Raw genomic sequence first — 57,671 nt, forward strand, 5'->3', positions numbered from 1 at the left:
TTTGATAGAGCTTTTGCCCTCTATACTCTTTGTCGCTTTCAATCAAACGGTATTTTTTCATTTTTATACTCCTGTTTCATTAAGAATAAGGCTATTTTATTTATCATTGCGACAAAGAGTGTCGCAATAATCATTATTTCTAAAAAAATGGTACTCCTCATTTTCTATTCTCTGCGAAATCGCTCGCATTTTATGACGATCAAATTCCGCAATATGCACGCCCCCTAAATCCTGCCACTGAATAGGCTCTAACACAGCCCCACTCCAAATAGGTGTAAGCAACGGCACAAGCAAACTCTCATTAAACACTTGCTGCGGTGTCACAAAATACTGAATTTTCTGCCAAGTCGGGTCATAAAACCGTCCTGATTGCTCTGCAATCACACAATCCACACTCATCGGCATATCCCAAAACAGCTCGCCATTTTCTTGTATAAATTCATAGTGATAACTGCCACTAAATGAATTTTCCGAACAATATTCAAACACCAAACAAAGATTTTTATCCCAAAATGGGGACCGAATTTCCACTAAATCATCGTAAAATTTAGCTTTAATCTGCTGCTGTTTTACCAACTCCAAAGATAAAAATCCCGAATTTAACCATTGATAAAATGTCGTTTTCATAGCATTCCCTCGCTTTAAAACAGGCTAACCCTCCAAATTAAAAGTCTTAAAAAATAAAAAAGCGGTGCAATTTTGCGAAGTTTTTGCAAAATTGCACCGCTTGTACTAAGGTAATAAATTAACTATTTAATGTTATACATCCTGACACTTTCAGCATTTAGAATACCCACCATATCTTTATGATGTTTTTCTATTTCCTTAGCATTCCATTCTTGTCTGCTTAACATTAATGCCTGCTTAGGACTAATACATTTTAAATTACCAGACTCATACCGTTTTTTCTTTTCTGAGGGAATTTCATCATTTAAGGACGAATTTTGATAATGCGAGATTAAACATAAATTACCAAATTTGTTTAAAATACCATCTCTTTCATCTAACTTTATATCTTCAAGCAGACTATCTCTTTTGCTTTGCGGCAAATAATGTTCAACAGAATTTCTAGATAATGAGAAAACAAAGTTATCTTTTGTTAATAACTCATTATCTTTAGAAAGCTCATCGTCACCCCAATTTCTCCACAAAAGATAATCTAAATAATTGAAAATATAGTTAGGTATAGATTGACCACCTTTAGCGAAAAGAACTTGCCTTTCGGGATCTTGATAATAATCGTAAGCTAGCTTTTCTAAAATTTCTATATAAGTTTTAGCTTTTAAAGCATATTCTGTTTTCAAATCTTCAAGAATATATAACTTAGATAGCACATCAAAGAGCCAATTTTTATAGATTTTTTGCCTAAATGAGGTATGAAACATTGATAGCAATTGAATTATCTGAGTATTATCTTGAGATGAATAATTCTCTTCATTATCAGTTCCTAATATGTCAAACGCCGTTCCAAATGAATTTACTTCCTTAAAATAAAAAGAATTACTATTCTTGTATTTTTTTAGTCCATTTAGCAACCAAGTATCTTCTTCATCTTTTGATTTTATGATATATCTATCAAAAATCAATCTAGATTTTAATAAACACAAGATAAAATCCTTAATTGAATAAGGATCTTTCAAACCCTCAAATTCATTAAGAAGATATTTATCATTTAACGGTATATTTTTATGAGTGAAAATCCTATAAACAATCATTAAAAAATTAGGAAAGTCAATAATAGAATTAAAATTTCCATCTTTCATCTCATCATTATTTTCACCTTGATTACTTTCCTTAATTTCTTCCCCTGCCAATAAATCTAAAATAGATTTATATTCAAGTATATTAACACTATTACTTAATGTTATTTCATTCAGCATTTCATTAAAACATTTAGGTATTTTATTACATAGTTCACCAAAAAACGCATTTGAGGTTCTTATATTCTTAGTATTATCCTTTGAATAAGGAAAACGCTTAATCGCATACACATTCATATCTGAACAAGCATCCCAAATCAATGCAAACAACCTCCTCTCATTATCAGGTAAAGCATTCATTAACCTAGCTTTTAAAACCTCGTGCTTTTCTAATTGCTCACCACGATTATTCATAATTTCGAAATAATGATTCAGATCTGTACCATCTGGTACTTCAGTTCTTAAAATAACGACTTTTTCTAGTAAAAAATCAAAGAAAACTTTTTTATCTAATTTTTGTTTATCAAATTGCTCAAAAATATTTGAGATTATTTTATATCCTAAATCTATACTATTCTTAGTATAATTATCACCTGATAAATTTTTAAAACTAAAATTAGATTCATCACGATGCTCAAAAGTTAAATTAACACTCTGATTTATATCATAGTATGCCAATAACAACTTTAATGTTGTTAAGCGTTGCTGTCCATCAATAACTTCATAACTATCTTTTCGCTTTGAAACAACTAAGCTACCAATGTAATAATTTTTATCTTTATCTTTACTTTGAGCCTCTAAAATATCTTGGATCAACAATTCAATTTCATCTTTACCCCAAGCATAGTTACGCTGATATATGGGTACAATATATTTATCGTCATTACATAAATCTTTTACTTTTAATGTTTTTACTTGACTATTTTTCATTTTTTCTCCAAATCTGAACTTAACAATGACACTAATCCTGTTTTATTATCCATATCAAACTCTTGATTATACTTATCAATCATAAATTCTAAGAACTCTCTTGAATTATCAGATCTCATAAGATGAGAAAATAAACTATTTTCACTGTATACTTCATTTTCTATTGTTCTATAAAAAACTCTTCCTTGCATTAGACGGATTCTATAACACCATTTAAAGCATTTCTCTATTGCCTGAACTAAATTTTCTTGACCGAACTTATCATAATAAAGCACAACTAAACACTGGAACAGATTTTTAATGTATCGATCTCCAACACGGTAAGCTCCTTGATAACCATCAATAAACTTTAATAAACTATGTTCATAATTACCCAATTTATTACGTATAATTTCAGGATTATTAAGAAAGCCATTACGATTATCAAATAAGAAAATATAACACTCCCTGTAATTTTCAATGTATCTAAAAAACAACTCTCCATTAACAATAGGCTGAATAGCTTGAAAGCTCATCTTACTAAACCTACTATCAACTAGCATTGGAAAAGATTGATACATTTTATATAAATTAAAATTAGCTAATTGTTGATTAATATATGAATAGTTATACTCAGCACTAGCACCTTTAAATGTTTCTAACTCTTTATTAGTAAAGAGTTCAGCATTTTGATATTTATACCAACGGCGTAATCTAAATAAAGTTTTGCTAATAACTTGTTCTAAATTAGCCACATCTGTATTTACTGCCTTTTCCCAATTTTCTACACATTCATAAATTGTTTCTTTATCGGCATTTAACTCTCTTAAATGGTAAGCTTTTAAAAGATCATAAGGAGCAAGAGATTTTCCTCTTGCATTTTGCGCATCAAAAAACTGAAATGCTTCATCAATATCGTTTAATTCAATATAAACAAACTCACAAACATCTAGAATATATTTAGCAAATTCTTCTTTATTTTTGACTCTATCTTCAATAAATTGATCTATAGCTTTTTTGTTTTTGATTAGATTATCTACACTGATGCTATGTGGCAATTTCTCCTCTAGTAATTTAGGTTTTTCCTCTTCATTCAATAAATGCAAAACTACACAAAGACTAATCAATCTCTGTTGTCCATCAACAATATCATACGCATTTTCTTGTGTATTATTATGAATAACGACTGATCCAACCCGATAAACTTGCTTTTCATTTTCAAAATGAAAATAGAGATCATTGAGCAGTTGGTTAATGTTTTTTACTGTCCATTTATAAGGTCTTTGGTAATCAGGAATAGATAATTTCTCTTTCTCTACTACGCCTCTAATTTTTTTAATTTCTGCAACTACGTTATCTTGGCTCATATTGCCCCCTAAAAGTAATGTGTAAATTCTGTGCATTGTAGCAAAACTTGCAAAGTTTCGTGAAATTTAAACCGCTTGTAACAACGCATCAATCGCCCTTAACGCCTCCAATCCCCCCATTTCCAAACTTAAAAAGTGCATTTTCGGTACTCCTGCGTCTATGGGGTTAATGCGGATCAGTCCGCCTTTTTTCTGTTTGGCGGTGCGTTCGGAGAAATTACGGACGGTGGGAACGACTTTGCCTGCTCCGATTTCAATCACCACAGGGCGTTGCGTTTTGCGTAGCCATTCGTCTAACAACGCGTGTTTGCCGAGTTGGTAGCCTTCGCTGTATGTCCAGTCGTTGAACATCAGCACATTTTGCCGAGCCAAACCGCCACAATGTGGGCAGGTTGGGGGTTGGCTTGTGACGATACATTGCTCGTCATCGGTTACGGGGTGGTAGCCGTATGACCACCACGATAAATCCTCGCAATTCTCCACGCACTGCAAGCGGTCTAATGTACCGTGGCATTCGTAAATACGGCTTTCGGCAAAGCCTGCCTTGCGGAAATGCCCATCTACATTGCTGGTGAAAACGAAATAGCCGTGCGTTTTTTCTGCAGCCCAGCGTTGCAAAATGGCGTAGCCCTCGTGCGGTTCAGCTTGGCGATATTGGTTTAGGCGGTGAGCAAAAAACCATTTGGCAAGCTCGGGGCGGTCTTGGTAAGCCTTTGGTGTGGCGATGTCCATAAATTGCAAATTGAATTTTTTCAGCGGCGGATAGGCGTTCCAAAATCCGCCTACACTGCGGAAATCAGGCAAGCCGCTATCCACCGACATTCCTGCCCCAGCAGTAATTAAAATGCCGTCTGCTTGGCGAATAAGTTCAGCAGCGTAGTTGAGATCGTTTTTCATAAATGGCTCCTTTGTGTTGATTTTTGGCAATTTTATTGTTCTAACCGACAATATGTGTCGCATAATCACAGCATTTCACAAACCACTGCAGAAAAATCGTCATACAAGCGGTGTTTTTTCACCATTTTTCTGCAAATTTGCAGGCGTTCGGCATTATTGGGGTAGGTTTTCCAAATATGAGCAAGCTGTTGTGGCGTGATGTAATCGTGCAAACCGTCTGAACAGAGCAAAACACTTTCGCCTTTTTCCAACTGAAAAGAGGCAGAATGAATACGGAAATCCGCAGCATCAAAATCTGCGGTAATGCAATCCGATAAGGCGTAATACATTGCGGCATATTCGGCTTCTGCCAAAGCCAAACCTTGAGCTTTCATTTCTGCCAGCACAGTGTGATCAAAACTGATCTGGCTCCACTCGCCCGTTGCGGAAATTTTATAAGATCGGCTGTCACCGACATTCAGAACGTTGCCGATTCCGACCGCTCTTTTTTCATCAAAATGCAGCTCACAGCCGACAAATGTGCTACTCGTGCCGAAATCAGACAAGGCAAATCGCTCACAAAGTTCAGCTTGAACATTGCGTAACCACGCGGAATCTAACGCTTTACAGGCGGCAAGCTTTTCCATTAAAAATCGGCTGGCAAGCTGTGATTTTGGGCTGTTGGAAATACCATCCGCCACGCCCAAAATCACTTTTTCATCGTCTAAAATATCACTTTCTGCATTTTTCAGTTGCCATTGATAAACAGCTTTGCCATTGAATAGTGCGTCTTGGTTTTTCTGGTGTTTGTTGCCTGCTTGTTGGCAGTAAGTGAGTTGAAACATTTTATTCTCCGCAAAATTTAAAGCTCATAGCCTGCTAAAATGAATAACTTTAATGCAAAATTCTCATCCCTTTCAAACTTCATTCCAAAACAAAAATCGCCATCATCAGACATTAGCAATCTTACCCAGTCTGTCACTGTACAATATTCTGCCAAACTAAAGCCGAGGCCCACCGTTATATGACAAAATAAATGTTGATACCGTCTAATTTCTTTAAAAACCAGACTTAATTGATGAGCCAATTCCTTATCATTTTTCCAACTCTTAATCCGAATATCATAACTTTCAAGGTTTTTCATTTCGCTGATATATTTCAGATCCTTTTCGTCAAGATGAACGGAATTATCACTTGATAAAGTTGCATTAAATAAAGCCATCAGCTCATTTTTTTCTAATTCAGTTCTGATGATATTACCTTGTTTAACCAAGATTTTTTCAGATTTTTGTAATTGATGAATAATGTTTTCAATTTCTGTATTCATTTGTTTTTCCTTTATGAATTTAGAGGTATTTTATGTATAAATGCGTCATTTTGTGTCGCTAAAAACAATAATTTTTATCGTAAAAATAAAAATTAGATTGCGGTTAAACAGGAAAAAAGCAGAAATTAAAAGTCGAGAAAGTGAGAAAAGTGCGGTAAAAATTTGAAATAATTCTCCCAAAAGCAAAAGAATGATCAACTCCTAGTATTTCATACCCATAAAAAGATAATTATTTATGATATTTTTATGGTTATAACCAAAAATAAATAGTAAAATTATTCTTAATTTAGAACATAACCAAAATACTTTACTATGATCAATCGACCAAATTACATTCAACAACTCAAACCTTTTATCAACACACCTTTAATCAAAGTGATTACAGGGATTCGCCGTTCGGGGAAATCTACGGTTATGAAATTACTAAGGGCTGAACTTATTGCACAAGGTATTAGCGAACAGCAAATTATCCATATCAATTTTGAAAGTTTTGCATTTAGTGAGTTCAAAACTGCCGAAAAGCTTTATGCTTTGATAAAAGAGAAAATCCAGACGACAGACAAATACTATTTGCTGCTTGATGAAATTCAGGAAGTTATCGATTGGGAAAAAGCCGTGAATGCTTTTATGGTGGATTTCAATGTTGATTTGTATATCACAGGTTCCAATTCGCATTTACTCTCGTCTGAACTTTCAACTTATCTAGCAGGACGCTATGTGGAAATACCGATTTTCACTCTATCTTATAAAGAATTTTTGGATTTCAAAGCTGGTTATTCACAAAAAAATAGCGAAAATCCGACCGCACTTTTCAACGAATATCTGCAAAAAGGCAGTTTTCCTATGGTGCATACAGCAGACTATAATACTGAAACCGCATATAAAATCGTGCAGGATATTTATGCTTCTGTGATTCTGCGAGATACGGTGCAACGGCACAAAATCCGAGATGTAGAATTATTGGAACGTATTGTCAAATATGCTTTTGATAATATTGGAAACACCTTTTCAGGTAAGAATGTTGCAGATTATTTCAAAAGCCAACAACGAAAAGTAGATATCAATACCGTTTATAACTATCTGAAAGCATTAGAAAGTGCCTTTATTTTGCATCGTGTGGAACGATTCGATCTGAAAGGCAAGGAAATTTTAAAAACCCAAGAAAAATTCTATTTGGGCGATGTTTCCTTACTGTATGCCACAATGGGTTTTCGTACTAGCTTGATCGCAGGTATTTTGGAAAACTTAGTCTATCTTGAACTCAAACGTCGGGGCTATCAGGTTTACATTGGCAAACTAGGTACACAAGAAGTGGATTTCGTAGCACAAAAACAGAATGACAAACTCTATATCCAAGTCGCCTATAAGCTAGAAAGCGAACAAACTGTCCACCGGGAATTTTCGCCGCTACAAGCTATTGCCGATAATTACCCGAAATATGTTATTACAATGGATGATTTCTGGCAGGAAAATATTGATGGGATTGTGCATCAGCATATTGGGGAGTTTTTGTTGGGAAGTGAATAATTTTTTCACTTTTAAAAGTGCTTTAAAATAGGGGCTATAGTAGATTAGCAGTAATGCCATACTACAGCCCCATTCTTTAATCGTTAAGTATAAGCCCTTGGCTAAAATGCCTTCGATTAAAGTGGTTCTTTCTCAATATCCCAAATATTATCGCCGAATCGCCGTAGCCACCATTTCAGCATATCATTATCAGCAACGGTAGCTTGGAAACGGTAGTGTTCTTCACTTTCTTCCAGCAGTTTTTGATCTTTGGAAAGCGGCGTTTCGGTTAAGTGAAAGCCTTCGCCTCGTTCAATGGAAAAGGAAAGGCGGATTTTCCCTTGGTTAGAAAAGCCCAGATTGCCTTCGTCTTGGTAGCGTTGCAGGTTAAAATCCACAGGGCGTTCAAAGCTGAAAGTGGAAATTTCGGCTTTTTGTAAACGGTGTAAGGCAAGCAGGCGGTTATCGTCAAATCCTTCAAAACGGCAAACAAGATAAATGCTCGCCCCTTGTTGCGAAATCGCCAGCGGCATAATGGTGGCAGTGCTTTTCTTGCCCCATTGGTTACGATAGTCAATGTGCAACAATTTATTTTGAAACAAGGCTTGGCTCACCGCTTCAAAAATGCCGTCTTTGATTTTGGCGGGGATCAACGGCAGGCTAGTGGGCGTAGCACACACCTTGCCAAGCCATTGATGCACGGGCTTTTCCTTACCGTTTGGATAAGTACCAGACACCATTCTGTCCGCTTGGTCAAAAAACGGTTGCATTGATGACATAATATTCGCCGGCAGCAAATATTTAAGCTGCTGCTCAGCAAGTTTGAGCAGCAGCGATTGTTGTTCGCTTAAAACCGGCAACGCAAGTCCGTTGCTGCGTTCTTTCCACGCATAGGTGTAGGGCTTAGACTCATAATTGCACTCAATGTCAAAACTCTCACACAAGGTCTTCAAAGTGCGTTGAATGGTGCGGATATCACGGGAAATGCCCGCATCTTCCAGCTGTTTTAACAAGGTTTTAGCATCCACACTTTTCGGCAATTTCGGCATACGGCTTAAAATTGCCATCTGCAAATTGGTGTTTTCGATTTCTTTTGGTCGGTTTGCCATACTGTTCTCCCTGTTTGTTTTTGGCGAGATTATAGCAAGATCCAGCGGTGGTTTTATCAGAATTTTTTGCAAATTATTTGTCTGTTAGCAACAAAAACTTGATACGAAATATCTGTTCTTTAAAATAATTCACGGTAAAGACTAGGCTCGCATCAGTAGAAACCTATAGTTCTAAACTACACATGACGAATACTGGGAATATCTATAATAAGGCTCTCGTCAAATACTATTTTTCTAAAAATAGCAGAAATAAAATTACCAACAAAATTTCTTATCAATATTTGATGCTTTACGCTTTTGTTTAAATTGCTCAAGATTTTTCAAATCACTGAAATAATTTTGGTATTTGGTAACCCATTCTGAAACTTCATCTTCTGCTTGTTTAATGGCTTTTTTACGATCACTATGCTTGCTTTTTAATTGTGGCAAAAGCAATGCTTCATAAGGATTGGATTTTGTCCATTCAAGAGCTTCATTTTGAATTTTTTGTTGTTTATCTAAATCGCAAGCAGCGTAAGGTAGAATAAACGAACCGACTAAGCTATTTAAATCAGTATATTCCGCCATATTCATTTTGGGTAAATCTAAAACATCATTCAGTATCATTAAGCGAAAGCGTGCAACGAAATACCAAAACACAGCCTCATCACGCAGCCCCATATCATAAGCTCGAGCAGCTAATACAGACATTGTCATTGGCGTTATCATTGCGGGCTCTTGACGTACGATTTGTGATGCTTTTTCGTAGTCGGATTTTTTATTAGTAAGTAACAGAGCATTAATTTTTTGATAAACCTTTACATAATCTGCTTTTCCGCCCTGAGCAGAATAAAAAGGACTATAAATATCTACACTAGTTACTTTTTCACTATTCGACCAAGCAGGACCAGCAAAAAGTGCGGTGCAAATTAAAAATATCTTGAATTTCATATTATCTCCCAGAGAAAGGTGATAGTTATTACAAATAATAGGCAAAAAATTACTGCTACATAATAGATACAATATAAACTAATACTTTGAAAATAAAATAGAATTTACTTAAAACATGAATTTTTTATTCAACTTGAGAATACTAAAAGAGCAACTAAAAAATTGAGAAAGTTGTGTGGATTAAGATTGGTTCCTATATATTCCCAACGATTATTGAAATACCTAAGCTTTAATCCAACTAAACCTTTATCCTAGCAATAATTTTGATTTTTTCGACGCAGATCGCAAAAATAAATTATACAAGCGGTCAGATTCTGCAAAAAATTTGCAAATGCTATAAGATGGCACTCGCCAAAGACGAGCACCATCGGGAGGACTGATTAAAAAGAATGATTTTTAAAAATATTTACTTCATTATTTTTAATAATAATATCCAAACGATCAAATTTTTCGTGGCTAAATATATTAGTACTATTGACAATAGTTCTTAACTGGTCTGATGTGGGGTCATTTTGTTTTAGCCAAGAGAAGTTTCATAATGACTTAATATTTTCTTGATTTAAATTACATATTTTTTCATTAAATATGAATTCATGATATTTATATTTCAGCATTCTTTGTAACCATATCTGTGCAAAACCAGAGTTGGGCATATTTATTAATTTATCGTATACCCTCTTGACCAATTCATCTTTTTTATCAATATCATTAATATTGTTTAATAGTTTACTAATAATAGAGCAACATAAAGGTATTGATTTAGGATTGTTAAAAGCTATATCTGTGGTAATGGCTGTGAGTTGAGGTATATTATTTTCTATAAAAATCCCTTCTTTCTCTAAAATTTCATCAAATTCTTTTAAGTTCTTTAATAAACTTCCTGAGTTTTGATATTCAATAGAATGAGAGCGTATTAGTAATAATAATTTTTGTTGATTTTTTGGTGATGTATTTATTCTTAACCAAGATGTTTTATCTTTCTTTATTGATTGAGTTATTATATCGTTAGATCCTTTAGTTTTCCCAGAATTCAATTTCATACCAAATTGAGCTAATATTTCAGATAAAATCCTAAGGATTTTTTCTCCATCAGAATGATTTTTTACAAAAATACGGTAATCATCTCTATATCTAAGTATTTTATATTTAATTATTGAATTTTTCTTTATTTCTATTGATAGTATAAGATCTATATATCCTAATACTATTTCAGCAATAAAGTCCATTAATACCGAACCTTGTGGAATTCCATTTGTTTGTCCATTTTGTGACCATTGGATTCTTGTGTCAATAATATTGCCTAATAATGATTTACCTGTTCTTTTATTTTTTGCTTTTTTCTTTCCATTTGTAGCCCAAGCAATAGAATGAGTATAAATAGAACCGTAGCAGTCAGATATATCAGTATCAAAAATATATTCATAGTCTAGTGATTGTAAAATAGATTCTTGCTCAATATTTTCCCACCAACTTAGAATTTGTTCAGCTTTGTCAGATTTATTTGAAGATGATACAACAGGAATGCTCATGCATTGAATTTTTTTATTCTTACTAAAAACTTTGAATCGTTTTTTTAAATAATTCCAATTTTTATTTTTTGTTATTTCATTAACTAAATCAATATATGATATGGGGTTGATAAGTTGTAAGGGTCTCCAGGATAGTCTCCCATCTTTATTGTTATATAAAGTATAGTTAATATTTGATGAGCTTATATTCTTTTCAGAAAAGTTTTTAATAGATGTTCTGCCTATTTCAGTAGATAATCTATCTAATAAATCTTGAAATGAAATATACTCAGGAAAACCTATATTACAATAGGTTTCTGATTTTAAGAAAAATTCTTTAGCTTTTATGTGATTTAAATTTAGTATTGTGTTGTGCATAAAAATATTTTCTATTTAAATATTATAAAAAGGCACTCGTCAAAGACGAGTGCCATCATTATTATTTTAGAGCAACACGAGCACTTCTAAACAACCGCATCCAAGCCCCGTCTTCTGTCCAATCTTCTGGATACCAAGAGTTGCTCACCGCTCTGAACACACGCTCTGGGTGTGGCATCATGGCGGCGACGCGTCCGTCTAGGTTGGTGATAATGGTAATCCCCTCTGCCGATCCGTTCGGGTTGGCAGGATACACTTCCGTTGGGTTGAGTTGGCTGTCGATGTATTGTCCTACCACCAAGTTTTGGGCTTTTAGGCCTGCCAGTTGCTCGGCGGATTTGAACTCCACTTGTCCTTCGCCGTGGCTAACCGCAATCGGCATATGGCTGCCTGCCATTCCGTTGAACCAAAGCGAGTGGGTGTCGTTGATTTTCACCATTGCAGCACGGGCTTCAAAGCGTTCAGATTTGTTGCGAACGAAACGCGGCCAGTTTTCGGTTCCCGGAATGATTTCCGCTAGGTTCGAGATCATTTGGCAACCGTTACACACACCTAACGCCAGCGTGTTCGGGTTAGCAAAGAATTGGCTGAATTGGTCACGCAATGCTGGGTTGAACAGGATGGATTTCGCCCAGCCGCCGCCAGCCCCTAACACATCGCCGTAAGAGAAGCCGCCGCACGCCACTAATGCATTGAAATGATTCACATTATGGCGACCTGCCATTAAGTCAGACATATGTACGTCAATCGCGTTGAAGCCAGCACTGTCAAACGCTGCCGCCATTTCGTAATGGCTGTTCACGCCTTGCTCACGCAAAATCGCAATGGTCGGTTTCACGCCTTTGTTGATGAATGGGGCGGCTATATCTTCATTCACATCGTAGGTTAAGAATGCCGATAAACCTTGGTTATTTGGGTCTTTTTTCGCCGCAAATTCTTGGTCGGCACATTCTGGGTTGTCACGCAAACGCTGCATTTGGTGAGTAAGTTCCGCCCAAATGCCACGCAATTCAGAGCGTTTTTCGCTTAATAATTTGCGTGAGCCTCGGCTGATTTCAAAACGGTCGTCCGCTGTTACCGCACCTAATTCTTTGGTAAGGTGGATTAAGTTGTGGGCTTTCAACACATCACGCACGGCATTGAGTTCGCTGTCTGCCACTTGGATCACCGCCCCCAATTCTTCGTTGAATAACACCGCTAAATCGTTGTCGCCAAGGGCTGAAATATCCACATCCACGCCGCAGTTGCCCGCAAACGCCATTTCTGCCAAAGTGGTGATTAAACCACCGTCTGAACGGTCGTGGTAAGCTAATAATTTACGCTCCGCCACCAAGGCTTGCATTGCGTTGAAGAAATCTTTTAACGCTTGAACATTCACCACATCGGCTGGTTTGTCACCTAATTGTTTATACACCTGTGCTAAGGCGGTTGCTCCCAAGCGGTTGTTACCTTCGCCTAAGTCAATTAAGAGTAAGCGGCTCGCCCCTTTGTCGGTGCGAAGTTGTGGCGTGACGGTTTTACGCACATCTTCCACACGAGCGAAGGCTGAAATCACCAGCGAAAGCGGAGCGGTCACGGTTTTCTTCTCGCCATTTTCTTCCCAAGTGGTTTTCATTGACATTGAGTCTTTGCCCACTGGAATGGTTAAGCCGAGTGCAGGGCAAAGCTCTTCGCCCACCGCTTTCACGGCTTCATATAAGCCTGCATCTTCGCCTGCGTGACCAGCCGCCGACATCCAGTTAGCCGAAAGTTTAATGCGTTTGATGTCGCCGATATCGGTCGCTGCAATGTTGGTAATGGATTCCGCCACTGCCAAGCGTGCCGATGCCCCGAAATCTAACAACGCCACAGGGGCTCTTTCGCCCATAGACATTGCTTCGCCGTGATAAGTGTCTAAACCAGCAGTCGTTACCGCCACATCAGACACAGGGATTTGCCACGGGCCAACCATTTGGTCACGGGCTACCATAGCCGTGACCGAGCGGTCGCCAATGGTGATTAAGAAGGTTTTTTCCGCCACCACCGGTAAGCGTAACACACGGTGTAAGGCATCTTTCAGATTGATGTCAGCGGTTGCAAGCGGTGCGTTTTCCACATTTTTTTGCGAAACATTACGGGTCATTTTTGGCGTTTTACCGAGTAACACATTCATCGGCAAATCAATCGGATCGTTGCCGAAATGCGCATCGTGCAAGGTGAGGTGTTTTTCTTCGGTCGCCTCGCCAATGACCGCAAATGGCGCACGCTCACGCTCACAAAGTGCGGTGAATAATTCCAATTTTTCAGGGGCAACCGCTAACACATAACGCTCTTGCGATTCGTTACACCAAATTTCCAACGGCGACATTCCTTTTTCATCGCAAAGGATGTGGCGTAAATCAAATTTACCGCCTCGTTCGCCATCGTGTACCAATTCAGGCATTGCGTTAGACAAACCGCCCGCACCCACATCGTGAATGAATAAAATCGGGTTCTCATCGCCCAACTGCCAGCAGCGGTCGATTACTTCTTGGCAGCGGCGTTCCATTTCTGGGTTTTCACGCTGAACGGAAGCGAAGTCTAAATCTTCTTTGGATTTACCGCTGTCCATTGACGAAGCCGCACCGCCACCCAAGCCGATATTCATCGCTGGGCCGCCAAGCACGATCAATTTTGCCCCCACAGGGATTTCGCCTTTTTGCACGTGTTCGGCACGAATATTACCGATACCGCCAGCCAGCATAATCGGTTTGTGGTAGCCACGCACTTCTTCGCCGGCAAAGCTATTTACTTTTTCTTCGTAAGTACGGAAATAACCCAACAACGCTGGGCGACCAAATTCGTTGTTAAACGCCGCACCGCCCAATGGGCCTTCAATCATAATATCCAATGCCGAAGCAATACGGCTTGGCTTAGAAAGCGGATTTTCCCAAGGCTGTTCAAAGTTTGGAATCACTAAGTTAGACACGGAAAAGCCTGTCAAACCGGCTTTTGGTTTTGCCCCACGCCCTGTTGCCCCTTCGTCACGGATTTCTCCGCCCGAACCTGTCGCCGCCCCTGGGAATGGCGAAATAGCGGTTGGGTGGTTGTGGGTTTCCACTTTCATTAAAATGTGAGCGTCTTCTTGGTGGTAGCGGTATTGACCGTCTTGATCAGGGAAGAAACGCCCGATTTTTGAGCCTTCCATTACCGCTGCGTTGTCTTTGTAGGCAGACAGCACATAGTCAGGGGTTTTCTCAAAGGTATTTTTGATCATTTTGAACAGCGATTTTTCCTGTTTTTCGCCGTCAATAATCCAGTCTGCATTGAAAATTTTGTGGCGACAGTGTTCTGAGTTCGCCTGTGCAAACATATACAGCTCAATGTCGTTCGGGTTACGCCCTAATTTGGTAAAATTTTCCACCAAATAATCGATTTCATCGTCTGCCAACGCCAAACCTAAGTTGATGTTTGCCTCTTCTAAGGCTTTGCGACCACCGCTTAAAATATCCACGGTCGTGAAAGGTTTTGGTTCTTGTTGGGCGAATAAAGCTACCGCCTCGCTTTCATTGCGGATCACGGTTTCCATCATACGGTCGTGTAACAACGCCGAAAGTGCGGTCTGTTCTTCAGCGGTTAATGCACGCTCAAAATCAAAATAGTACGCCAAACCACGCTCCACACGAGCCACTTGAGCCAAACCGCAGTTGTGAGCAATGTCGGTAGCTTTTGACGACCAAGAGGAAATGGTGCCGAAACGGGGGATCACGATAAAGGTTTCGCCCACAGGTTCGTGTTCAGCTAGGGTTGGTCCGTAGTGTAAAAGTTGGCTAAGTTTGTCTTCTTGCTCCGCAGAAAGTGGAGCGGTTAAATCGGCAAAATGCACATATTCCGCATACACGGATTTCACAGGTAAATTCGCATTAGCAAATTTTTGTTGAAGTTGGTTTAAACGAAATTCAGAAAGGGCTGGCGAGCCACGAAAGCGCTTGAACATAGGGAGCATACCTTAATTAGTTAACTAAAAATTTTCTCTATTATAAATGAAATCCATCCAAAACGAAAACGTTTGCATTGCTTTTGATTGAAGGCGGATTTTATGTACAATGAGAAAAATCAAACAATTAACTTCAATTGATAATCTGAAAAATTTTCAAAATTTTTACCGCAGTTTTGCAATAAAACCTATCTCGAAATGTACATCAATCATCACAAATTTGAGTATTCTGTGCCGAACAGTTACAATGCCTCCAATTTATAATCAATTTCTAGAGAACAATATTTGAAAGGCTTATTTTTACGTATCGTTGCTGCACTAGCGCTATTATTATGGGCTATTGATATGGTCTTCCCTTGGCAACAAATGATGCGTTCAGAAGAAAATCGTTATACAGCTATCCAACAACGGGGCAAACTTATTGTTGGAACCGTCAATAATCCTGTGTCTTATTTCATTGGCACCGAAGGACAGGCTGGGCTTGAATACGATTTAAGCAAAGCATTTGCCGATTATCTTGGCGTAAAGCTCGAAATGAAAACAATGAATAATAGTGAACAACTCTTCAATGCTCTGGAAAACAATAAAATTGATATTGCTGCAGCGAATCTGCTCTTCCAACCTAAAAAAGCAGAAGCTTTTCAAATTGGTCCAGCTTATTACTCCGCATCTTGGCAGTTGGTCTATCGAAAAGGCGAAACTCGTCCACAATCTTTAAACCAAGTTAAAGATAAATTAATTATTGCTAGTGGAACAGAACTGCCACAACTATTAATAGAAGGGCAAAGTAAATATCCAAATCTACAATGGCAATTAGATGATAACCTGACTCAAGAAGAATTATTATTACAAGTGGCAGAGGGTAAAATTAATTATACTATCGCTAATTCTATTGATGTTTCTGCTGTACAACAAATTAAGCCGAACATTGCAGTAGCCTTCGATGTGACAGATGAAGCGACTGTACATTGGTATTTACCTAATAATTCTTACAATGAATTACAAGCTGCCTTATTAGACTTTATGAATAATTCTATTGAGGGTGGATTAACTGCACGTATTGAAGAAAAATACTTTAATCATTTCAGTCAGTTTGATTATGTAGATATGAGAGATTATATTAAGTCTATTACTACTGTATTGCCTAAATATGCTGCCCTTTTTGAAAAATATAAAGGAGAACTCGATTGGCGATTACTCGCAGCTGTAGCTTATCAAGAATCTCACTGGAATGAAAATGCCACGTCAACCACTGGCGTTCGTGGTATGATGATGCTCACAAAAGCTACCGCAGATCGAATGAAAATTAATGATCGTACCAATGCAGAACAAAGCATTAAAGCAGGTTCAGAATATTTACATTGGTTAATTGGTCAAGTGCCTGATAGTATTCCTCGTGAAGATCGAATTTGGTTTGCTTTAGTGGGCTATAATATGGGGCTAGGACATATGTTAGATGCTCGCAGGCTTACTAAAAACTTAGGCGGGGATCCTGATAATTGGCTTGACGTAAAAAAGAATTTACCATTATTAGCTGAAAAACGTTATTACAGCAATTTAAAATATGGTTACGCCCGAGGTTATGAAGCTTTTCAATATGTGGAGAATATTCGTCGCTACATGAACAGCATCATTAATTATTATCGAGTGCAAGGAAATGCTGATAATAAAGAAAACGAACAAAAAACACTTTCTCCGAATATTGAGATAAATGATTCCAACTCTTCAGAGAAAATACAAAGTGAACCTGTTTCAGAAAAAACGCCCGCAACATCATCTGAAACTCAAGACAAATAGGAGTAATAAATATGTTAATTAGAAGACGTAAACCTTCTTTAAAAAAAACCACCAGTTTATCATTACATTTATCTCATCGACGTAACTCTCGGATTAAACGGTTAAAACATCGCAAGGCAAAAATTGCACAACGTCATGAATATAATTTTGTGGTATGCCATGAATGTTAATCGAAAAAAAATACCGCACAAGAAGCAACTAAAGTGCGGTATTTTTTAGAAAAATTTTATGCCAATGCCAATTTAAATCACTGATGATAAGAGTTTAATTGCATAATCTGATGTCACATTTTTTAGATTTTGCACCGCACTTTGCTCCACTATTTGTCCTTGCTTGAAGAAAAGCACTTGCTCACATAAATAACACAATACTTGAATGTTATGTGTAATAAAAAAATAACTCAGATTAAAATCTTGCTTAAGACGAATCAGTAAATCTAAAATTTGAACCTGAGTCACCAAATCTAAGGAACTCACGGGTTCATCCAAAACGATTAATGAAGGATGAGTTATTAATGCTCGACAAATACAAACACGCTGAGCCTGACCACCAGATAACTGATAAACATAATGAGACATTAAATCAGCAGATAAATTTACTTTATCCAAATATTCTACCACCCGCTGTTGTAATTGCGACAAGGTATAATTTCCTTGAATTCTTAAAGGTTCGCTAATCGCTTGAAATACAGTCATTGTTGGATTAATTGAAGACTGATAATCTTGAAAAACAAGACTAATACTATTTAGTCGATTGCTTGATTTGAAAATAGATTGCCCATTTAACCATATACTGCCGCAATCAGGCTTTTCAATACCACAAATTAAACGAGCTAATGTACTCTTGCCTGAACCACTCTCCCCCACTAAACCTAGGCTTTGCCCCTTATTTAAATGAAAAGAAACATCATTTAAAACTTGCTGGTTAGCAGATTTTAATAAGCAAAAAGAAGAGGAATAACTTTTTGAAATATGTTCTACAGACAATAATGGAGAGCTACACATAACTTTCTCCCTTCATAGAATGCAACGCACGATTAAGTTTTTCCCGCATGGAAAGTAAATACTGGGTATAACTATGTTGAGGTTGGTTAAACAGTTGTCGAGCTGCCTGTAGTTCTACTAATCGCCCTGTTTTTAACACAGCAATCTGATCTGCCAATTCTTTGACTAAGCCTAAATCATGGGTAATAAAAATAAGTGAACAACCTTTTTGTTCAACTAATTGTTTAAATAAAGGCAAAATTTCAAATTGTGTTATGGCATCTAAAGCTGTTGTTGGCTCATCAGCGATGATCAATTCTGTATCCATAGCTAATGTCAACGCTAACATGACTCGTTGTAACTGACCACCACTCAATTGATTAGGATAACGTTTTAAGATATCAGGAGATAGTTTTACTTGCTCGCAAGCCAAAGCTAATTGTTGCAGATAATCTCGCTTAGAAAGTGCGGTATGTTTTGCAAAAATTTTTCTTAATGCGAGGCTCTCAATACATTGTTTTTCTAAGCTCATTAAAGGATCAAAGGCACTCATTGCATTTTGTACAATCAAACTCATCCCTACTGGCTTCCTCAGGCTAGAAGAAGAAATTTGCTGATTTTTAAAATAAATTTGTCCTTGAGCTTGTAAATTTTTAGGCAGTAAACCCATCATCGCTTTTGCCAACAAACTCTTACCACTACCGCTTTCTCCAACTATTGCTAAGGTTTGTTTAGGTTGAAGAGATAAATTCAAATTATCGATCAAGGGAAAAGTTGAATCTGGTGCCTTAATAGATAACTGATGAATAGTTAATAGATCAGAGTTCATCAGTTTTCACCTTAGTAAAATTAATTCGATTATCAGGATCAAATACGTCGCGTAAAAAATCGCCTAAACCGTTAAATGCCACCACAACCAATACAATAGCTATACCTGCTGGTAACATTTGTTCGGGGTGTAAAATCATAATATTTTTTGCATCACTTAGCATACTTCCCCATTCAGGCTCGGGCGCTTGAACGCCTAATCCCAAAAAAGAAAGTGCAGAGATCAATAAAATCACAGATCCAATATCCGCAGAACCTAAAATCATAATTTCTGCGGCGGTGACGGGCAATAAATGACGATAGATAATTTGATAAGAAGATTCGCCGATAGTTTGCGCATAACGAATATAATTTTTATGCATATATTGTATGACAGTACCTCGAATCATACGAGCATACCAAGCCCATTTGACTAATACTACCGCTAATAAGATATGTTCAATTCCAGCCCCTAAAATGCCCACTAAAGCTAATATCATGACTTCACTAGGAAAAGAAAGCATTACATCACATAAACGCATGAGTATTTCGTCAACTTTTTTACCAAATACCCCAGCTATCATACCAATTACAATGCCAATTAATAAGGTAATAAACATTGCCCATAGTGCATAAAATACTGTAACTCGAATACCAAAAAGAATACGTGCAAAAATATCTCGTCCAAGATGATCCGTACCAAACCAATGTACCTCACTCATTGGTAAATATTTTTGGCGAATATCCGCAACAGTAGGATCAAATTGAGTTAACCAAGGAGCAAAAATCCCCAACAAGAAAACTGCTACCACCACAACTAAGCAAAACTGTGCAAAATAATTATAGCGTAATCTTGATAAAAATAAGGCTAACATTACTTACCTCGTCTTAATCTTGGATCAAGATGATGTTGCAATAAGTCAATCATAAAATTAAAGCACAGGAAAAGCACTGCCATGAGTAAAATATAAGCCTGAATCATTGGATAATCTCGTCCAAAGATCGCTTGAATACATAAACGTCCGATACCGGGCAATGCAAAAATATTTTCAATAACAACCGAACCCGCAATCAATTTTGGAATTCCCATACCTAATGCCACTAAAATACTATGTAGCGAGTTTCTTAACACATGCTTAAATAAGATTTGAGAGGATGATAAACCACGAGCTCTTGCATAAAATACATAGGGTTGCTCTAATTGGTTCAACATGGTACCGCGAATTAGTCTTAAATATGTGCCGATATAACCTAGAGATAAGCTTAAAGCGGGCAAGATAATCCCTGAAGCTTGAGATAAGCCATTAGAAGGGAAACAATTAAAATGAACTGCAAATCCCCAAATTAATAATAATGCGAGCCAATAATTAGGTATTGCAGTAAAAATAAATAAGACAGCTCGAATACTTTGATCCCATTTACTATTTGGGTAAATCACACAAATTAATGCTCCACCGAAAGACACCACTAAAATAATAATTAATGCGCTAAAAGCTAAATATAAGGTTATAGGTAATGCATGTAATATTTCAGAAAGTACAGGCTGATTATTCAAAAAAGAACGCCCTAAATCTAAATGGATAATATGCCACAACCAATTTAGATAGCGTTGTAAGAAAGGCAAATCTAATCCTAACTGATGACGCATATCCGCGATCACGTCATCAGTTATGGTAACCGCATTGATCCGCAAAGCTATTTCTGCTGGATCTGATGGTGCAAGGTTTAATAACACAAATGCGACAAATGAAATAAGTAGCATAAGTGGAAACATCATCAGTAAGCGACGAATAAAATAGCTTTGCATTCAGGTTCAGCTTATTTTGATTTAAAAGACATCTTCTCAAATGGAATCTCATATTGAGAAGGGTTAAAAGCCACTCCCTCTAATGCCTTCGCATAAATAGCTTTGGTACGAGAATAAGTTAAAGGAATATATACCGCTTCATCTGCCAGTGTTTTAAACAGATCTGCATATAATGCTTGGCGTTTTTGTTCATCAGGGGTAATCAGTAACTCACCAATAGTGCGGTCAATTTCTGCTTTATTTGGTAATCCTTTTTGTGCTTGGAAATCCGCATGTGCTGGAATACGGAAAGAAGACACAAAAGAAGCAGGATCGTAAGGTTTACCCCAAGAAAGTGAATATTGTAAATCAAAATCACCTAATTTTTGACGATCTAAAAAGGCTTGCTTTTCTTCCCCTAAAATCTGTAGATCTATACCAAGTTTTTTAAAGTCAGCTTGCATTAACTCTGCAATTTCTTTTTCTGAAGCATTATTAACATTATAAGAAAGCAATAACGAAAGTGGAGCACCTGCTTTTTCACGAATTGTTTTGCCTTTTTCTAAAATCCAACCCGCCTCATCTAATAATTTTGCAGATTTTGCTAAATCAAAACCATAGGTTTTCACGTCCACATTTGCATAAGGAACTGTTTTTGACATTAAGGTTTCGGCTACGGTTTCAGCATTATTAAAAATCCCTGTAGCAATTCCCTGTTTATCAACCGCATATTCTAAAGCCTGACGTAATTTTTTATCTTTAGTTAAAGGACGAGCACTATTTAATACAATAGAACGAGAAGCCGTTGGCTCACTCATTGATGAAGCAAATTGTTGAGAATGACTAATTTGCTTGAAAGAATCCATATCCAGCATATCACCATCTGCACCATAAATTAGCTGAATATCACCTTTCTGAAAAGCTAACAACATTGTTTGACGATCTGGAATAACTTGCCAATTCACAGCGTTTAATGCAGGCTTTTTCCCCCAATAATTTTTATTCGGAACAAAACGAGCATATGCATTTTTATTGTGATTTTCTAACATCCAAGGCCCTGTACCTACGTAACAATCAACACCATTGAGGGTTTTTCCTTGTTTAAAACATTTTGGAGAAAGAAAACGAAATGGACGAGTTAGCCCTAATTCAGTTAACGTTGGATAATATGGATGTTTAAGTTTTAAGACTAAAGTAAAATCATCTGGCGCTTCAATATGATCAATTTGTTGTACAAGCTCTAACCAAGCATGACGGTTAAAGTTTTCAATTACTGCTTCCATATTAAGTTTCGCAACCTTGGCATTAAAACTTTCACCATTAGAAAATTTCACATCTTTACGTAAATGGAAAACATAGGTTTTTCCATCTTCGGAAATCGACCAACTTTCTGCGAGCCAAGGTTTTACACCATCATTCGTATTCATCACCAAAGACTCGAAAACCATATTCTGTGCTGCCATTTCACCAGAATAAAGATGTGGATTAATATCTCGAATATCTTTAGTACTCGCATAATCTAATTCATTATTGGCTTGATTAGCATAACTTCCTGTTGTTACTGAAAGTGCGGTCAAAAAAATAAAAATTTTTTTCATACAGTTTTCCTTCTCCTGATGATAATTATTTATGCTAGAAATTATTTCTGAGCGACAATCATAAACATGGGGGTCGAACAATAATTGATTTTTTCAATATCATCCCAAAGTCTTTCCCCTATTTTTGTATCAACGACAAATTGACTAAATCCAATATTCAATAACTGCTGTAAATCCCAATGAGGGCGAAGTTGGCGACTTAAAGGTAATTGGCGAGCAATAGCTTCCATTGCATGGGTATCTGTATTCTCATAATGATCCTCAATTTGTCTTTTTGCTGTATTCGCTCTATCTTGCTCAAAAGCCTTACGACGTTGTTCATCATATAAATAGAGATACCAATTCGCATCAAAATTAATAAGGCGCCCATTAGGCTTTAATACACGAAACCATTCTTGGTAAGCTTGCTCTGGATGTTGCAAATTCCATGTAACATTTCTCGTAACAATAACATCAAAGCTCTCATCAGCAAAAGGAAGTTGATGCACATCACCTTGCACAAAATTAATATTCACATTGGCTTGTTGTGCGTTTTGTTTAGCTTGTTCAAGCATATTATGGGTTGCATCAATCCCTGTTACTTGAAATCCCGCCTTTGTCATCAAAATCGCAAAAAAACCTGGACCCGTTCCGACATCTAAAATTTTAGAAGCGCCTTGAGGAACATGACTAAGAAGCGTTTTTTTCCATTTTTCTCGTTTAATACTTTGTAATTCTTGTTGATTATGTTGGCTATAATCTTTTGCACGATTATCCCAATAGTTAGTCACATTATCTAATAAGCTATTTTGATTTAAATTTAACAACACATTAATTCTCTAATATTCGTTTCATTGCAAATTATGATAAACTATGAAGTAACTTTATGGTCAAGTGTTTTTTCTAATAAAATCAAAGGATAAAAATGAGAATCAGTCAACTTGCAAAAGCCGTAGGATGTACTAACGAAACTATTCGATTTTATGAACAGAGAGGCCTATTGCCCAAACCTAAACGCACTCCCAGTAATTTCCGTATCTATACATCCGAACACTTACAACGTCTTTGTTTTATTTGTTATTGTCGTAACCTAGACATTTCATTGTCAGAAATTAAAATGCTACTAAACCTTGAAAATGGATCTGAAAAGCAAGTTCAAGAAGTCAATCAATTGCTTGATAAACATATTCGTGATGTTGCTAAACGTTTACACGAACTAGACCACTTACGCATGGAATTAATTAAATTAAAACAAAAATGCAGTGAGATGACAGGCACCGATGTAATGCAAAATATTTTTAATACTGAGAATATTCGTTTCCGTAAAATAAACACTTGAGCTAATTTTTTGAGAAGTGTATAATCCGCTCCTTGCAGTCACATTTAATTTTCGTTCCTTGCTTCCGCAGATTGGTGACTGATCTAACAGTCGGAGGCTGATTAACCCGTAAGGAGCAGTAATGCGTCACTACGAAATCGTGTTTATGGTTCACCCGGACCAAAGCGAACAAGTACCAGGCATGATTGAACGTTATACAGGTTCTGTAAAAGAAGCTGGCGGTCAAATTCATCGCTTAGAAGATTGGGGTCGCCGTCAATTAGCATACCCAATTAATAAATTACACAAAGCACATTATGTGCTTATGAATGTAGAAGCGCCTCAAGAAGTCATCGACGAGCTAGAAACAACTTTCCGTTACAATGATGCAATTCTTCGTAACGTAATTATTCGTACTAAGCACGCCGTAACAGAAGCGTCCCCAATGGTTAAAGCGAAAGACGAACGTCGCGCTTCAGCTGAAGTTGAAAACAACGATTTTGAGGATGCTGAAGAGTAATTTGAAAATTGATAATCGTTTATCCATAGTTGGCGTTGTATCTGACCAACCTAAACGAAGCAAAAGCCCTAATGGAATTGAACATTGCCGAATTTGTTTAGAACATCGTTCTGAGCAAGTGGAAGCAGGATTAGCTCGCCAAGCATGGTGTAAAATTTCCGTTCAATTTAGTGGCAATCAATTAATCCAAAAAACTCAAAGCATTACGGTCGGTAGTAAACTGTTAGTGGTTGGTTTTATTACAACTCATAAAACAGCAAATGGCTTAAGCCAATTGGTTTTACATGCCGAACATATCGAATATTTATAGATTAGGAGACTAGCCAAATGGCACGTTATTTCCGTCGTCGCAAGTTCTGCCGTTTCACAGCGGAAAACGTAGTTGAAATCGATTATAAAGATATCGCTACATTAAAGAACTACATTACAGAGAGCGGCAAAATTGTTCCAAGCCGTATTACCGGTACTCGTGCGAAGTATCAACGTCAATTAGCTCGTGCGATTAAACGCGCTCGTTATTTAGCGTTACTTCCATACACTGACAATCATCAGTAATTAATAGAGGATAACGGTAATGCAAGTAATTCTTTTAGATAAAATTGTTCACTTAGGTAATGTTGGTGAACAAGTTAATGTTAAATCAGGCTTTGCTCGTAACTTCTTAATCCCACAAGGTAAAGCGGTTATGGCAACTAAAGCTAACATTGAACACTTCGAAGCACGTCGTGCAGAAATCGAAGCTAAAGTTGCAGCTGAATTAGCAGCAGCACAAGCTCGTGCGGCACAAATTGCAGCATTAGAAACTGTAACTATCGCTTCTAAAGCTGGTGACGAAGGTCGTTTATTCGGTTCTATCACTACTCGTGAAATCGCTGAAGCTATTAAAGCAGCTGGCGTTGAAGTTGCGAAAAGTGAAGTTCGTTTATCAACAGGCCCAATTCGTACATTAGGTGAGCACGAAGTTAAATTCCAACTTCACGGTGAAGTATTCACTTCATTAAATGTGAATGTTGTTGCTGAATAATATCAAGTCACTTGATATGAAAACCCAGCTTACCAGCTGGGTTTTTTATTGTAAACAATGAGATAGGATATTTAAGAAACCTTTCTACTTACCAAAGATAACCATTTCTTTCCTTGCTTTCAGCCCTTCACAATGTCAAACTAACCATGATTAATAATCATCATCCGCTAACGAGGAAAAGATTATGATAAAAAAAATCAAAAATCAGACCGCACTTTTAGATCCTAATTATCAACAAGAATCAGAAAAATATGATAATCCAGTGCCAAGTCGTGAGTTTATCCTACAGACTATCCGTCAGCATAATGCACCGATGTCTCGAGAAGAAATTTTGAAAGCCTTTGCTATTCGAGATGAAGAACGTTCAGAAGGTATACGTCGTCGTTTACGAGCGATGGAAAATGATGGTCAGCTTGTTTTTAATAAACGTCGTTGTTATGTACTACCTGAAAAATTAGATTTACTGAAAGGAACTGTCATTGGACATCGCGATGGTTATGGCTTTCTACAAGTAGAAGGCGCTAGAGAAGATTTATTTATTCCTAATGCACAAATGCAACGTGTAATGCATGGCGACTATGTACTTGCTCAACCAGGTCAGCTTGACCGTAAAGGTCGCCGTGAAGTGCGTATTGTCCGTGTCCTAGAAGGACGTAAAAAACAGATTGTTGGTCGTTTCTTCCTTGAGGAAGGGATCGGCTATGTGGTACCTGATGATAGTCGCATTAATCGTGATATTTTAATTCCCAATGAAAGCCGAAAAGGTGCTCGTATGGGACAAGTTGTCGTGGTTGAACTTAAACCTCGTACGGCGAGTTTCAGCCAAGCAGTTGGAGTAATCACTGAAATTCTTGGCGATAATATGGCAAAAGGTATGGAAGTAGAAATTGCTCTCCGTAATCATGATATTCCCCATACTTTTCCAGCAGCCGTAGAAAAACAAATTAAAAAATTTACAGAAGAAATTCCTGAAGAAGCAACAATCGGTCGTGTAGATTTACGAAAATTACCTTTGGTCACTATTGATGGTGAAGATGCTCGAGATTTTGATGATGCAGTTTACTGTCAGCGTGAAGATGGCGGTTGGCGTTTATGGGTAGCTATTGCCGATGTAAGTTACTATGTACGCCTACGTACAGCATTAGATATTGAAGCTCATAATCGAGGTAACTCTGTATATTTTCCAAATCGTGTGGTACCAATGTTGCCAGAAGTACTTTCTAATGGTTTATGTTCGCTTAATCCACAGGTTGATCGTTTATGTATGGTCTGTGAAATATCGATTTCAGATAAAGGAGAACAAAAAAGCTATCAATTCTACGAAGCTGTAATGAATTCTCATGCTCGTCTTACTTATACTAAAGTGGCTCGTATTTTAGAAGGTGATGAAGAGCTTAGTAAACGTTATGCAGAACTTGTACCCGACTTGAAAGAATTGCACAATATGTACAAATCCTTGGTACAAGCACGTCATCAACGTGGTGCCATTGACTTTGAAACGATTGAAAGTAAATTTATTTTTAATGAATTAGGCCGTATCGAAAGTATTGAGCAAGTAGAACGCAACGATGCTCACAAAATCATTGAAGAATGTATGATTATGGCAAATATTGCGGCAGCGAACTTTATGGAACGCCATCAAGAACCCGCACTATTTCGTATTCATGCAGGGCCAAGCGAAGAAAAATTGGTATCATTCCGTAGTTTTCTTGCTGAATGTGGACTAAGTCTAGAAGGTGGATTAAAGCCAACCACTAAAGACTATGCAAAATTACTTGAAGAAGTGAAAGAACGTCCAGATCATGAATTAATTCAAACGATGTTGCTACGATCTTTAAGTCAAGCTATGTATAATGCGGATAACATTGGTCACTTTGGTTTAGCTCTTGAGGAATATGCCCATTTTACCTCGCCAATTCGTCGCTACCCCGATTTAACTTTACACCGCAGCATTAAATATCTATTAGCTAAAGAGCAAGGAGCTAAACGTAAAACCACAGCCACTGGTGGTTATCATTATAGTTTAGAGGAAATGGATGTATTGGGCGATCATTGCTCTATGACAGAACGCCGTGCTGATGATGCAACTCGTGAAGTGGCTGATTGGCTAAAATGTGAATATATGCAAGATCATGTAGGTGATGAATTTGAAGGTATCATTTCATCAGTCACAGGTTTTGGCTTCTTCGTACGCTTAAAAGATTTGTTTATTGATGGCTTGGTACATATCTCAACCCTAGAAAATGACTACTATCGTTATGATATCGCAGGTCAACGTTTATTAGGTGAAAATAGTGGTACAGTGTATCGCATTGGTGATGTAATTAAAGTTCGCGTTGAAGCGGTGAGCCTTGAACAACGTCAAATTGACTTTGCTTTAGTTTCCAGTGGACGTAAGCCTCGTAGAGAAGGTAAAACAGCCAAAGATAATGCAAAAAAATCTATGCGTTATGCAGAAAGCTATGACAAACAACACAAAAAAGCACAAGCACCCCGTAAAGGAAAAGCTAAAAGTGCGGTTAAAAAATCAAAAAAATTGGTAAATAAAAAAGCCGATAAAAAATCCACAACAAAAAAGAGAAAATAATTCATGTCTGAAAATATTTATGGCATCCATGCAGTAAATTCATTTTTAACCACCGCCCCTGAACGCATTATTGAAGTATTTGTGCTTAAAGGCCGTGAAGATAAACGCTTGCAACCATTATTAAAAGAATTACACAATTTGGGTATTTCTGTACAATTTCTTAATCGCCAAACTTTAGATAACAAAGCCAATGGTGAGGTTCATCAAGGTATCATTGCACGTGTACAACCTGCAAAGGAAATGAATGAGCATGATCTAGATAAGATCTTAGCCAATCAAAAAAATCCCTTAGTCTTAATCTTAGATGGAATAACCGATCCGCACAATCTTGGTGCGGTATTACGTACAGCAGATGCCGCTGGTGTATGTGCGGTTATCGTGCCTAAAGATAAATCAGCACAGCTAACGGCTATTGCTCGTAAAGTCGCTTGCGGTGCAGCCGAAGTTGTCCCACTTATTCGTGTGACTAATCTTTCTCGAACTATCCGTGATTTACAACAAAATCATAATATTTGGGTGGTAGGTACTGCTGGTGAAGCAACCGAAACACTTTATCAAACCAAACTTACGGGGCCACTTGCTTTAGTAATGGGCGCTGAAGGTGAAGGAATGCGTCGTTTAACTCGAGAACATTGTGATCAACTTATTAGTATTCCAATGGCAGGAACCGTATCCTCACTTAATGTATCGGTTGCTACTGGAGTATGTTTATTCGAAATAGTAAGACAAAATATCGCCTAAAAGATCTCTCCAAGAGATGCTAATGGGATGATTATTGTTAACATCCCATTAAGTCAAATAATAAAATTTTGTGATAATCTTCACATTTCTAATATGTCATCCGTGACAATGGAAAACCATATTTATATTATTCGAAATGTTGTAATCTACAAGCGAGAGAACTAAGTTACTCTCATCATATTAAATGCTAAGCTGAGGATTATCGCATGCTGACAATACTTTCACCAAATCAGGCCTGGGTATTATCCGACCCTAAAATTTCACTTTTCTTTCCCATAAAATAATACACTCTTCTCTTTCTTACCTAATTTCATACTTATTTCTTTGAAATAAAGTAACGTGTTTTTATCGCATTTTATAATTGCTCACCCAATTATATAAGGATTTTATTATGGAAAATTTTAAACATTTACCTGAACCATTCCGTATTCGAGTCATTGAACCAGTAAGAAGAACCACACGTGAATATCGTGAACGAGCTATTATTAAAGCAGGGATGAATCCATTCTTACTAGATAGTGACGATATTTTTATTGATTTATTAACAGATAGTGGAACAGGTGCTGTGACGCAAAATATGCAAGCAGCTATGTTGAGAGGAGATGAAGCTTATAGTGGTAGCCGCAGTTATTATGCACTTGCAAATGCAGTGAAAGAAATCTTTGGCTACGAATATACCATTCCAACACACCAAGGGCGTGGAGCTGAACAAATCTATATTCCTGTGTTAATTAAAAAACGTGAACAAGAAAAAGGTTTAGATCGTAGCAAAATGGTCGTTTTTTCAAATTACTTCTTTGATACTACACAGGGGCATAGTCAATTAAATGGTGCGACAGTTCGTAATACTTATATCAAGGAAGCCTTTGATACCGCTGTCAATTATGACTTTAAGGGCAATTTTGACTTAGAAAAATTAGAACAGGGAATTTTAGAAGTAGGCCCCCAAAATGTGCCTTATATTGTCTGTACCATTACTTGTAACTCCGCAGGTGGACAACCTGTTTCTATTGCAAATATGAAAGCCATGTATGCTATTGCTCGTAAATATGATATTCCCGTGGTTATGGATTCCGCTCGTTTTGCTGAAAATGCTTATTTTATTCAACAACGTGAGGCTGAATATAAAGACTGGACAATTGAACAAATTACTTATGAAAGTTATCGTTATGCTGATGCACTAGCGATGTCCGCTAAAAAAGATGCTATGGTACCAATGGGAGGATTACTCTGCTTCAAAGATAGTGCAATGGAAGACGTTTATAACGAATGTAGAACATTATGTGTTGTTCAAGAAGGCTTCCCGACCTATGGTGGATTAGAAGGTGGAGCGATGGAACGTCTGGCCGTGGGATTACATGATGGGTTACGTCAAGATTGGCTAGCCTATCGGATTAATCAAATTGAATATTTAGTCAATGGATTAGAGGAAATCGGTGTCATTTGTCAACAACCTGGAGGACACGCTGCCTTTGTTGATGCTGGTAAATTATTACCCCACATTCCCGCAGAACAATTTCCAGCTCAAGCTTTAGCTTGTGAGCTGTATAAAGTCGCAGGTATTCGAGCTGTTGAGATTGGTTCATTCTTATTGGGAAGAGATCCAAAAACAGGTAAACAGTTGCCTTGCCCTGCAGAATTATTACGCTTAACCATTCCTCGAGCAACTTATACACAAACTCATATGGATTTCATTATTGAGGCATTTAAACAAGTGAAAGAAAATGCAGCGAATATTAAAGGATTAACCTTTACTTATGAACCCAAAGTCCTGCGTCATTTCACGGCACGTTTAAAAGAAGTCTAGTAAAATCAACCGCATATTATCTTAATGTGCGGTTTCTTTTTATCAAATTTCACATCAATATTTTATATTGATAAGGGTCTTATTATGCACAAGAAACCTTCTGTATTTGGTGGAGCCTGCATTATTGCTAGCGTATGCGTTGGTGCTGGAATGTTAGGTTTACCTTCTTCTGGCGCTGGTGCTTGGACAATATGGTCCGTAATAACCATTTGTTTCACCATGGCAATAATGACTATTTCAGGTTGGCTACTATTAGAATCTTATAAAAATTTTGATCTCCGAGCTTCATTCAGTACCGTAACAAAAGCATTATTAGGTAATCAAATTAATTTTCTCAATAATCTTGCAGTTTACTTCGTTGGTGGAATCTTACTTTATGCCTACATCACAGCATCAGGCAGTATACTGGATAATTTAATGAAGCCTTTTATTGACTTAGGTATATCAGGGAGTCGCTTATGGTCTGTCGTTTTTGTATTCGTTTTTTCCTATTTTGTCTGGTATTCAACACGTATTGTTGATCGTATTTCTGTCTTATTAATTATTTTTATGTCTCTATCTTTTATTTTTAGTACTTATGGATTAGCTACAAATATTGATTTAAGCATATTATTTGATTTACAAGGTACAGAAACTAATTATGCACAATATGCTATTGGCATGCTCCCTGTTGCATTAACCTCTTTTGGTTATCACCATTCAGTAGCAACAATGCGAGCTTATTATGGTGAAGAAAGAAAAGCAAAATATGCCATCCTAGGAGGTACTATCATTGCCTTAGCCCTCTATTTACTTTGGTTCTTAAGTATTTTTGGTAATTTACCACGTAATCACTTTTCTTCTATTATTGCTCATGATGGAAATCTTGATATATTACTTAATACATTAAGTAATATATGCAGTAACGAAGTCAAACAAGCGATTCATGCATTCTCTATTGCTGCAATTTTATCTTCATTTATTGGTGTAGGTTTAGGATTATTTGACTTTCTTGCTGATTTTTTCAAATTCGATAATAGCAAATTAGGGCGTACAAAATCTTGGGCTGTCACTTTTTTACCCCCACTTTGCTTATCCTTGCTTTTCCCTCTTGGCTTCTTAAAAGCCATTGGTTATGCAGGTGCGGTAGCAACAATTTGGGCTTGTATTATTCCAGCCGTGCTTGCTTATAAATCAAGAAAAATGCCAAAAGGAAATGAAGGATTCATCGTTGGGGGAGGAACTGCAATGCTGGTAATAGTTATTCTCTTTGGCATATGTACTGCCATTTTCCACTTTCTCTCAATGAATGGCGGATTACCAACATTTAAAGGATGATTAAAACTAGTACAGTCTAATAAAGAACAAGCTATTTTTAGCATCAGTATTCAGTCATTCTATTTATCATGCCTTTAATCTAAAATTAAAGGCATATATTCATCTTGATGATCATATCTATATATCTGCGAATACTAAAATTTTTTAAAATTCTACCGCACTTTGCTCTCTAAACACTTATTATGTCATATAATGGAACATCCCAACTTTCAATAGGTAATTCATCTACTTGCTGACAAGCATGGGCTAGCCCAACGGGAAGAAAATTCTTTTGCTGCCAATGTTGTAAGGTTCGATCATAAAAACCACCGCCCATACCAAGGCGATTAGCATACTTATCAAAAGCAACAAGAGGAGTAAAAATAATATCTAAATCATCTATAAGTATTACATCATTTACATTTAACACAGGTTCTGAAATACCCATTTTATTCCTTTTCATTAAACTATCGGGGCGATAATTGATAAATAATAAATGGCCTTTAGTAAATGGATGTAAAAGAGGAACATAAACCTTTTTACCTTGTTGCCATAAGCTCTCAATTAATAATTTTGTCGAAACTTCACCATCAAAGGATAAAAATAAAGCAATATTATGTGCTTTTCTTTTTACCACCAAGGATAAGGCTTTTTGAGTGATTAATTGCTCGGCTTGAGCTTGTTCAAGTGCGGTAAGATTTTGTCTATTTTTTCGTATTTGTAAACGAAGTGCTTGACGATGTTGGGAAATGGTCTTCATAAATATAAAAGAGTAAAAAGAACCCGAGATGCCGTTGTGGGTGGTCGGTCCTTGAACCCGACGGTTCAAGGGAATCAGTTATAATTGTTTTCAGGTTTCCTACATCAGGATCCTAAGATCAAGGTAAGCATACACACCAACAATAGAGAACCAATTCGAAATATATAAGTATCGGCTCAGGGACGTAACCCGCTGTCGAACATCTCAGGAAGTCTTTATAAGTATACTAACGTAAATTCTTTTTTTTGACTAGTCCTTATTTACTGAGAACAGCTTAACTAGTCGAGTTTTAACCAATCTCATAGGAGCTAGTTTGCATTGGTGTTAACATTGCAATACGCTCTAATGAATGGGTTAATTGCTCAATTTGGTTTTGTAAAACTTTTTCTGTGTTATGTGTTTTTTGCTGTTCTTGCAACAATTCAAAACTTAAATTTAAAGCAACAATCGCCAAGGCTTTTTCTACTTGTAAAATACCTGTCCGTTCCTTCATTTCACTTACACGAGCATCTAGAATTTTTGCTGCTTCACGCAATGAATCATGCTGTTCTTCAGGACAATTTAAACGTAACACTTGACCTAAGAAATTAACTTCAATCGTTTTTGATGACATATCATAACCGCCTGTTTTGCAAAATTTCTCTTATTATGCCACACAGAAAAATTTTCGTCATAGATAATCCACAAAACAGTGGTAGAATGACGGTATCTTAATCAAGCAATAATAGTGAAAATATATGATTTCTTACTCAAATTTAAATCAACAACTTAAAACTTCAGGGATCGGAGCGACTTCTGCAGAATTACATGGTTTTCTTAGTGGTCTATTATGTGGAGGTATCAATGATGAAAGCTGGCAGCCACTCCTCTATCAATTCACCAATGATAATCATGCTTATCCAACCTCATTATTAAATGAAGTTGCTGAAGTCTATCAAGCGATTCAATTACAGCTAACAGATATGGATAACTTTTCTTTTGAATTATGGCTACCAGAAGAAGATGATGTATTTTCCCGAGCAGATGCGCTTTCAGAATGGACCAGTAATTTTCTTTTAGGTCTTGGTTTAGTCCAACCTAAATTGGATAAAGAAAAAGATGAAATTGGCGAAGCTATTGATGATTTACATGATATTTGTCAATTAGGTTATGAAGAAGACGATAATGAAGAAGAGCTTAATGAAGCTTTAGAAGAAATCATTGAATATGTACGTACAGTCGCAACCTTGTTCTATACCCATTTCCATCCCTCTAAAACTGAAGGAAAACCGATTTTACATTAAGGAGTAGAAAATGGATTTAGCTTATATGGACACTTTACCTATTGAAGAATTTATTCAACGTCGCGAAAAAATAGGCGAACAATTAGCTGATAATTCAGCGATGATCGTTTTTTCAAATATTGAGCAACGCAGAAATAATGATTGCACTTTTCCATTCCGTCAAGATAGTTACTTTTGGTATTTAACAGGTTTTAATGAACCTGATTCTGCATTAATTATTAGCAAACAGAATGCACAAATAACTACAACTATCTTTGTACGTCCTTCTGATCCGCTCATGGAAACTTGGAATGGTCGCCGTTTAGGAGTCATCAATGCGCCTACTAAATTACGTATAAATAAAGCTTTCTCCATTGAAGACTTCAAACAAGAAGCGACTAAAATTTTTAAAAATTTAACCGCACTTTATCATTATCAAGGATTACAACCTTGGGGTGATGAACTACTTAATGAAGCCTTTAGTACACCTCCGCAATATATTTGCTGGGCTCCAATCTTAGATGAAATGCGATTGTTTAAATCAGCTAATGAAATACGCTTAATGCAACAAGCTGGACAAATCTCTGCATTAGGGCATATTAAAGCAATGAAACAAACTCGTCCTAATCGCTTTGAATATGAAATTGAAAGTGAGATTCTTCACGAATTTAATCGTTTTGGGGCTCGTTATCCATCTTATACTAGCATTGTAGCAGGTGGTGAAAATGCTTGTATTTTACATTACACAGAAAATGATCAAGTTCTCAGAGATGGTGAATTAGTACTCATTGATGCAGGCTGTGAATTTGCCATGTATGCTGGAGACATTACTCGCACTTTCCCTGTAAACGGCAAGTTTACTCAACCACAACGTGAAATTTATGAAATAGTTCTTAAAGCTCAAAAACGTGCATTAGAGTTATTGGTCGCTGGTAATACCATCCAGCAAGTCAATGATGAAGTGGTGCGTATCAAAGTACAAGGCTTATTAACTCTTGGCATTATGCATGGAGATATTGATGAACTTATCAAAAATGATGCACACCGTGAATTTTATATGCATGGATTAGGTCACTGGCTAGGCCTAGATGTGCATGATGTAGGAAGTTATAGTAAAGATACTCAAAATGGCAATCGTAATTCAAAAATACGTAATCGCCCATTAGAAGTTGGCATGGTTTTAACTGTTGAACCAGGTCTTTACATTTCTCCTAAATCTAATGTACCTGAACAATATAAAGGAATTGGGGTACGTATTGAAGATAACATCCTAATTACCGAATATGGAAATAAAGTCTTAACTAGTGCAGTTCCCAAAGAAATAGCAGAAATTGAAGCCTTAATGGCAGAAAGTCATTGATCACAATAATAGGAGATAAGGAGGCATCAGCCTTCTTATTTTTTATCTGAAAAACTGAATAAATACTTTAAAATTTTACCGCACTTTTAATACGCACTTAACGATAATTTTATTTATCCTACAATAACAAATTATTAAAATAATATTAAATTCAAAAAGTCTGATTATTCAACTTTGGTAATGCTACTACAGATGATATTATTGCAATGAAACTGAACGGAATGAAAGAGGGAATGACACCTCAAGAATTCGTTAAATATCAAAAAGATCGTTTTAATATAAATTATGCTCAAGCCAATAATGTGAATTATACGCAAAAAGAGCAAGTCTATTTTTCCGATCGTCCATTAGCAAGGATAAGCGTAGCAAATGCAGTAACCCAATCACAATAAGCTATCAGTAATATGCAGAACCTTGCTCAAGGTCAAAATGTGACGAATAATAGCAAACAAATGTTGTCGTAAATTGTGGGGTTGTTGTAAGCTCATCAGCGAATACTATTTCTGGTGTGGGGGTCTGATTTTGCAAAAGGTGTGCAAGATAGAGTAGCTCCATTAATGCGTCACAATGTGGGGTTACATTAGGTTATGAATAAGTTGATTTTATTTTTTGCTCTTTGTTTCAGTTCAATATCTTCTTATGCAAAGACTTGTCTTTATGAGAAAGGTAATTCTTTAGCTCAGAGAGAACAGTGCTTGATCAAGAGAATTAGTGTAGGTAGCCAATTTTTTATTGATAAGATTAGAATGGGTAAGCGTGTAATAAAATTGCACGCTGCCCAACTCACATCATATGTAACAGGCTATGAGGTTGCGTTCATAGAAGAAAATGGACATAAAATTAATGCAAAATACGCTATCCTTGATGATAAATTAAATTTATCTAACGGCTCAATGAAAAATGGATTTGTTTTGTAAGTGATGCTAAAGAAGAGTCGATTTACGAAGAATACTTGATTAGAGATGTTGAAACAAAAGGTCGGGCTATAGGCGAATAAACTATGAATAATTATTATGCAGAAATACAAAACTTTACTGATACACTAGAAAGTGTTGCATCAATTTTTCTGAATAAAAAAATTATTTTTAGTTATAAATTTGGGGCTTTGGTACATAATTATAAATTATCTCTGTCTAGCAAGTATTTTGTAACTTGTCTAGCCAATAGTAAACACGAGGATAGCGGTAAAGTTTTTATTTTTGATGTGGAGAATAATCAACTATTATTTTCCGGAGTTCTTGAAATAGGAACTATCAAAGAATTCTTTTTTATTAATGAAGCTGAAGATTTGTATGTGGTCAATGATTTTGGATCTTATGAAATAGATAAGAATGGAGAAGTTGTTGATTTGGAAAGGGTATATTATGATGCGGTTATGGCTGCCCATAATAATTCTATCTATTTTATGGATTCTTATCTGAAAGATAAAAATTTTTCGGATATTTCGATTAGGCAAGTAATACATTCATTAGATCGTATTATAGATAATCAATTCAATCAATTTCACGGTATTTATTGGTCTGCTCTAGCATTAAGAAAACGAGGGGAATACCTAGAAATGATTGGTGAGAATGAAGAGGCTTTTCTAAATTATATTGACGCAATATATTTAGACCCAAAAGTAGGCGTAAAAAGAAAACTTACTACATTAGGCAAAAAAATTGGAGGTTAATATACGGGATTTTTCACCTTCTGAGAGAGCTTTAAGAATAGAAGAAAGCTGCAAATTGAATAGAGAAATTTCAATTGCTAAGTCTGATGCTATTTGGCAATCAATTCATAATAGTAAGATTATTGAATTTGATGATCTTTGCGTAGAAGTTAGTTCATCTAATCAATCAAATAAAAAACAAAAGAATTATTCCATATCTAAATCCTTGTTTAGAACTATATTATGGTTTTTAAATTGTCTTAAAAAATAGTAATTATACTTATAACCATAAAATTATTGTGCTTGGTTCTTATTGTGTTAACTTGCATCGTTGTATTTAATTTACTATTTAAGTCTTAAGTATTGATTAAATAACCAAAACCGAAACATCTTCAAGAAAAGCATTTAGTCTTCTAAAAGTGTTTCGGTTTCTTCTTCATTGGGATTAACGATATTCAGGCTGCTATCAACCTTTGAAAGAATACAATCAATACCACATTCATTGATAAATGCTGAATTAACCAGTGTTTAAAAAGATCTTTCATAGTTTCCTCCCTTGTCTTCTGTAAAAGGCTATGCTCACCTTAACGCAAGCCACTTATTAAATTACGCAAATGTGGGAACGTTTTGGGAACACTCTGCGATAAATCGGTTCGGATTGGTAGCAGAAAATGACACAGCAACAGAAATATCACACAATAAAAAAGCCGTAAGTTACTGATTTTAAAGAGATAACTTACAGCCAATTGGATTTTCTAAATGGCAGGGGCGGAGAGGCTCGAACTCCCAACACCCGGTTTTGGAGACCCATTTAATATAAAAACAGTCAAATACATAAACAATTAAATTTCAATGACTTGCATTTCTAACCACTATATATTTATCCATTCAAAATATCAACTAGATATATCATTTTAGTTCTTTTTGGGAATGTTTTGGGAACATTCCTAGAGCAAACCTAACTATACCTACCAATAAATTAAATCATATACATCTATTATCATTAAATAGCTCTCAATACAAATACATTTAGTTTGTATAAATGTGTAAAGTGCAGTAGCAATTTACCGCACTTTGTGTTTATGGCTAAGCATCTGTTTCTTTAATTTTACCACCAGCAAACATATAAGGATTAACATATCCCGCATATTCTTCTGGTTCAAAATCTTCAGGTTGAGGTTTAATTAATTCATTCAATGCAAATTCGTATGGTATTACTGACCAATCTGGTACAGCATTAATAGTAAAGGTGTTTACTGATAATGCCTCTTTACCTTTATCTTTTGCTTCTTTTGACACAAAAGACGTCATAGTTATAAATGTTTTACTATTTATATAATCTACTTGCAATCCAGAGACTATGTGGTATTTCTGTGTGGCTCCTGTGCGTGATTCCTCTGTTGTTTTTTCTATGTATTTCATTTTTTTACCTCATATATAAAAATAAAACCGCCATAATGGCGGTTGGTTGGTTAAAAGTTAAGAAAGGATTAAAAATATAAAATCACAATTAATACGAGCTCTCTCACTGTTATTAGCTTTAATTGTAATAGTGTATTCAGTATTTTCTTTTAGAGTTACCACTCCTTTAATTACTTCTTTAATAGTCTCGCTATAATTAGCGCTTGCGCCTGATTTAGCAAAACTGGTACTATTTGCTAATATTTCTATAGATGCGGATACTTTAGAATCTTTTTTTAACACATTAGCATGGTGAATATCATACCAGCTATCATTAAGAACTAAGATCCTACGTTTGGAACTGCTTGAAATAGTAAATGCACTACTATCAGAGCTATTAAAAGATACTTTATGTTTTTTATAAGTACACACATCGTCTAAAATATTTTTGGCGTAAACATTACCTGTAAAAACGCCAGTACCACCGTTAATTACTGCTCCTTTAATAGTTGTACCATTTATCGTACCACCATTGATTGTCGTACCGTTTATTGTTGCGCCTGTGACAGTCGTACCAGATACTTTACCTCCGTTAATATTAGGCGCTGAAATACTTTCGTTGGCTTTAATGTGCTTACCTAAAATTGTACCATCAGCAATTAAATCACCATTTACAGCCACTTTGTTATTCACGATGGATAGCATTGATATAACATTACCATCACTGGCGTTTTTAACTACTCCAAACTTATCAGCCATCACAATAACAGATGATTCAACCGTTTTATTATCGGCTATTGCCCCCATAGCAATACCTGCAATAGCAGTGCGTCCACCTGATATAACTTGCGTTTTTAAGGTGTGTGTTGCAGAGACCTTGCCAGATACATTAGCTAAAGTACCACTTAACGAAGATACCGTAGATGATACATTGTCAATCTTACTAGTTAATGATTTACTCGTTTGAGCAATTGTTTTATCAGTATTAGCTACTGTAGTTTGGATATTGCTAATATTTGATGTATTATTATTTACCGTACTGTTTAATGTATTAATACGATTTGATAAAGCACTATCGGCATTAGATCTCGCTGTAGCCTCTTCATTTATTTTGGCATTTATTTTGCCAAAATCCGCATTAATATTACTTACCTGAGTTGATACCGAACTGCTTAAGTCAGTAACAGACTTTTGGATATTAGTAATATTAGATTCAGCCCCACTTACTCTAGAGGTCAACGATGATACCGCATCAACAATCGCTTTATCTTTTGTTGCTTGAGTAGATTTATAAGTAGTTAAATCTGCACTGATAGCATTAATAGCACTAGCAGTATCTTCAGGGGCTGGCGACCAGTCCGTTGCAACGTTACCACGTTCGATTTTCGGTTTTTTAAACTGTACCGTCCCAATTCGTGAATAACCTAAAATAAACCGCCAATTGCTAAAATTATTATCGCTTGCACCTACTGGAGTAAATGTCCAAGTATAACGTTTCCATTCGGAGGTAATGGCAATACTACCTAGATCATTATTCAACGTTTTACCACCAGTAACAGCATCCTCTCTTAATGTCGCCCAAATGGTTGGATCGCCATCTAAACAACGAGCATAAAAGCTAGCAGTATATTCAGTGCCTGGTTCAATTTTAGCTAGAGCAACATTATTATAGTTGTACTTAGGTTCTGTGCGAATCCCCATTAATGCATTGGTTTGTACTTGCTTAAATTTTGCAGTTGTACCTGTTACTGTCACAACACCATCAGCAACATTAACGGTCGAACCATCTCTATCAGCAACTCCAAAATCCCAGATCGAATTTTTATCAGTATAAACACCCGTTTTAAATTCACTATCCTGGATATAGTTACGTCCACCAATCGATAAACTATCAATTTTACTGTTTAAATTACTACTCACCTCACTTATGGCTGAGTTTTGGTTTGCTACAGTTTTTTGTATAGTCGCAATGATTGACTCTGCACCACTAACGCGACTAGTAACAGCATTAATTAATTGAGCATTTGCATTATCGCCTGCAATCCGAGCTTTTTTTTCGTCTTCTATACCTGATATAGCTTGGTCCGTTTTAGCCGTTACACTGCTAATCAATTTTGCTTGATCCGCATCAATTTTTTGCAATTCTGTAACCGCAGTACCACGTATTGTTGCTTCTGCTTGGATAGCTTTAGATAGGTTAACACTTTCCGCTTTAATCGCTTCTGTTCTTTTTGTTGCTTCTGCTTGGATAGCATTGGTTCTTTCTTGCGTTTCCGTTAGCACTTGAGCAACGACTTTTGCTACTTCGCTTTTACGATTTTCCGCTTCGCCATTGACTGCATTGGTAATATCGGCATTAAGACTATCAATTAGACTTTTGCCCAATTGAGTTTTAGTAATTTTACCATCTAGAGCAGAGACAATCATGTTAGTATCTTGGCTTGGCAAGCCTTTGATTGATTGAGTAAATTCTCCCTTGTTACCTGATTTATCACCAATTCTCGCCCAAAAATATAACACGTCATCTAAGCCAACATTAGTAACAGTGTAATCAGTTTGAGGATACGATAAACTAGCAATTTTATCTGCATCATTTAAATCATTAGATGATGACTTCCAAATTTCGGTGTAATACCCTACTTTAGCTAAGGTCGGCAATTCCCAACTTAATCCCACTGCAAACAACTGACTTTTTGCTTCAAAATTTTTTACTAATAAATTAATTTCAAAGGACTTGGTGACCGCATTAGAATATTGTCCTTGAGCGTTCTTAGCTCTAATTTCAGCGACATAACTACCGTTAGGTAAACCTTCGAAGTTGAGTTTAGGCTCTTTTAAGCCTTGATAAACTTTATAAAATTGACCATTTTTATAAAGTTTTACCTCATAGCTTAAAATACTAGTGGAATATGAGGACTCCCATGTTAATACAATACCATTATCATCAGTTACGGCTACATCTGTAAAATTCACACTGTTTGGTATTGATTTATAAATCGTAGTAGCAGTTTCTACAAAATGAGCAGAATTATCTACGATTGCCTCTTTCTGTGGCTCGTGCTGTAAAGCAGTAATTGTGTTTGTGCCATCGGCATTTTCCACAATTGAGATTGAGCGATATAAACCTGAGGTAATTTGTTTGGTCGATAATGACCACACGCCGTAGCTCTCTAGCCCAGTTGGTGTGCCATCTAGCGTAATTTCAGGTCCATTTATTGAGCGAATTTTGATTGTGGAGTGCGTTGCTTCGCTGTTGATATAAGTAAAATAACTTGTATCATCAATAGTGATTTCACGATCTAATGTCACTTTCTTGCCATTTACCGCCAACACTCGCCCACCGATTGCCGTGCCTGCGTAGGATTCATCCGCCACGCGGATAATATCCCCTGGTAAGTGCATTAATCCCTCACGACCGACGAGAAAAGTAATGGTTTCCTTTTCTCGTTTTTCGGTTTCCAAGATCCATCGCCCTGTGCGGTAGGCTTGCCCGCGTGAAGTGCAGCCGAATGCGGTAACTTGTTGCAGATTCAAACCATGCTTTTTGATTTCCTCATCATCAGAGACATACTCAATCGCACTTTCATATCCGTTATTTTTATCGGAATAACTCACTTGTACTGCATTATGGCGTGATTTTCGTGCGGAATAAGAACGCTCAAAACCATTTACCACATTGGCATTGGTGTAAGTCCAAACAGGATCACGAGGGCGGTCAATAATAAACGACACTTCTGTACCGTTCCAAACAGGAATCGCACGGAATACTGAGCAAAAATCATTGAGTAAGTCATAGGCAGTTTTAACTTCGGTCAGCCACACATTACAGGTAAAACGTGGCTCTTGTCCGCCAATTCCATCTGGCACAAGCTGATCGCAATACCGTGACACATCGTATAATGCCCATTTATCAAAGCTGATTTCAACACCGAGCATTTTACTGAGGATAGGGGCTAAATCGTAAATCTCCCACGCTGGGTTATCCGTCCATGTAATTTTAAATGTACCGTCCCATAAGCCTGCATAAGTACGAGTAGTAGGATCGTAATTACTTGGCACCTTGACTTTTTTAGCTTTAATTAAATAGTTTCGAGTTGGGATACTATTAAAATATTCGGAGTCAAAACTAACACCTGCCACAGCCGAATTCGGATAAGTAAATTCAGTGTCGATAATTTCAGTGTAGCTGCTCCAAATTGTGCTATTTTGTAGGCGTTGAGATTCACTGTCATTTGTGATCCTCTCAACCGAAACATTAAATGGTACTGGCGGTAAATTTTCAAATACCACGGATTCTAGATATTGAGAGCTGTATTTACCTTTAAAAGTATAATTGGTTGTTTTATCTCCAATCTTAATACTAAGATTGACACTTGTACCATTAGTATCTCCCTGGTTATTTTGCTCATATAAAGCTTTTACTCCTAGGGTTAAACGCAAGCGAGTCACTCGTTCATCGGTGACAGTGCGAACGATTGTTCCAGTTTTTTTCTTGACTTCTACGCCGACATTAACCTCATTTTGTGAGCTGTCATAGCCATCTAGGATATTCTGATCTTGCGTACCAACATTTAATTGACCGCTCACATTATTAAAATTGTAGCTACCATCATCGTTTTGCACTTTGGTGCCATCAAGGTATATGGATTTAAAACCATCAACTAAGCCCTCGATTTCACCCTCGCAGAGTAGCTCCACAATATTAACAATTTGTTTTGAGCGACCTGTTTCAGGTGCTTCTATTGGAGTATGACTACCGCCACCACCGCCTTTTGCTCCATAAATACGCATATCTAACCTTTCTTGCTAAAAATTGATTTTTTTCGGTTTGCTGGTTTATTTTCTTTAATCGTTACTGTCTCAACACCTTGCGAAATTACCAGTGAGCCTGTACGAATTAATCCGTAAGCTAAAGGCACAGGTTTACCTTGAGCAACGAGATTGTTTAGGTTCGAAAACGCTGTTGAGCTTTCTTTTTCTGTTTCGTTACCTGTGCCTGATGACATGTTTGGAGTCCTCGTTAGCATTTGAGCAACACCACCTAATGTCATCGCAATACCGATTGAGCCAATTAAATTTGATCCAGCCATACCACCAATTAAACCTAGTGGAGCAAACATCGCAATACCAATCAATGCCACACCTAATACAGCTTGAAAAATACCACCGCCTTTTGCTCCTTGAATCACAGGCGTGAAAGTAATGGTTTGCCCTTTTTTTAGGCGATAAAAAAGCCCTTTTTCAAGGGCCGAATTATCTAAATACTGTTTGCCAATACGGACTTTATAAATGCCGTCTCGTAGGGTTTCACGCAAGCCGTGTATTTGCGTACACAAGGCTCGGATCGCTTCTGCTGTATCTTTTACTTCAAGTTTAAAGTCTGAGCCGAATTTTTTAAGGTTACCGTAGAATTTGACTGTAATCATTTTGAGTATCTCTACTATTTTATAATGTCAAGATGTTCTTTTCTTAATAAGAAAGATATTGCTTAAATGGAAAGCTTCTCTTATTTATTTCGTAATGACCTAATAGCATTTAAAATGTTTGCGAATTGCCATATAAAAACAATGAAAGAAACGCAAGCAGTAATTTCGTATAGACCGTATTGCATAAACAACTCCTTGAATAAAGGGATAATTAGTTTTAAAATGTCTTCCATAGTATATTTAATCATTCTCCGATAATGGTTAAATTGAAACCCCGAGGTGCTGCAAACGCTTCGGGGTTTGTTTTTTCCGATTGCGCTGTGAAATCATAACAATGCTAATTTTCTATGTAAGGAGGAAGAACTTCCACACGTTTGCTTTGTTAAGTGTATTTTCACAACTTAAAGACTTAATTTCTTTTAAACTGTTTTAAAGATTTTTTGCTAATATTGAACCGCAATATCATTCAATATGCCGTCAAAATCTAATTTATCTGCCAGCTTATGCCGCCAAATGCTGTGCGTATGACGGAGCCAGTAGCCGTCGTATAAATCACGTTTAGATAATCGGTTTGGGCTGTGGTGAATCACCATTTGTCCACCAATATAAATTGCGGCGTGATTTGGCACATCCGCCCCCACTTGCATTAAAATCACATCACCGATTTGGGGCGTTTCTACTCGCTCAAAGCCTTGTCCTTGGATATTATCCAAATAGAGATTTTGCCCTGTGTGCCACCAGTCGTCTGTTCGCTCAAACTCGTCCATTTCGTAGCCTGCCAACATATAGGCATCACGATAGAGTGTATAGCAATCCATTACACCGTGCTGAAATTCACGCCCAATCAACGGCGGTACATTGCGGAATTTGTGGATTTGCTGATTTTGCACCAACCACCAATCCAGCCCTGTTTGTACCTGCATTTGCCGATCTGCGGTGGATAACACTGGCTTGCTGTTTGGCTCAGGGTGGGAATGCACCACCGCCACTAACTTACCTTTTTCTTCCGCCTTGATGTAATCAAGATCGGAAATTTCAAAATAATTGGCTTTATCCTCTGCTTGGTTTTCGCAAGGGATAAACTGATTTTGCGTGCCGTCAAAAACAATAAAACCGCACATTTCGTACGGTTCGTTTTCAAGAGCGTAGTTGATAATCTGTTGTTCGAGTTCCATTTTTACCCCAATTTATTCACCGACACAAATCCACCAAAATTGCGTTGGTTGCCACGTAGTTTGCAACCATTCAGGCAATGGCTGCATTTGTCCGCTTTTTGGTCGGTAGTTGCGTTGTCTTTTTCGTCAAAGTAACGTGAGCCTGTGTAGCCACATTCAGGCGAGCGGTAAATCCAAGTGCAGGTATCCGCCATAATAATGCGACTTGGGAGCTTGGCGTTATCGGTTTCAATCGGCAAAGCCAGCGTGAATGTAGCGGTTTCTCTGGTCAGGCTGGTGAGTTGCTCAATCACAAAATGGCTGATGATTTCCTGATTTGGATCGGCTTTAGGATTACCAGCGGCAAAATTAACGGCATCTAAATATTGAGCGTAAACCTGATGACGGCGGACAATCGCTCCGATACATTCATCAAACTGATTAGCAATACCCGTAACTAAGCCAAACAGATTTGATAGCGTAAGAGTAGGGCGGTTGCTTGGTCCGCTGCTGTTTCGCTCAAACCCTGTTGCCTCGATTGAGTAAGGGTCGTAAGTGTTCCCTTGCCACACCACACTTGTTTTCAGCTCATTCAAGCCTGAATAGAATCTGTAAACACCGCCTGCCGTACCGTTTTTGTCTTTAAGATTACGTAAAGACACCTCGTACAAATCAAGCATTGCATTTTGTTCAAGTTTTGAGAGGTCAAGTTTCATTTGGTTCGAGATACTGACAGGCATTATGGCACTTCCTTGAAGGTTACACTGAATTCCCAGTACTCCAAGCCTGAGGCTTTTGCTGGCCAACTGCTACACACCACTTTTTTGTTTTGTTGGGTGTAAGGATCTTTAAAATAAAAAGGGGAAACACCTCGATGTTTAGCAAAAAATGCTTCCACCGCCAAATGTTCCCCTTTCTTCACCTTGATTGTACCAGTATAGGTTCGCAACAGGTTATTTAAGCCTTTGGGAGATCGTTGGGTGTAGCCGTCCCCAAATTTTACTTCCATTATTTCGGGGCTGTTTTCCACCGAAAAATCGGTGCGTAGGCACCATTTCAATGTTTCCATTAGGCAAATACTCCTCCAGCTCGGAAGTTGTTTTGGATTGCTCCGTTCGCTTCCTGTCGGGCAATTTTTCGCATTAGCTCTACGGTGATTTGCGTTTGTTCGCCTTGCTGTTTTTGGCTCACTTTTGCCTCAACAGGTTCACCGTTGTTGATCACCTGTACGCTAATACTGCTTTGAGCCGATTTTGGTTGGTACGATGATGACGGCACTCTTGGCACCGCAACCCCACCGCCAGTCGCAAAACCACGCTTACCATAGTTAAGGTAGTTGAGGTAATCCAAGCCAATCCGTGAGGTTGCTTCTTTGGTGATGACATATTCGCCACGGTGGACGATACCAGCAGGGGTATATTTACCGCCTAGACCGGTAAAACCGCCATCGTCAAAACCAACTAAACCGCCCGTAGCATAGCCAACATAGCCACCACTAGAAAAACCAAATCCAATAGCGGACATCCCAGATTTAATCGCATTAAACAACATTATTTTGACAATCATTTTACTAATATCCGAGATAATCGATGTCGCCAAAGATTTAAAATCCGCCTTACCCGTCATCACTAAATCAGTGATTGCACTAGACATCCCATCAAAAGCTGATGTGGTAATGTTTGAGATATTCCCCGCCACATCTGTTACATCATCTTCAATCTGTGCCATGCCATCTTTAACGCCAGTAACCGCACTAACTTTGCGTTCATTTGTTTGCTTTTCAATTTCCGCACGTCGTTCTTTGAGCTTGGCAATTTCTTCATCAAGTTTAGCAATGTTTTCTTGAGTCATTCCAATTTTGAGTTTAGCGGCATCGACATCGAGCTGATGATTGTAATTAATCAATTCTTGCTCGCTTTTAGTTTTACCGAGTAAAGTTAACTCAAACTCCAACGCTTGCAGTTTTTCGGTGTTGTCATAGCTAAATTGAGAAATTGCCACTTGCTGATTAGCCGAGTCAATCTGTGTTGCCATTGACTTTAATTTTTCCACACCTTCAGCACCAAAATTTTTATATTTCTCTGCGTTTGTCGCAATATCTTGAGTTAATTTATTAACTTCTTGGTATTGAGATGTCTGACCAAATAGCTGGATATCCGCAGCATTAGCATTTAACTCTGCTAACCGCTGTTGCATTTCGGTGAGTTGGTCAGTGTATTGTTTTTGATAATCGGTGCCAGCACCTTTTTTGCCCTTACTGCCTGATTTTTTACCACCAGAGCGACCCGTTGCATTGGCGAGATATTCGGCTTCTTTCTGCGCTTCTATTTGCGCAATGTCATAATCCGAAAACTTAGATTTATCTAAGCCAAGTGCATAATCTTGGGCTTGTAATTTTGCTTTTTTGGCTGGATCTTTTTCATTTATGATTGCGGTTTGGCGTTTTGATTTTTCGATCAACTGTTTTGCCGCATCACTTAATTGTGACGCGATTTTATCTGCACTTGGGAGCGAGATAGACATACCAGACAAGCGTTGTAATGCACCCGATAAACCATTGACAGACACTGTTAAACCATCAAAATCACCAATAGCACTGCTCGCTGAATCAGCCCAAGTATTGATGCGGTTTTCGCTTGTCAGTGTCATATCACCATAGCGTTCGACGAAGCCAATCATCTCTTCTGTTCGATCAGCCAACTGCGCCGAAATAGCGTTACTTATATCTTGGGTATCATTTAATTTTTCTTGTGCCGTTTGTAAATCTGCTTTGGTTGTTGCCAATGTGCGGTTAAGTTTGGCAAGTTTTTGAGTATTTTCAATTGTAATCTCAAAACCAGTGTCATCTGTGATAACGGTTAATTTTGGCGTGTTACGAATTTGATTTTCAAGATCACTGATTGTTTTCTCAAGCTTCTTGATTTCTTGTTGTTGAGCAATAATACTTTCTTCTGCTTTGGCTTTTTCACTGCCAAGCTGGATTGAGTTCATTTTTTCAATTTCCGCGGTCAATGTTGGCAAATCATTGGCAAACGCCAGTGCCTTGTTGTGAGCTTCAGCAGTTTTTTGCGAGTAATCCAACCAAAAGCCAGCGCCTGCCGCCAATGCGATTGAGACTGCACCAATAGGTCCACCAACAAGACTTAATGCGCCCGCGCCAAGCCGTGATAAAGTATTGGTTTGTTTTTGCGCTACCGCTAAATTACGTTGTGCTGCTGCTTCCGCGTTGATCGCCGCGGTTAATTTGCCTTCGGCTGCGGATAATTGACCAATCACCGCCAATCGCTCCGCATCGGTGCGTGCGTGATTTGCCTTGATTTGGAGCAAATTCATTTCGGTTACGGCTTGTTCGCGGAGTGCTTGTGTGCGCACTTTTTCCGCTTCGGCGGCAGCCACCGCCATTACCGCTTGCTCGTTGCCTGTTTTGACAAACGATTTAAACTGGTTCGCGATCGCGCCTAATGTACCCACGCCAACCGCACCACCAATCGCATTAAGGTGCTGAGACACGCCACCGATAACGCCAACAAATTTTTGGCTAAGCCCCAAAGTCTGGTCTAATTCGCCAGCCCATTTGATGGTCGCCGTATTTAGGTTTTCAAACGCGCCAGAGACAGTCACCACGCGTGTGGCAAATTGCGAATCCACACTATTCTTGGCTTTTTCGAGAGCAGGGATCAACACGTCCATTGTGAGCTGACCTTGTTTTGCCATATTGCGTAGCTCGCCAGTACTCACCCCTAGCCCTATAGCAATTGCTTGCGCAAGCCCAGGTGTTTGTTCCATCACTGAGTTAAATTCTTCGCCGCGAAAAACCCCAGACGCTAAAGATTGCCCAAATTGTGTTAATGCAGCTTGAGCAGCTGACGCACTCGCACCAGAGATAGCTACAGCTTTTGACACGGTCTCAGTTAGACTGGCGACTTGCGCTTGACTAATACCTAAGGATTGGGCATTCTGCGCAAAGCGTTGATAGACACTCGATGTAGCGTCTACGCTTTGATTGGTTTTAAGAGAGATGTCAAAAATTGACTGCAAACCTTTTGTTGCACTAATGCCAGCTGGTTCAACTAAACGTAGTTTATTGGCAATTTCTTGGTACATTTCTGCATGTTTACCAAGCGACCCAAGCGATCCACCAAAATTGCTAAAAATGGTCGTCCAAACCGTCAATCGTGCCGAATTGTTTAGGTTAGACATTGCTGCGTCGATATTATTTAAATAACTAGACGTTTTCGACGAAAATTGTTGCGCTTTTAATCTGGCATTATCAAAATTTGCTTGTAATTTTTTAGCAAACTGCTCTGCTTGCATCCCCGTACGGTTTAGCGATGCCTGAAATTCAACGGTGTCCACGCCCAATTTAATATTTAAGTTGCCTACTGCCGACATATCAATTTCTCTCAAATAAAAAAGGCTCACCGAAGTGAACCTTTAAAGGAACTTTTAATTTTTAGCTATTTACCCAATAATTTATCCCATTTTTGCGATCTGGTTAAATTTTTATCTCGGATTATTTTAATAATCTGATATAAAAATATCAGCGCAATTAATCCAAAAACAACCAACGGATATGGATAAGGCAGAGTTAGCACCGCAAGTAACAAACCAAAGCATAAAATAAAAAACAATGTATAAAATATAAATCCACCAAACATATTTACGCTCCTTTGTTACTTTTGCTTAATTATTACACAACTACAATTAATATCAAGTGTTATTAGCGGTTAGCTAAATATTCGGCGGAGCCGTCATTTTCCACGTCATCTTTACTTTTAAAAAATGGCATAAACTCCATTAATTCGGGGTCTTTTGCTTTAGGGTTGCGATTTATCATGGCTAATAGATGGGATATTTGTGCGGTCCGATAGTCATCTCGCCACAAGCCAAATGGCTGCTCTTGCGCAAAAAGCTCCCACTCCGCAAACTCTCGCTCGGATAATTGGTCTATTTCGCTAAGCGATTTACCCAGCGCTAACGCTAAATTTAGTTGTGATTTGCGTCGGCTGGTAAGTCTTTTGGGGCAAAGTCAGACAAGGCTTTGGTAAATTGCTCAAAGGTATCTTTATCAAGTTTTGAGATAGCGTCCAAGTCGTCTTGGTTGTCTGGGTCAAAAATATTATTGCCGTCTGCGTCACATAAGCGTGTCGCTAAACTACGCGCTAAACGATACGGATCATAAACTTGCGCTAATTGTTTGGCGAGTTCGTCTTCATCGTTAAAATTTAACTCAATCCCTTGTTTTTGAGCTAATTTAATTAATTCTTGCTGTTGACCATATAACGCCTGATTCATTTCGCCAATATTAAATTCGCGAATAAAATATTTTTCACCGTTGATTTCAAGTGCGGTCAATTTTGGGGTGTTTTTTAAAAGTTTTTCACGCAAAGACATAGTTTTACTCCAAATTTAATTTAAAAAAGCCAAAATGTTTTAATCCACTTTGGCTTTTATTTTTTTATTACGCGACAGGCAATAAATAATCGCGTTTTGCTTTTTTAATGGTTACGCCAGATTCGTATTTTCCTTTTACTTCGCCGCTAAAGTTTGGCGATGTTTGGATAAATCCAGTGCCATATAAAGATCCTTGTTTATTGGTTAATACCAGCAACCAAGGAAAGTTTTCTTTGCTGTAAAATTTTTTACGCAAATCTTGTTGCATTTTGGTCGCAGGGGTAAAGAAAAAGGTGAGTTTGATCGAACCATACTCAATTTCGCCCGCTTCCGTTTCGGTGCCCTGAGAACACATCGTAGTGACATCTTCTTCGCCCAGCGTGTCACCGTCACCTTCAATGCTTTTGATCTGGCAGAAATTGTCGGACCATTGGACTTTTGCCGCTGTCGCGTTGGTAAATGATGACGGGGCATCATAACCAGACCAGTCCACTTCGTCCGCCAGCGTAATTAAACCTGTATCGCTCGCAACGGATTTAATCGGATAAGTGCCGTTTAATGCGCCTAAACCGTCAATCGTGATTGCATCACCTTTAGCGTAACCACTTGATGCAATCGTGATTGTCGCAGGAGACAAGGTGCACGCCGTGATTTTTTTTGTCGCGTCTAAACCTACACCAAGATAAAATTTAGACCCTTGAAAGGGAGTTGTTGTTGCCATAACTATGCCGCTCCTTTGCGGTAAAATGAGATGTCATATTGGATACTGCCCACAATCCACTCAGTTTGTCTGTCGTCGTTGATGTATGTAATGGCGGTCAGTTGGAGCAGCTCTAACTCGTCGGACGCATAACCGTCTAACTTGTTGATAACAAGCTCCATTAGGTCGTCTAAATCATCTTCGGGGAGTGATGATTTTAAATACACCTGTACGCTGAGTTTGCCAGCCCAATAAGCACCGCATAGCGTGCTGTCATCGGACTGGACATCATCAATAAAGACGCAGATTGCTGGCAGGTCGGTCTCTGCGGATAAAAAAACGGTGTGCCCACAAAAATAATGGTCCACACCGTCAATTTGTCCGTCTAAAAAGTCAAAAACCGACTTTCGGATTTTTTTTAGATCTTGCATTAGATGGTATCTCTTAATTGATTGACGAGCTCTTGTTTGATCTCGGTACCATAATTACTCGTTGCTTTGGTAAACTCACGCGTAATCATATCCCCCACGGGGATTTTGGTTACATCAATCGGATAACGCGCGCGACCGTCACGTTGTAAGATGTGCTCTCGACCATTTCGCAACTGTTGGCGAAAGCCGCGCGAGATAGCATATTTACCAATAACAATCCCACCGCGACCAACCCAAATACGATTTGATCGGTTTTCAAGTAGTCGTATTGCTGGCATATCCGAGCGCAAAATGCGCAATCTAGCGACGGGCAACTTATTCTTAGCACGTTCGAGCTTCATTCGTCCACGCACTGTTTTTAACGGCACTCCAACATCTTTCGCGACCGCTTTCATGGCGCGGTTGCCAATCTTGTGCGCTACTTTGTTGATCGCATTAACTGCGGCTCTTGGCACTTTTTGTCTACCAATATCATTAAGTCGTCGCTGGACGCGAGCTACATCATCTTGTAGAGACATTATTCCACCTGTAAAACTATATAGCCGTCTTGGTAGCCAAAACCCGTTACGCCATAACGCTTACCATTAATCACCACAACATCGCCACGTTTCGGGGTATAACCCTGTGATTTAAACAGGGTGAGCGTACGATAGGCACCATTTAGCGCGAGATGACCGCTATAGCCAGTAGGTTCAATTTCTCGGGGGATCTCGTCAAAGACCCCCTGATAAATCTCACCGTTGATCTCGTAGTCGGTCATAATGGTTTGTTGGATCACACGATCGGCTTGTTGTAACGCAAGATCAAAGAGGCTAGGCATTTATTTTCACGTCAACCTGTGTGGATGACGTGCCACTGTCCGACCAAGCTACACCTAATTTAATATTACTTGCCGCTGTTGTGGTTGCACCGTCTGCTTCAGACCAGTAAAGCACCGCACCTTGTTTAATGTCATCTGCCTGTTTAGCCTTAACAGTAAATACACCTGTGGTTAAACCAACACCTGTTTCTTTTGCTGCTACCGCAGTGACAGCAATTGCCGCCATAGCGCCGACAATCACCACATCACCACTGGCAACAGACTTAGCTGGCGTAAAACGGATTGTATTTCCGTCTTGTACATAATTTTTTGCCATAATTTAGATTTCCTTTTTTTAGGGATAAAAAAGACCGCACTTTTAAAAAGCACGGTCAAATTACACAACAAATTGATTAAGCGTTTGTCACTTTAACAATACCGCGGTAATCAATCACGTTAACTCCTGCGTCAATGCGGACTTTAGTTGCCACACCATCCACAGTAAAGCCTTGTTGTTGCTCAATGTAAGGCGTATCTACACCGTCAAGATAAGACACTTCGATCGCTTCTTTGTTGAGTAAGTACCAAGACTTAGGATCAGCCACTTGTAAACGAGCAGATTTAATCGGATCAACAATATCACGGATTGGATTGATAATACCGCTATTAATATCTGCACCTTCCACGCTTGACGAACCTAAGATTTGTCGTGCTTTTGTGTACAATGATGTTGGTGCAAGCATAAATTCAGGCTCAATCGCTAATGGTTCGCCACGGCTATTCACAAAACCATTCATTAACTGAATTGCTTTATCAATGTTTGTTACATCTAAGGCAGCATTAGTTAGGCTGTTTTTGTGACTTGCATCAAAGAGTTTTTTGCCGTCTTGCGCAATGGCATTGCCAGTGATCAAAGCAAAGACTAATTTAGCGATTGTAGCGCGTGCGGCTTGTCCCATTTTTTCAGGAATTTTGGTTAAAAGGTGCATATCGTCATTGATGATTGCCTGACGAGTAATGCTGAATAATTGCCCATAGGTCGCCAATGCCACTGATGCACCTTCATCACCGATTGTACCGTAAGTGTATTCTTCACCTTCGCCCACTTCTGGCAAGTAACCAAACTCACCCAAGCCAACACGTTTCGCAGGACGGAAATCCGTTAAGATGCCACGCGAAGTGAATTGCTCATAGTTTTCAGTGGTAGTTTCCCAGCCTTTGAGTAAGGATTTATGCGCTACATCAATCAAGATTTGACCAAAGTCGGAGCTTGAGTGCGTAAAGGCAAGACCAACCATCTGCATTGGAGTTAAACCTGAAATGCCTACACCACGATCAACCAATGACGCACGAGCTAATTCGCGCAAGGTCATTGCGTTGTAAGCGTTATCTTTAGCGTTGGTTTTGTCTTTATCCTGACCTGCACGAGCCATTAAAGATTGTTTCACACCATCACCAACGATATTACCGTTGCCAGCGTGAATATGATTTTGTGGTACGCTCGGTGTGGTATCTGCACCAAGTTTCGCAAGTAATTTATCTTTGGCTTGTTCCGCGGTGATAGATAAGTCACCTAAGCATTCCACTAATAAATCATTGTGAGCTGCACCAAATGGCGCAAATACAGCTTTAATGTCCGAGTTGCGTTTATTCATCGCAGCTTGTATTTGTGCGGTATTATCTACCGTAGCTTGTGTTTTTGGCTCTTCTTTTGGTTGAGCTGGCTCATTAGTTGGTGCTGGTGTAGTTGTACCAGCGTTGCCTTGTGGCTTGGTGAACATATTTTTAATTTGATTAGGCATCTTTGTATAATCCTCTAAACGTTTTGATTGTAATTGCGCCATCGCCACAAGTGGTTCGGCTAATTTATCGGCAAAACCCAACTCCACGCATTCTTTGCCATTGAGCCAAGTTTCTTCCGCTAGCATTGCTGCTATTTCTTCTTCGCTTTTACCTGTTTTACTGGTATAAGCCATAAGTAAAGAGCTTTCGACTTTATCGAGTAAGTCAGCATATTTACGCATATCTTCTGCATCGCCACCTTGGATTCCCCAAGGCTTATGGATCATCATCATCGCATTTTCAGGCATAATGATTTCATCTCCGCACATCGCAATCACACTTGCCATAGATGCAGCAAGACCGTCAATATAGACGGTCTTTTTAGCAGTATGATTTTTTAATAAGTTGTAAATGGCGATTCCATCAAATACATCTCCACCAGGTGAGTGAATGTGTAAATTAATCTGTCGGATATTGCCACCAAGTGCGGTTAAATCCTTAGCAAATTGTTGAGCCGTTACGCCCCAATAGCCAATTTCTTCAAAAATTGAGATTTCAGCTGTATCCTTGGCTAAGGCTTTAATTTTGAACCATGTTTTCATGCTTCTCCCTCTTCAATATTATTGGATTTTTTACTTGTAACCTGTGTATTTGTTAAATCAGTATCAAATTTCAATCCAGCTTCTTTATTTTCGGTAACTTCAACAATTCGTCTGCGTTTCACCTCAGCAGGATTGCTACCACTTGCGCGGATCGCTTGGCTTTCTGTTGCTAAACCACCTTTAATACGCTCTTTCCACGCATTGGCTTCTTTGATTGGATCAATCCATGGCATGACAGGCCCTGAATACACCGCATTAAACAGAGAGTTTGTATCAAGATCTGCTGGCAATTTAATTGCTTGTGATGCAATCGCCATTTTCAGCCATTCACGGTAAATCGGACGAGATACCGCAGCGACAAAGCAATCTTGCAACACCGCATAACCTTCAAAACTTTCTACCAGCTCTTGTCGTTGTGCTGAGTATGTGCCGTTGTAATCACGAGCAATACTGGAGTAGCTCGATCTTGTACCTGCTGCTGTCGCTCTTAACTGACCATTTCTAAAAGTCTCAAGATTGACATTTGGTCGGTTAGAGTTAATCAATCCAACATCTTCACCGGGTTTTAAGTCATCAATCACTGCACCTGGTGCAATATCAAAAAGTCGTGTGCCTTTCTCATCTGTATTGTCATCGTCATACAACGCTGCATCACCTTTTTTAATGTACATCGTCATCGCTGCGGCAATACGTGCTGCTACACGTTCGCTTTCTTCGTATTCTTTCAAGTCAGCAAGACGAATAATGACACCGTGCAACATACTGACACCGCGGATTTGATGTAATCGCTTGCGGAATGCTAAATGCAGCATGTTCTCAGCTGATACTTGCTTAATTTTGCCATAGTGACTAACGGCTTCCTGCGGATTATTAAGATATACTTGATAAGCTGTAGGTTTGCGCCAAGCATTAAGATACACGCCTTGTACTAATCCCTGATTGCCTATATCCGATGTCATTGGCACAAAATCAGGCTCCAATGCCTCAATCGAAAATGCGACCTTGGTTGCGTGTTCGTGTCCGATAACATGACCTTTGACCAGCTGGATAAATACCTCACCATCACGTAACCACGTGCGCAACAACATTCGTTCTAATGACGGTCTTGTATATAAGCCTGTTACATCAGGTTTCACCGACCATTCAGCCCAAAGTTTGCGAATTTGCTCTGCTAGCTCTTCGTTTACATCACCTGATTTTGTCAGTGGTTGCGGTTCAATATGAATGCCTTTCGAGCCAATCACTCTCTCTTCCATTTTATCGAGAATACCGATGACAATATCGTGATTTTGGTCTAAGGCTCGCGCTTGTTCTCTAAGACTAACCGCACTTTGCCGTACATTTGTGTTAGCACCTTGTCCGTCTCGACTAGCTTTATGCGTTCGGCTTGGCAATGCGGCTTCATACGCATTCAGTACGTAACGGCTTTGTGACCGTTTTGCCGCCCAGCGTGGAGATATTGCTGCAATGGTTTTTTCCAATATATTCATTAGATAAATCTCGCGTATTTAATACGATGTTTTTTCGTACGCTGACCGGTTTCCGCCAGCAATTCATCCAGCATTTTTTGATAGCGGTCACGCTGCTTGGTAAGTTCCGCCACCTGGTAAGATACCGATCGACCGTTAAAGGTAACTTGGCTTTGTGCTTGCTCAATCTTTTCATCAAGCGTACGGATTTTTTGTTTAAGTTCGTCTATGGTGTAAAGGCTCATTTTTACTCCAATAAAAAACCGCTTGCGGCATTCAGCTGCAAGCGGTCGGTTTTGTGAAATTTTTTGCTATTCAAGCAATAATTGTTGTGGCATTTCCAGCATTTGTGCCAACTTTGCTAAACCTTTGGCAGTAATCAATACCTGCGGATAAAGGCTTTCAGTGCCGTCATATTGATGGACGGTATGCACTTTATGTTCAAGATAGCCCGATTTCAGTTTATCTTGATATGCCACCCAAGATTTACCGCCTGTACGGCGATAGATCCAACCGTGAGCAAATAGGAACTGATTAAACTTTTTCGGCGGCACTTGTAAATGTTTTGCTGATTCGGTTAGATTTAACGATCCGTCCGATTTTGTCGCAATACGATCAAAGGCATTGGCTTTCGGAGTGAGCTCAATCACTTTTTCTGAATATTCAGCCAAAGCATTACGCAAGAAACTTGGATCGTTAAGTGCGATCATTAGATCGGGCTTGCCTTGTTTTTGTTCTAGTTCCTGCCAGCGACGGTTGATTTTAATTCGGATTTCGTGCTTATAACCAGTTACCAAATCAAGAACTTGCTCTTGTGTAAGAAGGCAATGTTTGTAAGTTTGCCCGTTCTGTGGGTGAATATAGGGGGTCTCCAAAATTATTGGATACCCTTCTTTTTGATATGCTTCATTTAGGTTTGCAATATCTCGTAATACCAGTTCGTGGCGTTTTTCACAAAGCTCCGCAATCTCACGACTGGACATTGTTAATGTTTGTTGGTTCAGGGCAAATAGGCTATTCATTTTATCCTCCTTATTTACACGCTTGTGGAATTAAGGCTTCGACTTCTTCGGCTAAACTTTCCGCTAATTCAATCGTATTGATGATAAATTTATGCGGCAGATTAAAGCCTGTGTTCAAATCACAGCCCTGATCTTGCAACAAAGCAAGTAATGCCCGAAGTTGTTGTGTAGCGACGGTAAGACGGTCGTAAGAATCGGTAGTTTGAATAGTAGAATTTTGAGTTGTCATCTGTTTATTCCTTTTGATGGATAACCCGATAAATCGGGCGGTCGGCAGCTCAAAACCTGTAAACAGTCAGGCGGAATTATTCCCTTGCGGTATTGTATTCTTCGCACTGCCGACCATTGATAAAAATTTGTTTGTTTTTGACCGCACTTTTCTGCAGGTACAAAAAAATCACGCTGACGGGGTGAATTACCGCTGTTTAATAAGGCTTTTGAGACCTTGAAAGAGATACTACTACTCAAATTCTAAGCTGTCAATAGCGGCAATTCAATTTGCATTTTATCTTCCATAATGCGGATTACACCTTCCAATACTGGCTTTTTGCCTTTCCATTCATTCAAGGCTTTACCACAAAAGCTCGCAAGCTGTTTTTCGGCTTTGTGTTCGCCTAGCAGTTGATAATACTGTTCAAGTAATGTTTTTC

The 57,671-nt window shown here is 38.1% G+C and carries 58 protein-coding genes and 1 other RNA gene (2 of these 59 only partly in view); 18 read left to right on the top strand and 41 right to left on the bottom strand.

Annotated features, from left to right (window positions below; all coding sequences use genetic code 11):
• The 7 genes from BN1226_RS10890 to BN1226_RS06165 all read right to left on the bottom strand — a co-directional run.
• On the bottom strand, positions 1 to 61 hold the start of the coding sequence (locus BN1226_RS10890) for an LbetaH domain-containing protein (protein WP_077064992.1). The gene continues 923 nt to the left of window position 1, outside the view; 61 of the gene's 984 nt are visible here — the first part of the coding sequence; the start codon lies at positions 59 to 61; the stop codon falls past the left edge of the window.
• Between the two features lie 35 nt (positions 62 to 96).
• Complete coding sequence (locus BN1226_RS06140; protein ID WP_044470424.1) at positions 97 to 627, bottom strand: hypothetical protein; 531 nt, start codon at positions 625 to 627, stop codon at positions 97 to 99.
• Between the two features lie 122 nt (positions 628 to 749).
• Entirely contained in the window at positions 750 to 2,630 is a 1,881-nt protein-coding gene (locus BN1226_RS06145; RefSeq protein WP_044470425.1) for a DUF262 domain-containing protein, read from the bottom strand.
• Positions 2,627 to 3,976, bottom strand: coding sequence for a DUF262 domain-containing protein (locus tag BN1226_RS06150; protein ID WP_044470426.1), 1,350 nt, complete (start codon positions 3,974 to 3,976; stop codon positions 2,627 to 2,629). Before BN1226_RS06150 ends, BN1226_RS06145 begins: the two co-directional genes overlap by 4 nt.
• A gap of 66 nt (positions 3,977 to 4,042) precedes the next feature.
• A complete protein-coding gene (locus BN1226_RS06155; protein ID WP_044470427.1) occupies positions 4,043 to 4,873 on the bottom strand; it encodes an SIR2 family NAD-dependent protein deacylase in 831 nt (276 codons plus the stop codon).
• A gap of 65 nt (positions 4,874 to 4,938) precedes the next feature.
• A complete protein-coding gene (locus BN1226_RS06160; RefSeq protein WP_044470428.1) occupies positions 4,939 to 5,697 on the bottom strand; it encodes a PP2C family protein-serine/threonine phosphatase in 759 nt (252 codons plus the stop codon).
• A gap of 17 nt (positions 5,698 to 5,714) precedes the next feature.
• Complete coding sequence (locus tag BN1226_RS06165; protein WP_044470429.1) at positions 5,715 to 6,179, bottom strand: hypothetical protein; 465 nt, start codon at positions 6,177 to 6,179, stop codon at positions 5,715 to 5,717.
• 312 nt (positions 6,180 to 6,491) lie between these two features.
• On the opposite strand from BN1226_RS06165, the gene BN1226_RS06170 reads away from it, so the two are divergent.
• The gene (locus BN1226_RS06170; RefSeq protein WP_044470430.1) at positions 6,492 to 7,706 is read left to right on the top strand and encodes an ATP-binding protein; all 1,215 of its coding nucleotides are present in this window, start codon (positions 6,492 to 6,494) and stop codon (positions 7,704 to 7,706) included.
• 116 nt (positions 7,707 to 7,822) lie between these two features.
• Here the strand turns inward: BN1226_RS06170 and BN1226_RS06175 are convergent, their stop codons facing one another.
• The 4 genes from BN1226_RS06175 to purL all read right to left on the bottom strand — a co-directional run bounded on the left by BN1226_RS06175 (position 7,823) and on the right by purL (position 15,565).
• Positions 7,823 to 8,794, bottom strand: a complete 972-nt coding sequence (locus BN1226_RS06175; RefSeq protein ID WP_044470431.1) for a helix-turn-helix transcriptional regulator — start codon at positions 8,792 to 8,794, stop codon at positions 7,823 to 7,825.
• Positions 8,795 to 9,049: 255 nt separating this feature from the next.
• On the bottom strand, positions 9,050 to 9,724 hold the full coding sequence (locus tag BN1226_RS06180) for a hypothetical protein (RefSeq protein WP_044470432.1): 675 nt from the start codon (positions 9,722 to 9,724) through the stop codon (positions 9,050 to 9,052).
• A gap of 533 nt (positions 9,725 to 10,257) precedes the next feature.
• Positions 10,258 to 11,610, bottom strand: a complete 1,353-nt coding sequence (locus tag BN1226_RS06185) for an RNA-directed DNA polymerase (protein ID WP_239384672.1) — start codon at positions 11,608 to 11,610, stop codon at positions 10,258 to 10,260.
• A gap of 61 nt (positions 11,611 to 11,671) precedes the next feature.
• On the bottom strand, positions 11,672 to 15,565 hold the full coding sequence (gene purL, locus BN1226_RS06190) for a phosphoribosylformylglycinamidine synthase (RefSeq protein WP_044470433.1): 3,894 nt from the start codon (positions 15,563 to 15,565) through the stop codon (positions 11,672 to 11,674).
• Positions 15,566 to 15,850: 285 nt separating this feature from the next.
• Between purL and mltF the strand changes: the two genes are divergently transcribed.
• On the top strand, positions 15,851 to 17,362 hold the full coding sequence (gene mltF / locus BN1226_RS06195; protein ID WP_044470434.1) for a membrane-bound lytic murein transglycosylase MltF: 1,512 nt from the start codon (positions 15,851 to 15,853) through the stop codon (positions 17,360 to 17,362).
• A gap of 11 nt (positions 17,363 to 17,373) precedes the next feature.
• A complete protein-coding gene (locus BN1226_RS10770) occupies positions 17,374 to 17,532 on the top strand; it encodes a hypothetical protein (protein WP_155811587.1) in 159 nt (52 codons plus the stop codon).
• A gap of 72 nt (positions 17,533 to 17,604) precedes the next feature.
• Here the strand turns inward: BN1226_RS10770 and BN1226_RS06200 are convergent, their stop codons facing one another.
• Genes BN1226_RS06200 through BN1226_RS06225 form a run of 6 tightly spaced genes read right to left on the bottom strand, consistent with a single transcriptional unit; the run spans position 17,605 to position 23,345 of the window.
• A complete protein-coding gene (locus BN1226_RS06200) occupies positions 17,605 to 18,366 on the bottom strand; it encodes an ABC transporter ATP-binding protein (RefSeq protein ID WP_052506685.1) in 762 nt (253 codons plus the stop codon).
• Positions 18,359 to 19,174, bottom strand: a complete 816-nt coding sequence (locus BN1226_RS06205) for an ATP-binding cassette domain-containing protein (RefSeq protein WP_044470435.1) — start codon at positions 19,172 to 19,174, stop codon at positions 18,359 to 18,361. The genes BN1226_RS06200 and BN1226_RS06205 overlap by 8 nt, the downstream gene beginning before the upstream one ends.
• The gene (opp1C, locus tag BN1226_RS06210; protein WP_044470436.1) at positions 19,164 to 20,027 is read right to left on the bottom strand and encodes a nickel/cobalt ABC transporter permease; all 864 of its coding nucleotides are present in this window, start codon (positions 20,025 to 20,027) and stop codon (positions 19,164 to 19,166) included. The genes BN1226_RS06205 and opp1C overlap by 11 nt, the downstream gene beginning before the upstream one ends.
• Positions 20,027 to 20,959, bottom strand: a complete 933-nt coding sequence (gene opp1B / locus BN1226_RS06215) for a nickel/cobalt ABC transporter permease (protein WP_044470437.1) — start codon at positions 20,957 to 20,959, stop codon at positions 20,027 to 20,029. Before opp1B ends, opp1C begins: the two co-directional genes overlap by 1 nt.
• 11 nt (positions 20,960 to 20,970) lie before the next feature.
• A complete protein-coding gene (nikA, locus tag BN1226_RS06220; protein ID WP_044470438.1) occupies positions 20,971 to 22,536 on the bottom strand; it encodes a nickel ABC transporter substrate-binding protein in 1,566 nt (521 codons plus the stop codon).
• A gap of 41 nt (positions 22,537 to 22,577) precedes the next feature.
• Positions 22,578 to 23,345, bottom strand: a complete 768-nt coding sequence (locus tag BN1226_RS06225) for a class I SAM-dependent methyltransferase (RefSeq protein ID WP_044470439.1) — start codon at positions 23,343 to 23,345, stop codon at positions 22,578 to 22,580.
• A 95-nt stretch (positions 23,346 to 23,440) separates the two neighbouring features.
• Between BN1226_RS06225 and BN1226_RS06230 the strand changes: the two genes are divergently transcribed.
• The 10 genes from BN1226_RS06230 (at position 23,441) to BN1226_RS06270 (ending at position 31,829) form a co-directional block, all read left to right on the top strand.
• On the top strand, positions 23,441 to 23,854 hold the full coding sequence (locus tag BN1226_RS06230; RefSeq protein ID WP_005759885.1) for a MerR family transcriptional regulator: 414 nt from the start codon (positions 23,441 to 23,443) through the stop codon (positions 23,852 to 23,854).
• 121 nt (positions 23,855 to 23,975) lie between these two features.
• On the top strand, positions 23,976 to 24,353 hold the full coding sequence (gene rpsF / locus BN1226_RS06235; protein WP_005759888.1) for a 30S ribosomal protein S6: 378 nt from the start codon (positions 23,976 to 23,978) through the stop codon (positions 24,351 to 24,353).
• Positions 24,340 to 24,663, top strand: a complete 324-nt coding sequence (gene priB, locus BN1226_RS06240) for a primosomal replication protein N (protein WP_044470440.1) — start codon at positions 24,340 to 24,342, stop codon at positions 24,661 to 24,663. Before rpsF ends, priB begins: the two co-directional genes overlap by 14 nt.
• A 17-nt stretch (positions 24,664 to 24,680) precedes the next feature.
• Positions 24,681 to 24,908: a 30S ribosomal protein S18 gene (rpsR, locus tag BN1226_RS06245; RefSeq protein ID WP_005759927.1), complete on the top strand. Its 228-nt coding sequence runs from the start codon at positions 24,681 to 24,683 to the stop codon at positions 24,906 to 24,908.
• A gap of 19 nt (positions 24,909 to 24,927) precedes the next feature.
• A complete protein-coding gene (rplI, locus tag BN1226_RS06250) occupies positions 24,928 to 25,377 on the top strand; it encodes a 50S ribosomal protein L9 (RefSeq protein ID WP_044470441.1) in 450 nt (149 codons plus the stop codon).
• 184 nt (positions 25,378 to 25,561) lie between these two features.
• Positions 25,562 to 27,964 carry a ribonuclease R gene (gene rnr, locus BN1226_RS06255; RefSeq protein ID WP_077064993.1) on the top strand — a complete coding sequence of 801 codons (2,403 nt, stop codon included), beginning with the start codon at positions 25,562 to 25,564 and terminating at the stop codon, positions 27,962 to 27,964.
• A 3-nt stretch (positions 27,965 to 27,967) separates the two neighbouring features.
• Positions 27,968 to 28,705 carry a 23S rRNA (guanosine(2251)-2'-O)-methyltransferase RlmB gene (rlmB, locus tag BN1226_RS06260; protein WP_044470442.1) on the top strand — a complete coding sequence of 246 codons (738 nt, stop codon included), beginning with the start codon at positions 27,968 to 27,970 and terminating at the stop codon, positions 28,703 to 28,705.
• A gap of 206 nt (positions 28,706 to 28,911) precedes the next feature.
• Positions 28,912 to 28,989 carry a tryptophanase leader peptide gene (gene tnaC / locus BN1226_RS10970; RefSeq protein ID WP_077064999.1) on the top strand — a complete coding sequence of 26 codons (78 nt, stop codon included), beginning with the start codon at positions 28,912 to 28,914 and terminating at the stop codon, positions 28,987 to 28,989.
• A 107-nt stretch (positions 28,990 to 29,096) separates the two neighbouring features.
• Complete coding sequence (gene tnaA / locus BN1226_RS06265; protein ID WP_044470443.1) at positions 29,097 to 30,512, top strand: tryptophanase; 1,416 nt, start codon at positions 29,097 to 29,099, stop codon at positions 30,510 to 30,512.
• 84 nt (positions 30,513 to 30,596) lie between these two features.
• Positions 30,597 to 31,829: an aromatic amino acid transporter gene (locus BN1226_RS06270; RefSeq protein ID WP_044470444.1), complete on the top strand. Its 1,233-nt coding sequence runs from the start codon at positions 30,597 to 30,599 to the stop codon at positions 31,827 to 31,829.
• A 169-nt stretch (positions 31,830 to 31,998) separates the two neighbouring features.
• Here the strand turns inward: BN1226_RS06270 and BN1226_RS06275 are convergent, their stop codons facing one another.
• The 3 genes from BN1226_RS06275 to BN1226_RS06280 all read right to left on the bottom strand — a co-directional run bounded on the left by BN1226_RS06275 (position 31,999) and on the right by BN1226_RS06280 (position 33,181).
• Positions 31,999 to 32,568 carry a 5-formyltetrahydrofolate cyclo-ligase gene (locus tag BN1226_RS06275; protein WP_044470445.1) on the bottom strand — a complete coding sequence of 190 codons (570 nt, stop codon included), beginning with the start codon at positions 32,566 to 32,568 and terminating at the stop codon, positions 31,999 to 32,001.
• Positions 32,569 to 32,584: 16 nt separating this feature from the next.
• A non-coding RNA gene (gene ssrS / locus BN1226_RS10590) (6S RNA) lies at positions 32,585 to 32,782 on the bottom strand.
• A gap of 75 nt (positions 32,783 to 32,857) precedes the next feature.
• Positions 32,858 to 33,181, bottom strand: coding sequence for a cell division protein ZapA (locus BN1226_RS06280; protein WP_005759894.1), 324 nt, complete (start codon positions 33,179 to 33,181; stop codon positions 32,858 to 32,860).
• A gap of 124 nt (positions 33,182 to 33,305) precedes the next feature.
• Between BN1226_RS06280 and BN1226_RS06285 the strand changes: the two genes are divergently transcribed.
• The 5 genes from BN1226_RS06285 to BN1226_RS06300 all read left to right on the top strand — a co-directional run bounded on the left by BN1226_RS06285 (position 33,306) and on the right by BN1226_RS06300 (position 36,862).
• The gene (locus BN1226_RS06285) at positions 33,306 to 33,851 is read left to right on the top strand and encodes a YecA/YgfB family protein (protein ID WP_044470446.1); all 546 of its coding nucleotides are present in this window, start codon (positions 33,306 to 33,308) and stop codon (positions 33,849 to 33,851) included.
• Positions 33,852 to 33,861: 10 nt separating this feature from the next.
• Positions 33,862 to 35,190, top strand: a complete 1,329-nt coding sequence (pepP, locus tag BN1226_RS06290; protein ID WP_044470447.1) for a Xaa-Pro aminopeptidase — start codon at positions 33,862 to 33,864, stop codon at positions 35,188 to 35,190.
• Between the two features lie 233 nt (positions 35,191 to 35,423).
• Positions 35,424 to 35,582: a hypothetical protein gene (locus tag BN1226_RS10775; protein WP_156149903.1), complete on the top strand. Its 159-nt coding sequence runs from the start codon at positions 35,424 to 35,426 to the stop codon at positions 35,580 to 35,582.
• A gap of 195 nt (positions 35,583 to 35,777) precedes the next feature.
• Positions 35,778 to 36,107, top strand: a complete 330-nt coding sequence (locus BN1226_RS06295) for a hypothetical protein (protein ID WP_044470448.1) — start codon at positions 35,778 to 35,780, stop codon at positions 36,105 to 36,107.
• A gap of 83 nt (positions 36,108 to 36,190) precedes the next feature.
• Positions 36,191 to 36,862, top strand: coding sequence for a hypothetical protein (locus BN1226_RS06300; RefSeq protein WP_044470449.1), 672 nt, complete (start codon positions 36,191 to 36,193; stop codon positions 36,860 to 36,862).
• 1,065 nt (positions 36,863 to 37,927) lie between these two features.
• Here the strand turns inward: BN1226_RS06300 and BN1226_RS06310 are convergent.
• From BN1226_RS06310 to BN1226_RS06405, 21 genes are all read right to left on the bottom strand, one after another.
• Positions 37,928 to 38,263, bottom strand: a complete 336-nt coding sequence (locus BN1226_RS06310; RefSeq protein WP_044470451.1) for a hypothetical protein — start codon at positions 38,261 to 38,263, stop codon at positions 37,928 to 37,930.
• Positions 38,264 to 38,320: 57 nt separating this feature from the next.
• Complete coding sequence (locus BN1226_RS06315) at positions 38,321 to 43,033, bottom strand: phage tail protein (protein WP_077064994.1); 4,713 nt, start codon at positions 43,031 to 43,033, stop codon at positions 38,321 to 38,323.
• Positions 43,034 to 43,035: 2 nt separating this feature from the next.
• Positions 43,036 to 43,668, bottom strand: coding sequence for a tail assembly protein (locus BN1226_RS06320; protein ID WP_044470452.1), 633 nt, complete (start codon positions 43,666 to 43,668; stop codon positions 43,036 to 43,038).
• 443 nt (positions 43,669 to 44,111) lie between these two features.
• The gene (locus tag BN1226_RS06325) at positions 44,112 to 44,843 is read right to left on the bottom strand and encodes a C40 family peptidase (RefSeq protein ID WP_044470453.1); all 732 of its coding nucleotides are present in this window, start codon (positions 44,841 to 44,843) and stop codon (positions 44,112 to 44,114) included.
• 2 nt (positions 44,844 to 44,845) lie between these two features.
• On the bottom strand, positions 44,846 to 45,562 hold the full coding sequence (locus BN1226_RS06330) for a phage minor tail protein L (RefSeq protein WP_044470454.1): 717 nt from the start codon (positions 45,560 to 45,562) through the stop codon (positions 44,846 to 44,848).
• Positions 45,562 to 45,891, bottom strand: a complete 330-nt coding sequence (locus BN1226_RS06335; RefSeq protein ID WP_044470455.1) for a phage tail protein — start codon at positions 45,889 to 45,891, stop codon at positions 45,562 to 45,564. Before BN1226_RS06335 ends, BN1226_RS06330 begins: the two co-directional genes overlap by 1 nt.
• The gene (locus tag BN1226_RS06340) at positions 45,891 to 49,214 is read right to left on the bottom strand and encodes a phage tail tape measure protein (RefSeq protein WP_044470456.1); all 3,324 of its coding nucleotides are present in this window, start codon (positions 49,212 to 49,214) and stop codon (positions 45,891 to 45,893) included. The genes BN1226_RS06335 and BN1226_RS06340 overlap by 1 nt, the downstream gene beginning before the upstream one ends.
• A 65-nt stretch (positions 49,215 to 49,279) precedes the next feature.
• Entirely contained in the window at positions 49,280 to 49,480 is a 201-nt protein-coding gene (locus tag BN1226_RS06345) for a hypothetical protein (RefSeq protein ID WP_044470457.1), read from the bottom strand.
• Between the two features lie 62 nt (positions 49,481 to 49,542).
• Entirely contained in the window at positions 49,543 to 49,794 is a 252-nt protein-coding gene (locus BN1226_RS10595) for a phage tail assembly protein T (protein WP_077064995.1), read from the bottom strand.
• A gap of 14 nt (positions 49,795 to 49,808) precedes the next feature.
• A complete protein-coding gene (locus tag BN1226_RS06350) occupies positions 49,809 to 50,216 on the bottom strand; it encodes a hypothetical protein (protein WP_044470458.1) in 408 nt (135 codons plus the stop codon).
• Between the two features lie 67 nt (positions 50,217 to 50,283).
• Entirely contained in the window at positions 50,284 to 50,937 is a 654-nt protein-coding gene (locus BN1226_RS06355; protein ID WP_044470459.1) for a hypothetical protein, read from the bottom strand.
• A 2-nt stretch (positions 50,938 to 50,939) separates the two neighbouring features.
• Positions 50,940 to 51,347, bottom strand: a complete 408-nt coding sequence (gene gpU / locus BN1226_RS06360) for a phage tail terminator protein (protein WP_044470460.1) — start codon at positions 51,345 to 51,347, stop codon at positions 50,940 to 50,942.
• On the bottom strand, positions 51,347 to 51,865 hold the full coding sequence (locus tag BN1226_RS06365; protein WP_044470461.1) for a phage tail protein: 519 nt from the start codon (positions 51,863 to 51,865) through the stop codon (positions 51,347 to 51,349). The genes gpU and BN1226_RS06365 overlap by 1 nt, the downstream gene beginning before the upstream one ends.
• On the bottom strand, positions 51,865 to 52,167 hold the full coding sequence (locus BN1226_RS06370; RefSeq protein WP_044470462.1) for a hypothetical protein: 303 nt from the start codon (positions 52,165 to 52,167) through the stop codon (positions 51,865 to 51,867). Before BN1226_RS06370 ends, BN1226_RS06365 begins: the two co-directional genes overlap by 1 nt.
• The gene (locus tag BN1226_RS06375) at positions 52,160 to 52,483 is read right to left on the bottom strand and encodes a DUF2190 family protein (RefSeq protein WP_044470463.1); all 324 of its coding nucleotides are present in this window, start codon (positions 52,481 to 52,483) and stop codon (positions 52,160 to 52,162) included. The genes BN1226_RS06370 and BN1226_RS06375 overlap by 8 nt, the downstream gene beginning before the upstream one ends.
• A 76-nt stretch (positions 52,484 to 52,559) precedes the next feature.
• The gene (locus BN1226_RS06380) at positions 52,560 to 54,530 is read right to left on the bottom strand and encodes a ClpP-like prohead protease/major capsid protein fusion protein (protein ID WP_044470464.1); all 1,971 of its coding nucleotides are present in this window, start codon (positions 54,528 to 54,530) and stop codon (positions 52,560 to 52,562) included.
• On the bottom strand, positions 54,527 to 56,020 hold the full coding sequence (locus BN1226_RS06385; RefSeq protein WP_044470465.1) for a phage portal protein: 1,494 nt from the start codon (positions 56,018 to 56,020) through the stop codon (positions 54,527 to 54,529). The genes BN1226_RS06380 and BN1226_RS06385 overlap by 4 nt, the downstream gene beginning before the upstream one ends.
• The gene (locus BN1226_RS06390; RefSeq protein ID WP_044470466.1) at positions 56,020 to 56,244 is read right to left on the bottom strand and encodes a hypothetical protein; all 225 of its coding nucleotides are present in this window, start codon (positions 56,242 to 56,244) and stop codon (positions 56,020 to 56,022) included. Before BN1226_RS06390 ends, BN1226_RS06385 begins: the two co-directional genes overlap by 1 nt.
• A 66-nt stretch (positions 56,245 to 56,310) precedes the next feature.
• A complete protein-coding gene (locus BN1226_RS06395; protein ID WP_044470467.1) occupies positions 56,311 to 57,021 on the bottom strand; it encodes a phage antirepressor KilAC domain-containing protein in 711 nt (236 codons plus the stop codon).
• Between the two features lie 10 nt (positions 57,022 to 57,031).
• Positions 57,032 to 57,250, bottom strand: coding sequence for a hypothetical protein (locus BN1226_RS06400; protein WP_044470468.1), 219 nt, complete (start codon positions 57,248 to 57,250; stop codon positions 57,032 to 57,034).
• Between the two features lie 242 nt (positions 57,251 to 57,492).
• Positions 57,493 to 57,671, bottom strand: the final stretch of a protein-coding gene (locus BN1226_RS06405; RefSeq protein ID WP_044470469.1) for a Rha family transcriptional regulator. Its footprint extends 352 nt past the window's final position; only the last 179 of its 531 coding nucleotides appear in the window; the start codon falls outside the window, past its right edge; its stop codon occupies positions 57,493 to 57,495.

It is taken from the genome of Mannheimia massilioguelmaensis, assembly GCF_000940515.1.
In the GTDB taxonomy this organism is placed as follows: Bacteria; Pseudomonadota; Gammaproteobacteria; order Enterobacterales; family Pasteurellaceae; genus Basfia; species Basfia bettyae.

Excerpts from the sequence above, each read along its gene's own strand:
- BN1226_RS06140 (WP_044470424.1), bottom strand. The coding sequence starts at position 627 with ATGAAAACGACATTTTATCAATGGTTAAATTCGGGATTTTTATCTTTG.
- BN1226_RS06145 (WP_044470425.1), bottom strand. The coding sequence starts at position 2,630 with ATGAAAAATAGTCAAGTAAAAACATTAAAAGTAAAAGATTTATGTAAT.
- BN1226_RS06150 (WP_044470426.1), bottom strand. The coding sequence starts at position 3,976 with ATGAGCCAAGATAACGTAGTTGCAGAAATTAAAAAAATTAGAGGCGTA.
- BN1226_RS06155 (WP_044470427.1), bottom strand. The coding sequence starts at position 4,873 with ATGAAAAACGATCTCAACTACGCTGCTGAACTTATTCGCCAAGCAGAC.
- BN1226_RS06160 (WP_044470428.1), bottom strand. The coding sequence starts at position 5,697 with ATGTTTCAACTCACTTACTGCCAACAAGCAGGCAACAAACACCAGAAA.
- BN1226_RS06165 (WP_044470429.1), bottom strand. The coding sequence starts at position 6,179 with ATGAATACAGAAATTGAAAACATTATTCATCAATTACAAAAATCTGAA.
- BN1226_RS06170 (WP_044470430.1), top strand. The coding sequence starts at position 6,492 with ATGATCAATCGACCAAATTACATTCAACAACTCAAACCTTTTATCAAC.
- BN1226_RS06175 (WP_044470431.1), bottom strand. The coding sequence starts at position 8,794 with ATGGCAAACCGACCAAAAGAAATCGAAAACACCAATTTGCAGATGGCA.
- BN1226_RS06180 (WP_044470432.1), bottom strand. The coding sequence starts at position 9,724 with ATGAAATTCAAGATATTTTTAATTTGCACCGCACTTTTTGCTGGTCCT.
- BN1226_RS06185 (WP_239384672.1), bottom strand. The coding sequence starts at position 11,610 with ATGCACAACACAATACTAAATTTAAATCACATAAAAGCTAAAGAATTT.
- purL (WP_044470433.1), bottom strand. The coding sequence starts at position 15,565 with ATGTTCAAGCGCTTTCGTGGCTCGCCAGCCCTTTCTGAATTTCGTTTA.
- BN1226_RS10770 (WP_155811587.1), top strand. The coding sequence starts at position 17,374 with ATGTTAATTAGAAGACGTAAACCTTCTTTAAAAAAAACCACCAGTTTA.
- BN1226_RS06200 (WP_052506685.1), bottom strand. The coding sequence starts at position 18,366 with ATGTGTAGCTCTCCATTATTGTCTGTAGAACATATTTCAAAAAGTTAT.
- BN1226_RS06205 (WP_044470435.1), bottom strand. The coding sequence starts at position 19,174 with ATGAACTCTGATCTATTAACTATTCATCAGTTATCTATTAAGGCACCA.
- opp1C (WP_044470436.1), bottom strand. The coding sequence starts at position 20,027 with ATGTTAGCCTTATTTTTATCAAGATTACGCTATAATTATTTTGCACAG.
- opp1B (WP_044470437.1), bottom strand. The coding sequence starts at position 20,959 with ATGCAAAGCTATTTTATTCGTCGCTTACTGATGATGTTTCCACTTATG.
- nikA (WP_044470438.1), bottom strand. The coding sequence starts at position 22,536 with ATGAAAAAAATTTTTATTTTTTTGACCGCACTTTCAGTAACAACAGGA.
- BN1226_RS06230 (WP_005759885.1), top strand. The coding sequence starts at position 23,441 with ATGAGAATCAGTCAACTTGCAAAAGCCGTAGGATGTACTAACGAAACT.
- rpsF (WP_005759888.1), top strand. The coding sequence starts at position 23,976 with ATGCGTCACTACGAAATCGTGTTTATGGTTCACCCGGACCAAAGCGAA.
- priB (WP_044470440.1), top strand. The coding sequence starts at position 24,340 with ATGCTGAAGAGTAATTTGAAAATTGATAATCGTTTATCCATAGTTGGC.
- rpsR (WP_005759927.1), top strand. The coding sequence starts at position 24,681 with ATGGCACGTTATTTCCGTCGTCGCAAGTTCTGCCGTTTCACAGCGGAA.
- rplI (WP_044470441.1), top strand. The coding sequence starts at position 24,928 with ATGCAAGTAATTCTTTTAGATAAAATTGTTCACTTAGGTAATGTTGGT.
- rnr (WP_077064993.1), top strand. The coding sequence starts at position 25,562 with ATGATAAAAAAAATCAAAAATCAGACCGCACTTTTAGATCCTAATTAT.
- rlmB (WP_044470442.1), top strand. The coding sequence starts at position 27,968 with ATGTCTGAAAATATTTATGGCATCCATGCAGTAAATTCATTTTTAACC.
- tnaC (WP_077064999.1), top strand. The coding sequence starts at position 28,912 with ATGCTGACAATACTTTCACCAAATCAGGCCTGGGTATTATCCGACCCT.
- tnaA (WP_044470443.1), top strand. The coding sequence starts at position 29,097 with ATGGAAAATTTTAAACATTTACCTGAACCATTCCGTATTCGAGTCATT.
- BN1226_RS06270 (WP_044470444.1), top strand. The coding sequence starts at position 30,597 with ATGCACAAGAAACCTTCTGTATTTGGTGGAGCCTGCATTATTGCTAGC.
- BN1226_RS06275 (WP_044470445.1), bottom strand. The coding sequence starts at position 32,568 with ATGAAGACCATTTCCCAACATCGTCAAGCACTTCGTTTACAAATACGA.
- BN1226_RS06280 (WP_005759894.1), bottom strand. The coding sequence starts at position 33,181 with ATGTCATCAAAAACGATTGAAGTTAATTTCTTAGGTCAAGTGTTACGT.
- BN1226_RS06285 (WP_044470446.1), top strand. The coding sequence starts at position 33,306 with ATGATTTCTTACTCAAATTTAAATCAACAACTTAAAACTTCAGGGATC.
- pepP (WP_044470447.1), top strand. The coding sequence starts at position 33,862 with ATGGATTTAGCTTATATGGACACTTTACCTATTGAAGAATTTATTCAA.
- BN1226_RS10775 (WP_156149903.1), top strand. The coding sequence starts at position 35,424 with ATGACACCTCAAGAATTCGTTAAATATCAAAAAGATCGTTTTAATATA.
- BN1226_RS06295 (WP_044470448.1), top strand. The coding sequence starts at position 35,778 with ATGAATAAGTTGATTTTATTTTTTGCTCTTTGTTTCAGTTCAATATCT.
- BN1226_RS06300 (WP_044470449.1), top strand. The coding sequence starts at position 36,191 with ATGAATAATTATTATGCAGAAATACAAAACTTTACTGATACACTAGAA.
- BN1226_RS06310 (WP_044470451.1), bottom strand. The coding sequence starts at position 38,263 with ATGAAATACATAGAAAAAACAACAGAGGAATCACGCACAGGAGCCACA.
- BN1226_RS06315 (WP_077064994.1), bottom strand. The coding sequence starts at position 43,033 with ATGCGTATTTATGGAGCAAAAGGCGGTGGTGGCGGTAGTCATACTCCA.
- BN1226_RS06320 (WP_044470452.1), bottom strand. The coding sequence starts at position 43,668 with ATGATTACAGTCAAATTCTACGGTAACCTTAAAAAATTCGGCTCAGAC.
- BN1226_RS06325 (WP_044470453.1), bottom strand. The coding sequence starts at position 44,843 with ATGGAACTCGAACAACAGATTATCAACTACGCTCTTGAAAACGAACCG.
- BN1226_RS06330 (WP_044470454.1), bottom strand. The coding sequence starts at position 45,562 with ATGCCTGTCAGTATCTCGAACCAAATGAAACTTGACCTCTCAAAACTT.
- BN1226_RS06335 (WP_044470455.1), bottom strand. The coding sequence starts at position 45,891 with ATGGAAACATTGAAATGGTGCCTACGCACCGATTTTTCGGTGGAAAAC.
- BN1226_RS06340 (WP_044470456.1), bottom strand. The coding sequence starts at position 49,214 with ATGTCGGCAGTAGGCAACTTAAATATTAAATTGGGCGTGGACACCGTT.
- BN1226_RS06345 (WP_044470457.1), bottom strand. The coding sequence starts at position 49,480 with ATGTTTGGTGGATTTATATTTTATACATTGTTTTTTATTTTATGCTTT.
- BN1226_RS06350 (WP_044470458.1), bottom strand. The coding sequence starts at position 50,216 with ATGTCTTTGCGTGAAAAACTTTTAAAAAACACCCCAAAATTGACCGCA.
- BN1226_RS06355 (WP_044470459.1), bottom strand. The coding sequence starts at position 50,937 with ATGGCAACAACAACTCCCTTTCAAGGGTCTAAATTTTATCTTGGTGTA.
- gpU (WP_044470460.1), bottom strand. The coding sequence starts at position 51,347 with ATGCAAGATCTAAAAAAAATCCGAAAGTCGGTTTTTGACTTTTTAGAC.
- BN1226_RS06365 (WP_044470461.1), bottom strand. The coding sequence starts at position 51,865 with ATGTCTCTACAAGATGATGTAGCTCGCGTCCAGCGACGACTTAATGAT.
- BN1226_RS06370 (WP_044470462.1), bottom strand. The coding sequence starts at position 52,167 with ATGCCTAGCCTCTTTGATCTTGCGTTACAACAAGCCGATCGTGTGATC.
- BN1226_RS06375 (WP_044470463.1), bottom strand. The coding sequence starts at position 52,483 with ATGGCAAAAAATTATGTACAAGACGGAAATACAATCCGTTTTACGCCA.
- BN1226_RS06380 (WP_044470464.1), bottom strand. The coding sequence starts at position 54,530 with ATGAAAACATGGTTCAAAATTAAAGCCTTAGCCAAGGATACAGCTGAA.
- BN1226_RS06385 (WP_044470465.1), bottom strand. The coding sequence starts at position 56,020 with ATGAATATATTGGAAAAAACCATTGCAGCAATATCTCCACGCTGGGCG.
- BN1226_RS06390 (WP_044470466.1), bottom strand. The coding sequence starts at position 56,244 with ATGAGCCTTTACACCATAGACGAACTTAAACAAAAAATCCGTACGCTT.
- BN1226_RS06395 (WP_044470467.1), bottom strand. The coding sequence starts at position 57,021 with ATGAATAGCCTATTTGCCCTGAACCAACAAACATTAACAATGTCCAGT.
- BN1226_RS06400 (WP_044470468.1), bottom strand. The coding sequence starts at position 57,250 with ATGACAACTCAAAATTCTACTATTCAAACTACCGATTCTTACGACCGT.